The following is a 56,982-nucleotide window of genomic DNA, read 5'->3' on the forward strand; positions in this document are numbered from 1 at the left end:
GGTGTCGGATGGCGGGGTGTCCGCGGCATGGATGCCGCGGCCAAGCCTACAAGGACGTACTTGCGGCGTCCCCGCCATCCGACACCGCCCCGCCATCCCACGGAACGCCCGCTGTTGCTGTTGCTGTTGAGGTTGCCGGCCAGCGGCCGGCACTACCACGGGTGCCGGGCGCAGCCCGGCCGGAACCCTTACTCTGCCGGCTTGGCCGCTGCGCTCGCGGCGACGCTCGCTGCACGCCGTGACAGCACCGCTTCGCGATGGGCGATGTAGGCGTTGGCGGCGAGGATGATGCCGGCGCCGATGATCGTCCAGCGATCCACCGTCTCGGCGAACAACAGCCAGCCACACAAGGTCACCAGCGGCAGTTGCAGGAAGCTGATCGGGGTCAGCGCGGAGACTTCGCCCAGGCGCAGTGCGCGTGTCCACAGCAACTGGCCGATGGTGCCCAGCACGCCGGTGGCCAGCAGCCAGAGCCAGGCGATGCCGGTGGGCCAGACCCACACGAACAAGGCCGGTATCAGCGACAGCGGTACCCAGAACACGTAGGTGTAGAGCACCACGGTGTCGGCGCTGTCGATACGGGTGAGCTGCTTGATCTGGATCGCCACCAGCGAGCTGAGCACGGCGGCGGCCACGGCGATCAGGCTGCCGGACGTGAAGCCGGCGGTGCCCGGCCGCACGATCACCAGCACGCCGATGAAGCCGACCACCACCGCTGCCCAGCGCCGTACGCGTACCGTTTCGCCCAGCCACAGCACCGCCGCGATGGTGACGAACAACGGGGTGGAGTAGGACAGCGAAACGGCCTGTGCCAGGGGCAGGTGGCCCAATGCCCAGAACGCGCACAGCATCGAGCCCAGGCCGATCGCGCTGCGCAGGAAATAACGCGGCAGCTGCTGGGTCTTCAACGGTGCATGGCCTGGGCGCAGCAGCATCGGCAGCAGGGCAAGCAGGCCGAAGGCATTGCGGAAGAACGCCACTTCCTGGGTCGGCACGTAGCGGGTGGCGTAGCGGATCGCCACCGCCATCAGGCCGAACGCCATGGTGCTGCCGAGCATCAGCAGCGCCGCCCGCAATGGGGTGGCGCTTGCGGGTAGGGCGGGTGTGCTCACCACTGTGCGCCGAGCAGGCGGGGCTCCGGTTCGATCGGCACGCCGAACTTCTCCAGTACCGAGGCGGAGATCCGCCGTGCCAGCGCCAGCAGTTCAGTGCCGGTGGCGTTGCCGTGGTTGACCAGCACCAGCGCGTGGCTGGGCGCAACGCCGGCATCACCTTCGCGGAAGCCCTTCCAGCCACAGGATTCGATCATCCAGGCGGCCGAGACCTTGCGGCGGTCATCACGGTCCGCCGGGAACACCGGCAGCTCGGGGAAGTGCTGCAGCAGCACCTCCACCTGTTCCAGCGGCAGCACCGGGTTCTTGAAGAAGCTGCCCGCGTTGCCCAGTACGTCGGGGTCGGGCAGCTTGCGGCGACGGATCGCGATCACCGCATTGGCCACGTCCACCGCGCTCGGCAGTTCCACGCCCTGCGCCTGCAGTTCTTCGCGGATGCCGGCGTAGCCCATGCGCAGGTCGTGCAGCAGCGGCAGTTTCAGTTCAATGGCGGTGATCAGGTAGCGGTCCGGCTGCTGCTTGAACACGCTGTCGCGGTAGGCGAAGCCACACTGTTCGTTGTCCAGCCGTACCCAGGTTTTTTCCTGGCAGTCCCAGGCCTCTACGGTCTGGATGAACTCGCCGACCTGCGCGCCATAGGCGCCGATGTTCTGGATCGGCGATGCGCCGGCGGTGCCGGGAATCAGGGCCAGGTTTTCCAGGCCGGACAGGCCTTCCTGCAGCGACCACATCACCAGCCCGTGCCAGGACACGCCGGCTCCAGCGCGGATCACGGCGTGGTCGGCACGGTGTTCGAGGAAACTGATTTCGCGGTTGCCGAACACCAGCACGGTGCCGGGCAGGTCTTCGGCGATCAGCACATTGCTGCCGCTGCCGAGCACCAGCAGCGGGCCATTGGCCACTTCCGGCAACGCCAGAACCTCCGGCAGCAGCGCGGCGTCGTGCAGTTCCAGCAACTGCGCTGCGCTGGCCTGCACGTGGAACGTGTTCAGGGCCTGCAGTGGCGCGTTGTGGGTGAGGGTCCAGCGCAGCGGTGCTGCAGCGTTGTTGGTGTCGTCCATGGGCGTGCTCACAGGGGTGCCACCGCGCCGCGGCTGGGCGCCTCGCGTCGGCGGCGGATCGCCTCCACGCAGTCGGCCACCAATGCCGGGCCCTTGAAGATCAGGCCGCTGTAGCACTGCACCAGCGCCGCACCGGCGGCCATCTTGGCCACGGCGTCGGCACCGGACAGGATGCCGCCGACACCGACCAGCGGCACTGATTCGGGCAGGCGTGCACGCAGGCGGCGCAGTACCAGGGTGGACTGTTCCAGCACCGGTGCGCCGGACAGCCCGCCGGCTTCATTGGCCAGCGGATCGCCGGCAACCCGGCTGTGGTCGATGGTGGTGTTGGTGGCGATCACGCCGTCCACCTGCAGTTCGCCAAGTACGCGCGCGGCGGCGTCGATGTCGCGCTCGCTGAGGTCCGGGGCCACCTTCACCAGCATCGGCACGCGCCGGCCATGCTGCGCGGCCAGTGCTTCCTGGCGCTCACGCAGCTGGCTGACCAGCTGCCGCAGCGCGGTCTCTTCCTGCAGCTCGCGCAGGCCGGCCGTGTTGGGCGAGGAAATGTTGACGGTGATGTAGTCGGCCAGCGGGTACACCTTGTCCATGCAGGCGATGTAGTCATCGGCCGCCTGTTCGTTGGGGGTGTCCTTGTTCTTGCCGATGTTGATGCCGAGCAGGCCGCGCCGGTTGCGCGCGCGTTCGACGTTGCGCACCAGCGCATCCACCCCGGCGTTGTTGAAGCCCATGCGGTTGATGATCGCGTTGTGCGCCGGCAGCCGGAACAGGCGCGGCTTGGGGTTGCCGGCCTGCGCTCGCGGCGTGATCGTGCCGATCTCCACGAAGCCGAAGCCCAGCGCGAACAGTGCATCGATGTGCTCGCCATTCTTGTCCAGGCCGGCAGCGAGGCCGACCGGATTGGGGAACGTCAGCCCGAACACCGTGCTGGGCATCGGCGCGATGCGTGCGGCCACCAGCGGCGTGGTGCCGGTGCGATAGGCCAGGTCCAGAGCGGACAGGCCGAGACCGTGGGCGCGTTCGGCGTCGAGCGAGAACAGGAAGGGGCGGGCAAGCGAATACATGCGTTGGTTTCAGTCCAGCGTGCCGAGGAAGGCTCGGGTTCGATATTCAAAAGCGACCTGGCCGTCGACCGCGTGGGCGGCGAACAGGTCCTGCAGCGCAGCCAGCATCGGCGCGTGGCGCGGATGGCCGGGCTGCGGCGCGTAGGAAGAAGACAGCAGGCGCCCGCGCAGGGCGTCCAGGTCCAGGTGCTGCACGTTCGGCAGCTGCACCATGCCGCGCAGGCCGGAGCCGAACCAGGCCTGCATGGTGGCGTCGTCCTGGTAGCGTTCGGCCACGGCGGTGTAGTCGGTGCCGTAGTCCAGCAGCAGTTGTTCGTAGCCGACCAGGAATGGGCTGGCATCGAGCAGGCGCGAATTCCAGTAGATCAGCGCCAGCCCGCCCGGGCGCAGGATGCGCTGCCACTCGGCGCGCACGGCCACGGTGTCGAACCAGTGGAAGGCCTGCGCGGCGCCGACCAGATCAACGCTGGCATCGGCCAGCCCGGTGGCCTCGGCGCGGCCATCGACGGCGGAGAACTGCGGATACTGCGGCGCCAGCCAGTGCTCGGCGGCAGCGCGCATCGCCGCGTTGGGTTCGACGGCGACCAGTGGATGGCCGGCGGCCAGGAACTGCCGGCTGGAGATGCCGGTGCCGGCGCCGATGTCAGCGACACGCGCGCTGGTTGCCACGGCCATGGGGCCATGCAGCCAGTCCATCAGGGCAGGCGGATAGTCCGGGCGGTAGCGGACATAGTCCGCGACGCGGCTGCTGAAGCGTTCAGTGCTGTCGGCGGAGGTCATCGTGCTTTCACCAGCGCAGTCCAGGTTTGGCGTCGGCGCCGGCGGCCACCATCGCGAAGATCAGGATGGCCACCAGGCCCACCGCAGCGAGGATGTTGAGCCAACCCATGATCAACCCGGCCAGGGCCATGCCATCGCCGCCCTGTTCGCCGGCGCGGCGGCGGATCTCGGCGCGGGCCAGGTGCCCGGTGATGATGGCAACAAGGGCGGCGACACCCGGCAGCACGGTCCAGCTGCAGATGCCCGCGATCAGGCTGACCACGGCCAGGGCGTTGCTCTGTCGGGGTGGCACGCTCATCGAGTCCTCCGTGGCAGTGCCGACATGATAGTGCGTCTGCCCCGGCAATCCCATGGTCCGGCCAATGCAAGGCTGCCAGGCAAGGTTGGCAACCATCGGAGCCGAGCGCGGGGTGGCTCTGGCAGGCGTCGACCTTGGTCGACGAATGCGGCGCCAACCAAGGTTGGTAGCTACCGAGGGATCGGCGCTAGCCCATCAGCACCTGGCCGCCATCGACATTGAGCACGTGGCCGGTGATCCAGCGCGCAAGCGGCGAACACAGGAACAGCGCGGCATCGGCGATCTCGCGCGGCTGCCCGAAGCGGCCGAACGGAATCTTCGCCAGGGTGCCGTGGTACAGGGCGGGATCTTCGACACGACGTCGATCCCAGAGGCCATCGGCAAATTCGATCGAGCCCGGTGCGATGGCGTTGACCCGGATCCGGTCCGGCGCCAGCGCCAGGGCCTGCGACGTCGTGTAGTGCGACAGCGCGGCCTTGGCCGCCGCATACGGTGCGCCGCCGGGACGCGGTTGCTGCGCGGCGATCGAGGACAGGTTGAGGATGCAGGCGTCGGACGAGGCGCGCAGCCACGGCAGCGCAAGGCGCGAGGCGCGGACCGCCGCCATCAGGTCGATCTGCAGGCTGGCGGCCCAGCCGTCTTCGTCATCGGCCATGCCGTAGCCGGTGGCGTTGTTGACCAGCACATCGATGCCGCCGAGCGCATCGGCAGCGGCCTGCAGCCAGGCGCCGATGCGGCCGAGATCGCCCAGATCGGTGGCGAAGGTGTGCAGCTGCGTGCCCTGGGCCTGCGCATCGGCCTGCAGGGCGTCAAGCCCCGCCTGCCCGCGGGCGCAGGCCGAGACCTGCGCACCGGCGCGGGCGAAGGCCAGCGCCAGTTCGCGGCCGATGCCCTTGCTGCCACCGGCGATCAGCACCCGGCGGCCGGTGAAATCGAGGGTCGGAGCCCCTGTGGGGATCCGACCCTGAGTGGTCGGCACGGCATGGGTCGGATCCCCGGAGGGGCTCTGACCCATGTGCATGGCCGGACCGTTTGCCATCACAGGTCGAACTTGATGCCCTGGGCCAGCGGCAGCGAATCCGAATAGTTGATGGTGTTGGTCTGGCGGCGCATGTAGACCTTCCATGCATCCGAACCGGACTCGCGTCCACCGCCGGTGTCCTTCTCGCCACCGAAGGCGCCACCGATTTCCGCGCCCGAGGTGCCGATGTTGACGTTGGCGATGCCGCAGTCCGAACCGGCCGCCGACAGGAAGCGCTCGGCAGTCTTCAGGTTGGTGGTGAAAATCGACGAGGACAGGCCCTGCGGCACGCCGTTCTGCATGTCGATGGCTTCGTCCAGCGTGCTGTACTTCATCACGTAAAGGATCGGCGCGAAGGTCTCGTGCTGCACCACTTCATCGCTGTTCTTCAGGCCGGTGACGATGGCCGGCAGCACGAAGTTGCCTGCGCGGTCGATGCGCGTGCCGCCGGTTTCGATGGTGCCGCCGCTGGCCTTGGCCTTTTCGATGGACGCCAGGAACTGCTGCACGGCGCCGTCGCTGTTGAGCGGGCCCATCAGGTTGGCCGGGTCGGTCGGATCGCCGATCTTGCCTTCCACCTGCTTGTACGCCTTGACCAGCGTGGCCAGCACGTCGTCATGGATGGATTCGTGCACGATCAGGCGGCGGGTGGTGGTGCAGCGCTGGCCGGCGGTGCCGACCGCACCGAACACGATGCCGGGAATGGCCAGCTTCAGATCGGCGGTTTCGTCGAGGATGATCGCGTTGTTGCCGCCCAGTTCCAGCAGGCAGCGGCCAAGGCGGTGGGCGACCTTCTCGGCGACCGTGCGGCCGACCTGGGTCGAGCCGGTGAAGCTGATCAGCGGCACGCGCTTGTCGGCCACCATCTTTTCCGACAGCGCGGTGCCGGCGTCGTTGATCAGGAAGAACAGGTCCGGGAAACCGGCATCGCGCAGCGCTTCATTGCAGATGCGCATCGAGGCGATGGCGGTCAGCGGGGTCTTGTTGGACGGCTTCCACAGGCAGATGTCGCCGCAGATCGTGGCCAGGAACGAGTTCCATGCCCACACCGCCACCGGGAAGTTGAACGCGCTGATGATGCCGACCAGGCCGAGCGGCTGGTACTGCTCGTACATGCGGTGGCCGGGGCGCTCGGAATGCATGGTGTAGCCGTACAGCATGCGGCTCTGGCCCACGGCGAAGTCGGCGATGTCGATCATCTCCTGCACTTCACCGTCGCCTTCAGGCTTGCTCTTGCCCATTTCCAGCGCAACCAGCGAACCGAGGGCGTCCTTGTTCCTGCGCAGCGCTTCGCCACACAGGCGCACGGCTTCACCGCGACGCGGGGCCGGCGTGGTGCGCCAGACCTTGAAGGCTTCCTGGGCGCGCGCGATGACGGTTTCGTACTCGGCTTCGGTGGTGGCGCGGACCTGCGCGATCGGCTCGCCCGTGGTCGGATTGATCGGGGTGATCAGTTCACCACCGGTAGCGCTCGACCACTCCCCGTTGCCCAGGTAGGTGCCAGCGTTGATCGCGTCCAGACCAAGGGACTTGAGCAGCTCGGAAGACATGCAGACTCCTGTGTTTCGTTACGTTGTGTTTGGTGCCGTCGCGGGCAGGTGGGGGCGCGACGAACTGAGCCGCCGATGGTAGCAGAGCGCCCGGACTGGCCATGGTGCGCCGCGCCAGTGGCAATGGTGTGGCAGATGAAAGCTTGGAGGGCAGGGCGGCTTGCCTGTAAACTTGGCGGCTGCATGGCCCCGTAGCTCAGCTGGATAGAGCGTCCCCCTCCTAAGGGGAAGGTCGCCCGTTCGAATCGGGCCGGGGTCACCATAATCAATGGCTTAGGCCATTCGGCGCATAGCCATTCGGCGCATAGCGTCTACTCCACTGCTTTCGGCATATCCATGCCGTTTGGTCACAGTAGTCACAGTCGGTCTGCGTCTGCGAATCTATCTGGCAGGAAGCCGAGCGCGCGGGGTGTCCTTCATGAGCGTGGCGCGAATGGCGGCGAGCCTTTCCGCCGACGTTCGGGCGGAGCGCATCACGGCATCGATGCCAGGCTTCCAGCGGGTCAGCTTTTCGGTTTCGTGGTTCCAGTGGAGGATGTCCCGTATCGCGACGCCGTCCACAACCCGCATCACCAGATGGTTGCCGGTTCCATTCGACGCGAGCGCCACAAGATCAAGTGATCGAAGGTGCATTCCCCACGCACCGCGCAGGTTCTCATACGTGACCGATCCGGCCGTCTTCCGCGGGTTGCCAGGGTCAAAGACCGGGAAAAATCGCCACCCACCCGGTAGCTCGGTGCCGTTGTGCGTGAGCCAGACGGCCCTGAGTTCAACTGGAAACACAACGCACAGCTCCCGCTCTGCCTCATCAATGAGCGCCGCAGTGGCAACGGGGGTACCTCCCGGCATCGTCGTCTCCTTTGTTCGGGACTGCCGATTGTACGAAACGAGCATCGGGCCGGGGTTACCAAAATCAATGAGTCAGGCAAGCGCAGTGGCGTGCAATTCCCACTGTTTCCCGCATATCCACAGGATTTGGTCCCAACGGTCCCAGCGGCGCCGGTCAGTACCGGAGCTTCGCCACGGCGCCATCATCGCCTTCAGGCGTCAAATGGGCGTAGTACTTCTCGGTCGTGGCGTAATCAGCGTGCCCGGCCAGGATCTGCACCCTTCGCAACGGCACCCCGGCCATGACCATGTGGGCGCAGAAGGTGTGCCGTAGCCGGTGGAGGCTGCCGCCGATTCCCGCACGCTTGGCATCCGAGGCGAACCAGTCGGATACCGTGTCCTTGTGCACGGCGACCAGCGGATCGGGTAGGTGGCGCAGCGCCCAGCGCGCATACCGATTCAGTGGCACCTCGCGCCACTTGCCCGACTTCGTGCGTCCCTGGTCATCTTCGTCCGGATCGCTCTCGACCCTGAGCCTGCGCCCGGCCACCGAGTCCTTGCCCAGTCCGACCAGCTCCCCGCGGTACAATCCCGTGTGGGCCATGAACAGCCACAAGGGGCGCCCGGCGGGAGTTCGCACGGTACAGCTTCCGCATCGCCGCCCGGTCGTAGATCCGCGGCGAGCTGAAGCAGCCGCGCGACGGCAGTCAGCACTATCTGATTCACAAGATCGGCCATCTGATGATCGACAACGTGGAAGGTTGGGAGCAGCTGGACCTGCATGACGCGGTGAAGCGTCTGCCCACGTCGGGCGCATGGACGCGCGCCCGCAACAGCGCCGGCGCCATGGATTACGTCCTGCAGCCTGTCCAGCCTTCGCAGTTTGCCGTTGTTGCCGTCTGGCTCGACTCACCTGAGGCGACCCTGCGCTGGGCAGGTCCCGGTGTTCCCTTCCCTTTGCCTGCCGAAGCCTTCGCCGCTGCATTGGCATTGCCTTCGCGTCCAGGCTGGACACTGCAGGATGCCGACGGCGCCTGCCTGGGCTTCGGCCAGTATTGGCAGACAACACCTGACAGCATGCACATCGGGCGCATCATCGTGTCGCCGCATGCGCGCGGCCGTGGCCTGGGCCGGGAATTGATGACCGCATTGTGCGCCGAAGCCCTTCGCAGCAGCGCTGCCGTGCAACTGACGTTGAAGGTCTATAGGGACAATCAGGCGGCCGTGGCGCTGTACCGCGACCTCGGCTTCGTCGCCCGCGAAGACGCCTCCACGCCTGAGCTGCTGTTCATGGCATGCCGTACAACCTGAGCGGGAAAGGGCAGGGCTCTGCACTCCCGCTGCACATCCTGTGCACGCGCTGCTGCAAGCGGACTCGGCAGTCTGGTGCCGTCCCCATCGGTTGCCTAGGAGCGCCCCCATGAATACCCCCGGCACCCCCAAGCCTTCCTGGCGCCAGCGCAACGTGCTGCTGACCGTCGCCGCCGTGCTGCTGGTGATCGTGCTGATCCTGCTCTTCGTCCCCTGGTAGAAGCCTGGCTGCCGCCAAGCGCGGCGCGATCCCCCTTCCACTTCAGCTCCCGCCGGTAGCCCATGGCCCGGCGGTTTTTCTGTGTGCGCGCCCCACGCCGGACGCGTCGCTCCGACTCCGAAAATGCGTGACGAATTGCCGGAAAGGGCGGTGCGGCTGCCGGATCCGTGCACGAGGCCCCGGGGGCCGGTTGCTACAACTGTGTTCGTGGGGCCGGCGCCAGATTTGGCAAACATAAACGTGACGCACATCACACAATTGTTTGTATTGTGTTATCTTCGTCACAGTTTTGCGAACCTGACCAACAGGGTCCAGGGACGGTTGTAGTCGCCACGGAACCGGCAGACACGCATTCGTACGCGTCTCCGGGTCCGGCAGAACCCTCCCCGGTACCCACTGAACAGCGGCTCCCCTGTGGGGCTGATGACGGGGAAAAACCAACATGTGGCAGTCGACGACGTCGCGCATCAGCGCGGGCGGTGAATCCGTTCATCCTGAAAAAAGTGCACATCCCGGCCGGACCGGGCGATGGCTGGCCGCCGGTCTGCTGTTGCTGCTGCTGTCGGTGGTGCTGCCATCGTCGGCCTGGGCTGCGGCCTACGCGACCGGCGGCACCAGCCCGTACCGCAACACGGTGCTGTGGCTGACCTGGGGTGGCGGCACGGACCTGGGCACTGCCGGGGTCACGCTCAACAATGGTGATACCTCGTCGATCTCGATGCCGGTGGCCGCGGGCATCAACCTCAGTGTCAGCTGCAGTCTGGCCAACATCAGTGGCGGCGGACTCCTGCAGAGCTATCGCCCGGGCAACTTCAGCGGCGACAGCCTGGACGACCTGTACAACGTCGGTGGCACTGGCGGCGCGAATCAGCTGATCGCGGGCATCTCGCGCAGCACGGGCACCTCCTCGTTCGAAATCAACTGCGTCTCGACCCTGGGCGGCGCACCGTATCGCCTGCGCGGCGTGGTGATGGCCGACGCCGAGTCGATCAACAACAGCGGCGAGTTCGTCGAAGCCAGTGCACTGGGCACCTGGAACGTGGTGGAGATGCGCAAGAACCTCAGCGCAGGTGCCTACAACGTGACCAAGTCCAGCAGCGGCGGCAACAGCGTGATCCGCTTCGGGCCGGGCAACGACAACAACACCGCTGCGGTCACCTTCCTCAACTTCGACAACGCCGCACACGCGCCGGGCAACCTCGCGGTGAACATGGGCTTCTCGATGCGCGGCGGCGGCACCACCGCCATCGCCATCGGCCTGCTGGTGCCGTACGCCGACTTCGGCGATGCGCCGCAGAGCTACGGCGACGCCATGCATGTGGTGGACGACCTTCAGTTCCGCCCGGATGGCCTGCCGGTCAACGCCACCCCCACCAACATCAACACCGCCGGCTATACGCCGGGTGGCCTGGCACCGCCGCTGACCGATTTCCTCGGCACGATGGGTCCGGATACCGAGCAGAAGAGCAGCTACAGCGCCGATGCGAAGGGTGACGACAACTTCCCTTCGGGCAATCCCAACGAAGAGAACGCCTGGCCGGCGAGCTACGTGCTGACGGTGATGCAGGCCGGTACCCAGATCAGCCAACCGGTGGCGTGCGTGGGCAGCGGCAGCGTGGCCGGCTGGATCGATTTCAATCGCAACGGCACATTCGACCCGGGCGAGCGCAGCAACATCGCTGCATGCAGTGGTGGCGGGGCCAACCTGAGCTGGACCGTGCCCGCGCAGGTAAGCGCAGGCAGCAGTTACGTGCGCCTGCGCTATGCGACCAATGCGGCGCAGATCCAGCAGCCGACCGGCGTGGCAGACGACGGCGAAGTGGAAGACCACCTGATCACCATCACCGCACCCGCGCTGAAGGTGGTGAAGAGCAACAATGCCACCGGCGGCATCTGGAACTACGGCCAGGCCGGCACCCAGTACACGCTGACGATCAGCAACACCACCAACGTGCCGACCGGCAATCCGCCGAACGTGCCGGCGGGTGTCATCACTGTGCGCGACCAGTTGCCGGCAGGGATCGTGCCGAACTGGACCGGTACCCTCAGCAGTGGCAGCTGGAGCTGTACGGCGAGCGGCCAGGCGGTGAGCTGCACCAGCAGCCAGGTACTGTCGGCAGCCGGCACCGCCGGTGACAGCAGCAGCTTCACCCTGCCGGTGACCGTGTCCGCATCGGCAAGCGGCCTGTTGCGCAACCACGCCAGCGTCGGCGGTGGCTACGATCCGTTCAATGGTGGCAATCCGCCCGCACCGGGCGAGGCCTGCACCGATGCCAACCATTGCACCCGCAGCGATGTGACCGTTCCGGTTACACGGGTGAGCTACGCGAAACGCTCCAACACCGCCGGTCCGGTGGCGGTGGGGGCGACGGTGAGCTACACCGTGGATGTCACCATTGCCGACGGCAACAGCCGCGACGTGCTGACCCTGACCGATACCCTCGGCACCGGTCTGGATTTCGCCAGCGTGACCAACGCGGGCGGCTTTACCTGCAACGCGGCCAATCCGCTGGTGTGCACGCTGCCAGCGGGCACCGTGCCGGGCACCTACAGCCTGACCTATGCGGCCACCGTCAACGCGCAGGCCAGCGGCCAGGTGGTCAACACGGTGGTGGGCACCGGCACCGACACTCCCACCTGCAGCAGCAACTGCACCACCACCACGCCGGTGGCGGCGCCGCGCATCTCGGTGTCCAAGGCAAGCACTACGGCCGGCCCGGTCGCAGTGGGCGACAGCGTTGCCTACACGGTGAGCGTGGTCGTGGCCGATGCGCGCACCACCGCTGCCGTCACATTGACCGATACCCTGGGCACTGGCCTGGACTTCGGCAGCATGACCAATGCCGGCGGCTTCATCTGCGTGCCCGGCAATCCGCTGGTGTGCACGCTGCCCGCCGGCACTGTGCCTGGCAGCTACGCGTTCTCCTATACCGGCGTCGTCAACGCACAGGCGGTTGGCCAGGTGCGCAATGCCGTAGTGCCGAGCGGTCCGGACAATCCGTCGTGCGTCGGCAGCTGTGATACCACCACGCCACTGGCCAGCCCGCAGGTCAGCTACGCCAAGCTGGCCTCCACCGGTGGACCGGTACGGGTGGGCGACAGCATCGGCTACACGCTCAGCGTGACCGTTGCGCGTTCGCGCACCACCGATGTGGTCACCCTGACCGATACGCTGGGCAGCGGCCTGGACTTCAGCAGCGTGACCAGCGCGGGCATCTTCACCTGCAATGCGGCCAACCCGCTGGTGTGCACGCTGCCGGCAGGGACGGTGCCGGGCACCTACAGCCTGAGCTATACCGCTACGGTCAATGCGCAGGCCAGTGGCACGGTACGCAATGCCGTGCTCGGCACCGGCACCGACACGCCCTCGTGCACGACCAACTGCGATACCACCACGCCAGTGGCGACGCCGGGCGTGAGCTATGCCAAGTCGGTGAACAGTGCCGGCCCCGTGTCGGTGGGTGACAGCCTGGCCTACACCTTGACCACGGTGGTGACCAACTCGCGCACCACCGACGTGGTGACGCTGACCGATACGCTGGGCAGCGGCCTGGATTTCGGCAGCGTGACCAGTGCCGGCGCCTACACCTGCAACGCGGCCAACCCGCTGGTGTGCACGTTGCCGGCCGGCACTGCGCCAGGCAGCTACAGCCTGTCGTACTCCGCAGTGGTCAACGCCCAGGCCACCGGCCAGGTGACCAACGCGGTGCTCGGCAGCGGTGGCGACAACCCGAGCTGCACCGTCAACTGCGATACCACCACCCCGGTGGCTGGCAGCCAGATCGACTATCGCAAGACCTCGGCCGCGGTCGGCTCGGTCAAGGTGGGTGACAGCATCGCCTACACCCTGACCGCTGTGGTCAGCCGCTCGCGCACCACCGCTTTATTCACCCTGACCGACACGATGGGGCAGGGCCTGGACTTCGGCACGGTCACCGCCACCACCGGCTTCACCTGCAATGCCGCCAACCCGCTGGTGTGCACGTTGCCGGCCGCCACCGCACCTGGCACCTACACGGTGAACTACACCGCGACGGTGAACGCGCAGGCCAAGGGCAGCGTCAGCAACGCCGTGCTTGGCAGCGGCACCGGTACCAACACCTGCACCACCGACTGCACCACCACCACCCCGGTGCTGGCGGCGACGGTCACCTACCGCAAGTCCTCCAGCACGGCATCGCCGGTCAACATCGGCGATGCGGTGGACTACAGTGTCGAGGTGGTGGTCGCCAACTCGCAGACCACCGATGTGTTCACCCTGACTGATACCCTGGGCGCAGGCCTGGACCTGCAGTCGGTGACCCAGCCAGGCGCCTTCACCTGCAATGCCAGTAATCCGCTGGTATGCACGCTGCCGGCAGGTACCGCACCCGGCACCTACACGCTGGGCTACCGCGCGCAGGTCAACGCGCAGGCCAGTGGCAGCGTCCGCAACGCGGTGCTGGGCAGTGGCGGCGACACCCCCAGCTGCTCGGGAACCTGCAGCACCGAGCACGTGCTGGCCGAGCCGCGCGTGGTGCTGGAAAAACTGTCCGGCCCTGCAAGTGGCAGTGAAGTGCGTCCGGGTGACCGGTTGCGCTACACCCTGCGGGCCACCGTCGAGCGCGCCTCGCTGCGCCAGCCGTTGCAGCTGCTGGATACGCCCGATGCGGGCCTGAGCGTGGACACGCTGCCGGCAGGCTGCGTGCAGCAGGGCACCGACATCGTCTGCACGCTGCCGACCGGTACTCCCGTTGGGCAACATGAATTCGTCTACCAGGCCATCGTCAACCAGGAAGCACGCACGGAAGTGCTCAACCGCCTGCGCGGCCAGTACCCGGATGGCTCGCCGCCACCGGAATGCACCACCTGCGAAACGCGGCACAAGGTGGTCTCGGACTTCGCGCTGCGCATCACCAAGACCGCCAACCCGCGGCTGGTGAAGGTGGGCGACCTGGTGCGCTACCAGCTGGTGGTCGAGAACGTCGGCAGCAGCCATTGGCGCGACGGCGTGGTGGTCGATACGCCGCCGCCGGGCTTCAGCTATGTGGATGGCTCGATGCGCGTGGCCGACGACGACGGTGCGTTCTCGCTGGGCGGTAGCCAGACACCGCTGCGCATCGGCGCGGTCGACATCGCCGTGGGCCGCAGTGCCACCATCACCTACCTGTTGCGGGTGGGCGCGGGCGTGCGTGCCGGCAACCACATCAACCAGGCCGTGGCTACTGCCGGCGACGGCACGCCGCTGTCGAACGTGGCGACCGCAGAGGTGCGCATGGATGCCGATCCGCTGCTGGAAGACAGCCTGGTGTTCGGCACCGTGTTCGATGACCGCGATGGCGACGGCTGGCAGGACAGTGCGGAACTGACCGGTGTTCGCGTGCAGGGCGGTTTCGCGCCTGCCGCGTACGTGCCGGGTTCGACAACGCTGGATCGTGGCGATGGACCGCAGCCGTTGGCCGACGCCAGCGCGCCCCTGCTGCATGGCGTGCAGGTGGGCGTGGTACACGGCCTGGCGTCTACGTCGGACACGGTCGAGAGCCATCAGGTGGTGATCCGCCAGCGCCTGCGCGAACTGTCCTTCACCGATGATTTCGTGCTGGAAAGCGCCCAGGGCCATCGCCTGCAGCTGGATGCGCAGGGTGTGGCAACCGTGCAGCGCAGTGGCGAGGCGGCCAAGGGCCTGACCGCGGCCGAGCCGACCGTGCATCGCGAGATCGCGCGGGTGGCCGAGGGCTATGAGGTGGCCTACGTGATCCGCAACAGTGGCATCCAGGAGCAGGGTATTCCCGGCGTGCGCCTGGCCACCGTAGAGGGCCTGCTGATCGAAACCGATCCGTTCGGTCGTTACCACCTGGCCGATGTGCACGGTGGCGATGCGCGGTTGGGCCGCAACTTCATCGTCAAGCTGGACCCGGCAACGGTACCGGCGGGTTCCGGACTGACCACCGAGAATCCGTTGCTGCGTCGGGTTACCCAGGGCGTGCCGACCCGCTTCAGCTTCGGCGTGCGCCTGCCGCCGTCGCCGCAGGCGGCCGCCGAGCGCGCCGAACTGGCGTTGGGCGAAGTGTTGTTCGCCCCGGGCAGCAGCGAGTTGCGTGCCAGCTATCGTCCGGTGCTGGCGAAGATGGCCGAGGTGGTCGATCGCTACCAGGGCGGTGACGTGGTGATTGCCGCCAACGGCGAAAGCCAGGCGTTGGCCTTCGCCCGTGCGGTGGCCGTGCGTGATGCGCTGCAGGCCGAAGTGGCTGAGGGTTCGCGCGCTGGCCTGACGGTGCAGCTGCGTACCGACGTGCGCGATCCGCACTCGCTGGTCGCTGGCGTTGATGCCGGCGGTGCGCTGCTGGGCAACGTGCTGTTCGACACCGACAAGGCGGTGATCCGCGAGGAGTTCAAGCCGCTGCTGGCTGCCATCGCCGCGCGCCTGGAGCAGATGGGGGGAGGCCAGGTCAGCCTGGTCGGCCATACCGATGTGCGTGGCAGCCACGCCTACAACCAGGCGTTGGGCCTGCGCCGTGCCAATGCCGTGTTCGAAGCGCTGCGCGTGCAGCTCAGCCCTGCCGTGCAGCAACGCCTGCGCGTGCGCAACGAGGAGACCGCCGCCACCCGCGCGGCGGCCCACCAACAGGAGGCCCGCCGATGAGCGCCCATCACTCTGTCGTCCGGCGTCCCGCCCGCCTGCACCGCGCTGCGTTGTACCAGGCGCTGCTGCTGGGTCTGGCAGCAACCGCACAGGCCGCGCCGCCGCCGGCCAACGACGCGTCCATCGATGGCGCGCCCATCCACTGCGAGGGCAACCAGTGCAGCGCCGCGGGCGACCTGCTGTTCACCCTGCGCTCGCGCAGCTTCGATGAGCCGGTGACCGAAGGCACGTCGACGCGCTCGTCATCGCAGGTACTGCAGCCGGACCGGCGCGTAAGCGTGGCGCTGGACGAGCCGGGCAAGGCGACCGTCCGCGGTGAATTCATGATCCGCCTGCCGGAAGGTGGCGCGATCTGGGCCACCGAAGACCCGGCCATGGGCCAGCCCGAGCTGTCGATCTCGGCGCCGGGCATGGTGGCGTTCGACCAGGGCCGCATCGTGCGTCCGGTCGAATTCTTCGTGCGTGGCAACTACACCGCGTTCATCAAACGTCTGGAGGTCAGCCTCTACCGCGGCAGCGACAGTGACCGGGTCGCGCCATTGGCGACCTTTGAACTGCCTGTGGCTGCGGTCGGGCAGGGCAGTTGGGACGGTACGCTGCCGGCGTCCACGCCGCTGCGTCGTGGCGACCGCCTGGTCTATGTGCTGCGCGCGTACGATGCCGAGGGCAATGTCGATGAGACCTCGGCGCAGTCCATGCAGCTGGTGACGCTGGCTGAAGTGGAGCGTGGCAACCAGCAGCTGCGTGACGCCCTGGAAGATCGGCGCGGCACGGCTGTCGATGCCAACCAGGCCGCTTCGTTGTCGCTGCTGGAGCAGGTGTTCGACAGCAACGGTCTTCGCCAGCAGAACATCCCGGTGTACGGCTCGCGCGTGCGCCTGCGGGGCCGTGACCTGCCGCTTGGCGCGGCACTGAAGATCAATGGCGAAAGCTATCCGCTGGACCAGGACCGCAAATTCGCCGCTGAATACCTGATGCCGATCGGTCACCACGTGTTCGACGTGCGGGTCGAGCGGCCCGACGCGCCGGCGATCGCACGCACGCTGGAGGTGGATGTCAGCGGCAGCTATCTGTTCGGTGTGGGCCTGGCCGATGTCACGGTGTACCAGAACAAGGCCAGTGGTGCGGGCCGCGATGTCGCCCGTGGCGAGCGCGATGACGATGTGCTCAGCGACGGGCGCCTGGCGTTCTATTTGAAGGCCAAGACGCGTGGCCGCTATCTGTTGACGGCGCAGGCCGATACCCAGAACCGGCCGCTGGACGAGCTGTTCACCGGTTTCACCACGGCCGATCCGCAGGACCTGTTCCGCAGCCTGGACCCGGACCTGTATTACCCCACCTATGGCGACGATTCGCTGACCCAGCGCGACGTCGACAGCATGGGCCGCTTCTACCTGCGCATGGACTGGGACAAGAACCAGGCGCTGTGGGGCAACTACAACACCGGGCTGAGCGGCACCGAGTACGCCCAGTACGTGCGTTCGCTGTACGGTGCGGCGCTGTCGTGGCGCTCACGCGGCGCCAATGCCTGGGGCGATGCGCAGACCGAACTGCGCCTGTTCGGTTCGCAGGCCGAGACCGCGCCGGGCCACAGCGAGTTCACCGGCACCGGCGGCAGCCTGTATTACCTGCGCCACGCCAGCATTCTGCGCGGCTCGGACCAGGTGGTGCTGGAGATCCGTGACCGCACCACCGGCCGTGTCGAACAGCGGGTGTCGCTGGTGCGCGGTGCCGACTACGAGATCGACGCGTTGCAGGGGCGCATCCTGCTGACCCGGCCGCTGGCCCAGGTCAGCCGCGAGAACCTGCGCCGGATCAGCCGCGACGTGCCGCTGGATGGCTACGAGCAGCGCCTGATCGTCGACTACGAATGGGTGCCGACCGGCTTCGACAATGACGACATCACCGCCGGCGTACGTGGCAAGCACTGGTTTGGCGATCACGTGGCGGTGGGGGCCACCTATGTGGACGAACAGCGCGCTGGGCAGGACTATTCGCTGCGCGGTGCGGACCTGACCCTGCAGGCCGGGCGTGGTACCTACCTGAAGGTCGAGCACAGCCGCAGCGAGGCGACCAGTGCGCCGGTGTTCTTCTCCGACAACGGTGGCCTGAGCTTCACCCGCCTCAACCCCGAGGGTCCGCGCGAAGGCGAGGCGACCGCGGTGGAGGCACGGGTGAACCTGCGCGAGCTGGGCTGGACCCAGCGCGACTGGAGTGCCGGCGCCTGGTGGCGGCAGGTCGAGGGAGGCTATTCGGTGGGCCGCTTCGACACCGGCCAGCGCGTGCGCGAACAGGGCGCCGAACTGCTGGGCTACGTGACCGACGATTTCAGCCTGTATGCGCGTTACAGCGAAGCACGGCGCGGCAATGACTCGTTGATCCAGGCCCAGGCCACCGCCGAATGGCGGATCGGTGACAACGACCGCGTGTCGGCCGAGCTGCGCCGGGTGCAGGAGGACCGCGGCATCGGCAGCAATGCCGGTGTGCTGGCGGCAGCGCGCTACACCCATCGCATCGGCACCGCGCTGGACATCTATGGCGGCGGTCAGCTGACCGTCGATGACGATCATGGCCGCTACGCGGACAATGATGCGGTGGTCGCCGGTGGTACCTACACCTTCGCCAACCTGTCCACGATCGGCGCGGAGGTGAGCGATGGTGATCGGGGCAGTGCCGCGCAGGTCAATGCCGAGTACAAGCTGACCCCGCAGCACAGCTTCTATGGTGCGTTCACCCAGTCCACCGACCGCAGTGAATACGACCCGCTGTTCAGCCCGAATGCGCAGGATGGCTGGACGCTGGGCCAGCGCTGGCGCCTGTCCGACCAGGTCAACGTGTTCAACGAGAGCCAGTTCCTCAAATCCGGCCAGGAATCCGGCCTGGCCAACACGTTCGGCATGGATTTCTATCCGGCGGTGGGCTGGAACGCGGGCTTCACCCTCAGCGACGGCAAGCTGGATGCGAGCAGTGGCCAGGTCGACCGCAAGGCCGTCAGCCTGTCCGGCGGCCGCACGTCGCCGGGTACCGACTGGCAGAGCAAGCTGGAGTGGCGTCGCGATACCGGTGCCGAGCGCCGCACGCAATGGGTCAGCACCAACCGCCTCAGCCACCGTCTCAATGACAGCTGGCGGATCGCTGCGCGGTTCAACTACGCCGACACCGACGATGCGATCAACCCGGTGGCCGGCGCCCGCTTCATCGAGGGCAATCTCGGCTTTGCCTACCGCCCGTGGGACAATGACCGCTGGGCGCTGTTCGGCCGCTACAGCTATCTGTACGACCTGTCGACGATGGGCCAGGTCAACGGCGTGGACTACGACCAGCGTACCCAGGTGTTGTCGCTGGAAGGTGTGTACCGCATCGACCAGCGCTGGGAAGTGGCGGCCAAGCTGGCCCGACGCGAAGGCGAGGTCCGCTATGGCCGGGGCACCGGTCCGTGGTTCGATTCAGCCACGAACTTCGGTGCAGCACAGCTGCGCTATGACCTGTACTACCAATGGCATGGCCTGCTGGAGTACCGCCTGCTGGACGTGCGGGACGGCGGTCGCCGGCAGGGTTGGCTGGCCGGCGTGGACCGCGACGTCGGCCGCAACTTCCGGGTTGGCGTGGGCTACAACTTCACCGACTTCAGTGACGATCTGACGAAGTTCGACTACACCCACCGCGGCTGGTACCTGAACCTGGTGGGTCGCTATTGAGGACCGGGCAACGCCAGGCCATGCCTGGCGGGGCCGCGGCGGTCGCTACCCAGTAGTGCCAGGCCATGCCTGGCAGGGCGGCAACAGCTCACGCCTGCCTGAGCAGCTCCACCAGCTGCCGCAGCCGGTAAGGCTTGGGCAGGAATTCCACCTGCTCGGGCAGCGGCGGCAACTGCGAGCGTGCGTAGCCGGAAGAAAGGATCATCCGCGCCTGCGGCTGGTCGCGCGCCACATGCTCGCTCAGCTCGATGCCCGACATGCCGTTGGGCATGCTGATGTCACTGAACACCACGTCGAAACGCGTATCGCCCTGCAGCAGTGCGACCGCTTCCTGCGCATCGGCCGTGGTAGCCACGTCGATGCCGAAGTCGCGCAGGGCCAGGCCGATCATTTCGCGCAGATCGGTCTGGTCCTCCACCATCAGTACGCGGATCGGATCATCGGTCATGGGTTGGGTTCCTCTGTGGCGGGTAGCAGCAGGCTGACCGTGGTGCCAACACCGGGCGTGGTGGACACGTCTACGAAGCCGCCGCTCTGGGTGGTGAATCCGAACACCTGGCTCAGGCCCAGACCGCTGCCCTTGCCGATGTCCTTGGTGGTGAAGAAAGGTTCGGTCGCGCGCTCGGCGATGTCCGGGGCCATGCCGTGGCCCTCATCGCAGACGCTCAACGTCACATAGGTCCGTTGCCGGGATGTGTCGGCGTCGGGGTCCATGCGGTGCTCCAGCGCGGTGGCGATCAATACCCGGCCGCCACCAACGGTGGCGTCCGCAGCGTTGCCGACCAGGTTGGCGAGCGCGGTCTGCAGCTGAACGGTATCGCTGAGTATCGCAGGCAGTCCCCCGGCCAGTGCGGTTTCCAGGGTGACGCCGGCAGGGCAGGTGGCCTGCAGTGCCGGCAGCCAGTCGCGGATGCGCGCATTGATGTCCAGCGTTTCGCGGATCAGGGTCTGGCCGGTGCTGAAGGCCAGCAGCTGCCGGGTCAGCAGCGCGCCACGATCGCTGGCCGCCTGCGCGGTGGTCAGCAGGGTGTTGGCACGCTCGTCATCGCCCATCCGTGCCGACAGCAGGTCCAGCGCATTGACGATGGTGGTCAGCAGGTTGTTGAACTCATGGGCAAGGCCGCGGCTGAGCTGGCCGACCGTCTCGAACTGCTGGGTCTGGCGCAGCGCCCGCTGCGCATCGCGCAACAGCCGTTGCGCCTGCCACTGTTCGGTGATGTCGCGGGTGATCTTGACGAAGCCCACGAGCTCACCGTTCTCGACCACCGACTCGATGACCACGCTGGCACGGAAGGGAGACCCATCTCGGCGCACCCGCCAGCCTTCGGCGGCATGGTGTCCGCATTCCGCCGCCAGCCGCAGCAGGCGCTGTGGCTCTCCCGTATCGCGATCAGCGGGCAGGTAGAAGCGGCCGAAGTGGGTGCCGATGACTTCTTCCGACCGGTAGCCCTTGATGCGTTCGGCGCCGGGATTCCAGCTGCAGACGATGCCATCGGGATCGAGCAGGTACAGCGCATGGTCGCGCACGCTGTCGATCAGCAATCGCAGCTGTCGGGAAGGGTCCGTCAGCACGGACGGCGTCGAAGCGGCAGCGACCACGATGAAATGCGTATTACCTCTGTCAGGCACGAGAACGTAGGCAGTGGAGTGTGAAGAGGGCGTGCATGCGACGCCTGTGCCATTGGTCGTATGCGGCTGAATGCGACAAGGAGTAACATCAGCCCCCTTTTCCAAACTGGAACCGACCTGCATGCGTCCTGGTGCGACTACGCGTGACCGCTGGATCTGGATGACGTCGGCGGTACTGGTGGCGGCTACGGCCGCGCTGGAACTGGTGGTACCCCTGGGCTATGCCGTGTGGCTGGCCTATTTCATGGCCATCGGCGTCACTGTGTTCCAGCGCAGCGCCCGGGTGCCGTTCGTGGTGGCTGTCAGCGCCTGCGTGCTGCTGGCGGTGGGCTACAACGTGGCGCCGGCCAGCAACAACTCATCCTTCTCGTTCGTCAACCGGTCGATCGGTGGCGCGGCTTTCCTGATGATCGCACTCATCGCCTCGCGTGCCATCCAGGCGCGACGCGAGGCGATGCGTGCGCTGTGGCTGCAGGAGGCGGAGAACGCGGTGGCGCTCAGCCTGCGCGGTGAGCTCGGGCCGGAACAGATCGCCGAAGCGGCGGTGTCGACGCTGGCGACCCAGCTGGGTGCCGATGTCGGTGCGCTCTACCGGCTGGAAGGCGGACGCCTGCAGCTGACCGGTGGGCTGGCGTTGCCGAACGGCATCCCGGCCACGTTGGGCCTGCAGGAAGGGGTGGCAGGGCAGGTGGCCCGCGACCAGCGGGCGCGGCATCTGCAGGGGGATGAAGCGGCGCCGCTGGAGCTGCAGACCAGCCTGGGGCGCGTGCCCGTGCGTGAACGGATCCTTGCCCCGGTCAGCAGCGACGGCGCGATCGTGGGCGTGCTCGAGCTGGGCCGAGCGGCTGTCGGTGAGCAGCGGGCGCTGGATGACGAGCTGCTGCTGCGCTGCGCCGAGACCATCGGCATGGCCCTGCGCACCTCGATGCTGCGCGCACAGCTGGTGGTGCTGCTGGAAGAGTCGCAGCGCCAGGGCGAAGAACTGCAGGCACAGCAGGAAGAGCTGCGGGTTGCCAATGAGGAGCTGGAAGAGCAGAGCCGCAGCCTGATGCAGTCGCAGACGCATCTGGAACAGCAGCAGGCCGAGCTGGAACAGAGCAACGTGCAGCTGGAAGAACGCACCCACGAGCTGGAGGCGCAGAAGCAGGCGCTGCTGGTGGCGCAGGGGCAGCTGGTGCGCAACAGCAATGAACTGGCCGCCACCTCGCGCTACAAGTCCGAGTTCCTGGCCAACATGTCGCACGAGCTGCGCACCCCGCTGAACAGTTCGCTGATCCTGGCCAAGCTGCTGGCCGACAACAAGGACGGCTTGCTCAGCGACGAGCAGGTCAAGTACGCCCGCGCCATCCTGTCGTCGAACAACGACCTGCTGGCGCTGATCAACGACATCCTGGACCTGTCGCGCATCGAAGCAGGGCACGTCGAACTGGCCGACGAAGTGGTGGTGGTCGACAGCGTGCTGCAGCGACTGCGCGAAACCTTCGAGCCGATGGCGCGGCAGAAGGGCCTGACGCTGCAGATCGAGTCCGATGGCCTGGCCCCCAGCCAGCTGGTGGCCGACAACCAGCGCCTGCAGCAGATCCTGAAGAACCTGCTGGCCAATGCGGTCAAGTTCACCGAGCACGGCAAGGTGAGCCTGCACGTTCGCAGCGGCGGCAATGGCCGGATCCGATTCGAAGTGGCCGACAGCGGCATCGGCATTGCACGCGACCAGCTGCAGCTGATCTTCGAAGCATTCCGCCAGGCCGATGGCAGCACCCGCCGCCGTTACGGCGGCACCGGCCTGGGCCTGTCGATCTCGCGTGACCTTGCGGTGCGCATGGGCGGTGACATCCAGGTGGACAGCGAGCCGGGCCGCGGCAGCTGCTTCATTCTCGAACTGCCGCTGCAGGGCGCGCCGGCAGCCGAGGCCGCCGCAGGCGGCGCAGCGCCGGTGCCGGTGCAGCCCGTACCCGCCACCCCCGTGGCACCAGCCCCCCTTGACCAGCGGTCCAGTGCGGCGCCGGTGGCAGCGGTGGCCGATGACCGTGGCCGCCGCCGCCATGCGGGACGCTTGATCCTGGCCGTGGAGGACGATGCGGTCTTCGCCGAAGCCCTGGTGACGCTGGCGCACGAGCTTGATTTCGACTGCGTGGTGGCCACCACGGCCGAAGAGGCGCTGGCGCTGGCGGCGGACCTGCGTCCCAACGGCATCCTGCTGGACATCGGCCTGCCCGACGTTTCGGGCCTGACCGTGCTCGAACGGCTCAAGCGCAACCCCGACACCCGGCACATTCCGGTGCATGTGGTCTCGGGCATGGACCGCGGCCAGGTGGCACGCGAACTGGGCGCGATCGGCTTTGCGATCAAGCCGACCACGCGCGAGCGCCTGGTGGCTGCCATCGAACAGCTTGAACAGACCAGCCAGCGCGACGTGCGGCGCCTGCTGATCGTGGAGGACGACAACGATCTGCGCCGCAACCTGGAACTGCTGCTGGGCCGTGATCAGCTGCAGATCGCTGCTGTCGGTACGCTTGCCGCAGCGGTGGAGCAGCTGAGCACGGTCACCTTCGACTGCATGGTGATGGACCTGTCGCTGCCCGACGGCAGTGGCTACGACCTGCTCGAGCACATGGCAGGCAACGATGATGTCGGCTTCCCGCCGGTCATCGTCTATACCGGCCGTGCCCTCAGCCGCGAAGAAGAGCAGCGCCTGCGCCGCTACTCCAAGAGCATCATCATCAAGGGTGCACGCTCGCCCGAGCGCCTGCTCGACGAGGTGACGCTGTTCCTGCACAGCGTGGAGGCCAACCTGCCCAGCGACCAGCAGCGCCTGCTGCGCGAAGCGCGCCGCCGCGACACCGTGCTCGATGGACGCACCGTGCTGCTGGCCGAGGACGACGTGCGCAACATCTTCGCGCTGTCCAGCGTGCTGGAGCCGCTGGGGGTGACGCTGGAGATCGCCCGCAATGGCCAGGAGGCCGTCGACCGCCTGGCCCAGCGCGAGGTGGACCTGGTGCTGATGGACATCATGATGCCGGAGAAGGATGGCCTGCAGGCGATGCGCGAGATCCGCGCGCAGCGCCACCTGCAGGACCTGCCGATCATCGCGCTGACCGCCAAGGCCATGCCCGATGACCGTGAACGCTGCCTGCAGGCCGGTGCCAACGACTACATCGCCAAGCCCATCGACGTGGACAAGCTGGTATCGCTGTGCCGGGTCTGGTGCTCGCGGCAATGAACGAGCAGGCGCTGTTCGACCTGGAGCTGAAGGTACTGCTGGAAGCGCTGTACCAGCGCTACCACTACGACTTCCGCAGCTATGCGGTGTCCTCGCTGCGCCGTCGCGTCAGCCAGGCCATGCAGCGCTACGAGTGCGAGCGCCTGTCGGACCTGCAGCATCGGCTGCTGCACGAGCCGGAGCTGTTCGCGCAGGCGATGCAGTTCTTCACCGTGCAGGTTTCGGAGATGTTCCGTGACCCGGAATATTTCCGGCAGATGCGCGAACAGGTGGTACCGGTGTTGCGCACCTACCCCTCGGTGAAGCTGTGGGTAGCCGGCTGCAGTACCGGCGAGGAAGTGTGGTCGCTGGCGATCCTGCTGCACGAGGAAGGCCTGCTTGAGCGCAGCATCGTCTACGCCACCGACATCAACCCCGCGGCACTGGCCACGGCTGAGGCCGGCGCCTACGGCATCGACCGCCTGGCCCAGTTCAGCCGGAACTACCTTGCCGCCGGCGGCACCGCTTCACTGTCGGACTATTACAGCACCGCTTACGACGGCGCGGTCTTCGACCGCCAGCTGCGCCGCAACGTGGTGTTTGCCGACCACAGCCTGGCCACCGACACGGTGTTTTCGGAAGTGCACCTGGTGTCTTGCCGCAACGTGCTGATCTATTTCAACCGCGACCTGCAGGATCGGGCGGTGGGCCTGTTCCGCGAAGCCCTGGTGCATCGCGGCTTCCTCGGCCTGGGCAGCAAGGAGTCGCTGCAGTTCGGTCGCCATCACGATGCGTTCGAAGCCTGTTCGCGGGAGCACCGCCTGTACCGGAAGGTGGCCTGATGGCGGCGATGTCCCACCCTGACGTGGTGGTGATCGGCGCATCGGCCGGTGGCGTGGCCGCCCTGCAGATCGTGCTGGGTGCGTTGCCGGCCACCCTGCCGGTGCCGGTGCTGGTGGTGCTGCACCTGCCGCGCGACCGTTCCAGCCGCATCGCCGAGGTGCTGGCGCCGTACTGCACGTTGGTCCTGCGCGAAGCGGAGGACAAGCAGCCCTTGCAGGCCGGAACGGTGACGTTCGCGCCGCCGGACTACCACCTGCTGGTGGAGGACACGCAGGCCATCGCATTGTCGATGGACGAACCGGTGTTGTTCTCGCGGCCGGCCATCGATCCGCTGTTCGAATCGGCCGCAGCCGCGTTCGGCACGGGGGTGCTGGCGATCCTGCTGACCGGTGCCAGCAGCGATGGCAGTGATGGCGTGGCCGCAGTGCGCGCCGCTGGCGGCCAGGCCTGGTTGCAATGCCCCGAGGAGGCCGAGGCATCGATGATGCCGGCCTCTGCCCTGCAGCATGCCGGCGCCGACGCCGTGCTGCCCCTTGAACTGATGTGCCGCCGCCTGAAGGAGTTGTTTGCATGAACCTGCTGCCGCCGGACCCTGCCCAGTCGCAGGCGCCGGTCAACCTGCTGATCGTCGACGACGTGCCGCAGAACCTGGTGGCCATGCAGGCGCTGCTGCGCCGCGAGGGCGTCAACCTGTTGCTGGCGGACTCTGGCGCGCAGGCGCTGGAGCTGCTGCTGGAGCATGAGGTAGCGCTGGCGCTGCTGGACGTGCACATGCCGGAGATCGACGGTTTCATGCTGGCCGAGCTGATGCGTGGCTCGCAGCGCAGCCGGGATGTGCCAATCATCTTCCTGACCGCCTCGCCGGATGATCCGTTGCGGGTGTTCAAGGGCTACGAGACCGGCGCGGTGGATTTCCTGCACAAGCCGGTGGCGCCGCAGGTGATCCTCAGCAAGGTCAATGTGTTCATCGAGCTCTACCAGCAGCGGCAGCTGCTGAAGGCGCGCAACGAAGCGCTGGAGCGCGCGTTGAAGCTCAACGAGACCATGGCGGCGGTGCTCACCCACGACCTGCGCACGCCGCTGTCGGCCATCCTGCTGTGTGCCGACAAGCTGTCGCTGGAACTGCCGGACGACAATGCAGGCGCGCAGCAGACACTGAGCTACCTGGAGGCCAGCACGCTGCGGATGGCACGCATGGTCGAGCAGCTGCTGGACTTCTCGCGGATCCGCAGCGGTGGCCTGCGCCTGCAGAGCAGCGTCTGTGACCTGGCCGAGGTGACGCGTGCGGTGCTGGTCGAGGCCGGTGCCGGCCATCGAAGCGATCGGATCGCGCTGGACGTCCGTGGCGATTCGACGCTGCAGGGCGACATGGATCGCCTTGGTCAGATCGTCGCCAACCTGGTCGGCAACGCACTCACCCATGGCGCCGACGCGACGGTGCAGGTGCAGGTCGATGGTGGCGATGCACGGGTGGTTGCGCTGCGCGTTCGCAACACCGGCCATGTCGATGAGGCGTTGCTGCCGCGCCTGTTCGAACCCTTCAAGGCCAGCTTCCACCAGAGCAACGGGCTCGGGCTGGGGCTGTACATCGTTGACCAGTTCGTGCGTGCGCATGGGGGCCAGTTGAGCGCGCGCAACGAGGCAGGGCACGTGGTGTTCGAGGCGCTGCTGCCTCGTCGATCCGATTTGCGCAGTCCGGCGGTTTCCTGAATTCTTCAGCTGGCGCGTGAGCGAACTGAGACGGGCTCGTCCGCAACTGCTACCGTGGCACTACTCTTGCAAAGGAAGCTCCATGCCACTGCGCGCCATCGCCTATGTCAGCCAGGCCAAGCCGGATCTGTCTGCCGCACGTCTGCAGACGCTGGTCGAGGATGCCTCGCGCTTCAACAAGATGGCAGGGGTGACGGGTGTGCTGCTGCATGACGGCGAACGCTTCCTGCAGTACATCGAAGGCCCGCCTGATGGCATCGATTCGGTCTATGAGCGCATCCTGCAGGCCGGCAGCCATGTCGACATCGTCGAGCTGGCGCGTGGCCGGCTGGGCCAGCGCCAGTTTCCGTACTGGGCAATGCGCGGGCTGCCGGTCGACGCCGCGCTGCTGCGTCAGCTTTCCGCAGGCGACTGGTCGGGATTCGCCCGCTCGGTGAACGGTGACAGCGTCGTGCTTACGGCGGTGGATCTGTTGGCCGAGGTTGTGCGGCCGGTACTCAGCGCGGGTTGACCGCTAACGTTGCGGGGCGCAGTACGCCGCGTGCAATGCCTGCAGCACCCCCAGCGCCGGACCCTCCAGCAGCCGATAGTGCAGTGTCTGTGCCTGCCGCCGCGTTGCCACCACCTCCAGATTGCGCAGCACGGCCAGATGCTGTGACAGCGCCGATGCGCTCAGGCCAGTCAGGGCCTGCAGTTCCGGCACCGGTGCTTCGCCTTCCACCAGGCGACACAACACGCGCAGTCGCGCCGGGTGTGCCAGCGATTTCAGCAGGGCAGCCGCTTGTGCGGCATGCGTAGCCATCGCGGCACTGTCGGTGGTGATGCTGGGCACGGCTTGACCCGGTAGTTCAGGAAAGTCTAATTTAGAGAAATCTAAATTGAAGGGCAAGCCGATGCGCGCGATGCAGAGGGGCAGGGCATGAACCTGCCATGGGCGGCAATTGCAGGCGGCGGCCTGATCGGTGTGTCGGCGGTGCTGCTACTGGCCACGCTCGGTCGGGTGGCGGGCATCAGCGGTATCGCTGCTGGCGCCGCTGCCGCGCCGCGCGGTGATCGTGGTTGGCGCTGGGCTTTCCTGCTCGGACTGATGTCGGCGGCGGCAGCGGTGTTGAGTTGGCAGGCGGGTGCAGGACAACCACCACACGCCTTGCTGCGCGACGCGCTGCCGGCCTGGCAATTGATCGCTGCCGGTGTCCTGGTGGGCCTGGGTACGCGGCTGGGCAACGGCTGCACCAGCGGCCACGGTGTCTGTGGCCTCGCCCGTGGATCGCGGCGATCGCTGGTGGCGGTGCTGGTGTTCATGGCCTGCGCGATGCTCACCACGTTCCTGCTACGTCACGGCGGAGGCCTGGCATGAGCCGCAGGTTGTGGGCGGCAGGTCTGGCCGGCGGCCTGTTCGGTGCCGGCCTCGCGCTGGCCGGCATGACCGACCCGCGTCGCGTGCTGGGGTTCCTTGATGTGGCTGGCGACTTCGATCCCACGCTGGCCTGGGTGCTGGCGTCGGCGCTGCTGGTCAGCGCACTGGGTCAATTCTGGCTGCGGCGGCGGCAGCGGCCATGGTGCGCCGAACGTTTCGAGCTGCCGGCGGCGCAGGCTGTCGACACGCGGTTGCTGCTGGGTGCGGCGCTGTTCGGTGTCGGCTGGGGCTGGGTCGGCTATTGCCCGGGGCCCGCGCTGGCCGCGTTGGCGGTGGGCGCGCGCGAAGCCCTGTGGTTCGTGCCAGCAATGGCTGCCGGTTTCTGGCTGCATGATCGCTGGCTGCGCTGAGGCTTCACGTTCGTCTCACCGTTGCGGGGTTCAGATCACCTTTCCCGGGGAACGGAGGACGACATGGCACGGATGAAATGGAAAGGCGGCGCGTTGCTGGCGGCGGCACTGGCGACGGCGGCAACGCCGGCGATGGCCTGCACGCGCGCGGTGTATCTGGGCGACAACGGCGACGTCATCACCGCCCGCTCGATGGACTGGAAAGTGGACGTGGCCACCAATCTCTACGTGTTGCCGCGTGGCATTGCGCGCACCGGAAAGGCGGGGCCGGGGTCGATCGCCTGGACTGCACGCTACGGCAGCGTGGTGGCCACCGGCTATGACATTTCCACCACCGATGGCATGAACGAGAAGGGCCTGGTCGCCAACCTGCTGTGGCTGGTCGAGTCGGAGTACCCGGCCCAGCGCAGCGGCAAGCCCGGCCTGTCCATCTCGTTGTGGGCGCAGTACGTGCTGGATAATTTCGCGACGGTGGAAGAGGCGGTGACCGCGCTGCAGCGCGAACCGTACTCGATCGTCACCGACAAGGTGCCGGGCGAGGACCGCCAGGCGACGCTGCATCTGTCGCTGTCCGACGCCACGGGTGACAGCGCGATCGTCGAATACATCGGCGGGCGCCAGGTGATCCACCATGATCGGCGCTATCAGGTGATGACCAATTCGCCGGTCTTCGACCAGCAGCTGGCATTGAACAGCTACTGGCAGCAGATCGGTGGCACGGTGATGCTGCCGGGCACCAACCGTTCGGCCGACCGCTTCGCGCGGGCCTCCTTCTACATCAACGCGATTCCGAAAGCGGAAGATCCGGTGGAGGCGCTGGCCAGTGTGTTCAGCGTGATCCGCAACGTGTCGGTACCGTTCGGCATCACCACGCCGGGCGAGCCCAACATCTCGTCCACCCGCTGGCGTACGGTCGCCGACCACAAGCGGCGCCTGTATTTCTTCGAGTCGGCACTGACGCCCAACACCTTCTGGGTCGACCTGACCAAGGTCGATTTCGGCGGAAAGGTGCTCAAGCTCGATCTCGGCCGTGACCAGCGCAATACCTTCGCCGGCGATGCACTGGGCCATTTCGTGCCCAGCGCACCGTTCACCTTCCTCGGCGTCGACGGCTAGTTCGACGCCTGGCTGGAGGCCGGGTAGACCGCCTGGATCGTGCAGGCGCCGCGGCGGGTGAAGCGGGGCAGCGGCGCCACCGCGTCGCTGCGCTCGTCGAAGCTGGCGAAATCGGCCGTAACCACGCGGTCGCCGGGGTTGCCGCAGATCAGGCCGTTCTGCATGCCGGATTGGAAGCTCAATTCCGGTGAGCGGTCGAGCTGGAGGCAGTGGCTGCCCAGTTCAACACGGTAAAAGCGATGGCCGCCGCTACGCAGCGGGTTGGTTTCCACCAGCATGCCCTGCGTGTCGGACGACCAGCCGCGCACATTGCGGGTGGCGAAGCAGTACGAGGCCGAGCCGCCGAAGCCGCGACGGACGTCCTTGCGTTGGCGGATCGTCAGGGCGGGCAGGGTGGCCGTGCGCAGGCTGTCGCTGTCGCGGGCCACGCTGGCATAGTCGCGGGCCTGGACCGGGGTGACTGCACTGACGGCACAGCTGTGGCCATCGACCACAACGCGCTCGCTGGGACGACCGCAGGCCCAGCCGGCGGGTGCTTCCAGCTTCAACGTGGTGGCTGCGCGGACGCCGGGGCAATCCTCGGCGAAGTCGATGCGATAGGCTTGGCCGGAGGCGGCACGCAGCGCGATCGAGCGCGGTGATGCCTGCTCCACTTCCTGGACGCCGACAGCGTCCATGCAGTGCGGGGCCGGTGGCATGCGTTCCTGTGCCGAAGCCGTGGCGGTGAGCACCAGCGCGAGGCTGGCGGCCAGTACCATGGATGCGTGCCTGTAAGTCATGTCCTGCACTCCCTGCGTTGGATGACGGGCCGACTATAGCAGCGGTTTGCACGGCAAGTGTTACACGCGCAGACTGCTCGGATGGGCGCCATCTTCCATCTACGGCACTACGGTCAGGCCACCGGCCTGGATCGCCACGGCTATGCGCAGTGGGTGCTGCCGCTGCAGGGTGAGCTGCAGTTCGAGATGGAGGGCAGGGGCGGCCGTCTTGACCTGCTGCAGGGAGCATTCGTGGCGGCCGGCGAAGCGCACGACCAGATGGCCGAGGGTCCCAACGGTTTCGTGATTGTCGACTGCGGGCCGGGCGTGCTCGATGACGCGACCCAGGAGCACCTGTGCCGGCAGCGCTGGCTGCATCTCCCGCTGTCGCTGCGGCAGCGGCTTGCCCAGGTGCAGACGGGCCGGCCTGTGCCAGCGCTGCTACCGGAACTGCTGCGGGTCTTCGCGCCTGCCGGTAGTGGTGCGCGCCTGCAGGGCCTGTGCGCTGCGGTCGAGGCGATGCCGGGGCATGCGTGGTCGGTAGCGCGCATGGCTGCCTTTGTCGGCATCAGCGAAAGCCGCCTGCATGCGGTGTTCCGGCGTGAGTTCGGGCTCAGCCCGCAGGCGTGGCTCAGTGCCAGCCGCCTGCGCTGGGCCAAGCACCAGTTGCGGGTCAGCCAGGCATCGATCAGCGATATCGCACTGGCCGCAGGGTATTCCGAGCAGAGTGCACTGACCCGTGCGCTGCGCCGCGAATGCGGGCAGACGCCGGCGGCATGGCGGCGAGCCACACCCAACGCTGCGGAAGCGAACCGGCAGTAGCCTCGGTCAAGACCGGCCGGCAAGGGGCCGCTTACACTGCGCGGCCCGTTCTTGCTGTGAACCTGCAATGCGCAACAACCCGATTGCCCTGGGCATCGCCAATGGCATCGCCGCCGGTGCGCTGTGGGGCGTGGTCTTCCTCGCGCCCGCCGTGTTGAGCTCGTTCAATGCCCTGCAGCTTTCCGCCGGCCGCTATCTGGTCTATGGCCTGATCGCCGTGGTCCTGCTGCTGCCGCGCTGGAAGCGGCTGGCGCCGAAGCTCGGTCGCGCTGAGTGGATCGGCCTGTTGTGGCTCAGCCTGGCCGGCAACCTGGTGTACTTCCTGCTGTTGGCCACGGCGGTGCAGTGGGCCGGTGGCGCCGCTGCTTCGTTGATTGTCGGCCTGATTCCGGTCGTGGTCACCCTGGTGGGCGTGCGCGAGCAGGGTGCGGTGCCGTTGAAGCAGCTGCTGCCGGCGCTGGCGCTGTGCGTGCTCGGCGTAGCGATGGTCGGCTGGGAGGCGCTGATGTCCGAGCATCTGGGCACGCCTTGGCGGCAACGCCTGATCGGCCTGCTGTGCGCGTTCGGTGCGTTGTTCTCGTGGGCGCTGTATTCCATCGGCAACAGCCGCTGGCTGTCGCGGCGGCCCGACCTTTCCAGCCACGACTGGTCACTGCTGACCGGCGTCACCACCGGCGGGTTGTCGCTGCTGCTGGTGCCGATGGCGTTCAGTGGACACAACCAGGCGCATACGGCTGCGCAATGGGGTGGGTTCTGGGCCATCAGCGCCGGCGTGGCGGTGGTCGCCTCGATCCTCGGCAATGCGTTCTGGAACCGGGCCAGTCGCCTGCTGCCGCTGACCCTGACCGGGCAGATGATCGTGTTCGAGACCCTGTTCGCGCTGCTGTACGCCTTCGCCTGGCAGCGGCGCTGGCCCAGCCTGCTGGAACTGCTGGCGATCGTGCTGCTGGTGGGCGGGGTGCTGTTGTGCGCGCATGCGCATCGCACGCCGCGCGCAATCACCGAACATGTCGGCTGAATCGACGCACTGAGGCCGACGATCACCCGTTGGTCTCAGTTGCAACCAAATGCCGGCACGTTGGCCGATGATCGCCGCAAAGAAATATTGCGCCGCAACACTTGACAGCAACCATCGCGGCGGTGTTTTCTGTAGCCCATGGTCCTTGATGCCGCCAACGCCCGCCTGATCGCCCCCGCTACCGCGGGCCGTTCGACTGCGCCGGTCGCCATCACCACCACCATTACCACCACCACCGTCACCACTGCCCTGGTGCGGCCCGTCGTCTTCGTGTAACTCCCGAAAACAACGGCCCCGCACCATCCAGGTGACGGGGAAACTCGACCACCTGCATGCGACGGGGCCTCCAACCGAGGTCTGCATGTCTTCCATCGCTCCCGCCCATTCGCCTGCCGCGTCCGCATTGGCCGCGCCGTCCACTGTCGTGCACAAGTTCGGCGGCACCTCGGTGGCCGACGCCGAGCGCTATCGCCATGTCGCCGGCCTGCTGCTGGCCCGCCCCGAGTCGTTGCAGGTCAGCGTGGTCTCGGCCATGAAGGGGGTTACCGATGCGCTGATCGAACTGGCACACCTGGCAGCCCAGGGCGATGCCGGCTGGCAGGAGGCGTGGCATGCGCTGCGCGCGCGGCATCGGGGTGCCGCGGTAGCGCTGCTGGGTGAGCAGGTGGGCGATACCGTGGACTGGATCGATGCACGTTTCGACCAGTTGGCCGAGGTGCTGGCCGCGCTGGCGGTGATCGGCGAACTGCCACGCGAGGTGCTCGACCGCGTGCAGGGCCTGGGCGAAGTGTTCTCCGCACAGTTGCTTGGTACCCACCTGCGCGCGCTGGGCGAGGACTGCGCGGTGCTGGATGCACGCGATGTGCTGGTGGTCGGCCACGGCGAACTGGGCGTGGATGTCGACTGGGATGCCAGTGCCGGCCGCCTTGCCGCGTGGCGGCTGCAGCACCCGCAGTCGCGCGTGGTCGCCACCGGTTTCGTCGCCCGCGACCGCCAGGACCGCGTCACCACGCTGGGCCGCAACGGCAGTGACTACTCCGGCGCGATCTTCGCCGCACTGTTCGCCGCCGATGAACTGCATATCTGGACCGACGTCGACGGCGTGCTGTCGGCCGACCCGCGGCTGGTGCCGGAGGCCGTGCAGCTGCACGCGCTGAGCTACGACGAGGCCTGCGAGCTGGCCTATTTCGGGGCGAAAGTGGTGCATCCGCAGACGATGTCACCGGCGATCCGGCTGGGCCTGCCGATCTTCATCCGCAATACCTTCCAGCCCAGCCATCCGGGTACGCGGATCAGCGCCGAGCGCTCGCCACGTGGCCCGGTGAAAGGGCTGACGCTGAGCACGGATCTGGCCCTGCTGAACCTGGAAGGCACCGGCCTGATCGGCGTGCCGGGTACCGCCGAACGGGTGTTCGCCGCGCTGCGCCAGGCACAGGTCTCGGTGGTGATGATCTCGCAGGGCTCTTCCGAACATTCGATCTGCTGTGTTGTCCGCGCAGGCGAAGCGGCGCGTGGTCGCGATGCCGTGGTGCAGGCGTTCTCGCACGAGCTGGCCGCCGGCCAGGTGCAGCGCGTGCAGGTCAGCGAGGGCGTCAGCGTGCTGGCCGCCGTCGGCGATGGCATGGCGGGCCAGCCGGGTGTGGCTGCACGGCTGTTCGAATCGCTGGGCCGGGCGCAGGTGAACATCCTTGCGATCGCGCAGGGGTCCTCCGAACGCAACATCTCGGTGGCGGTGGCAAGCGCCGACGCGACCCGCGCGCTGCGTGCCGCGCATGCCGGGTTCTGGCTGTCGCCGCAGACGTTCGCGGTGGGGGTGATCGGTCCGGGCAATGTTGGCGCTGCGCTGCTGGACCAGCTGCTGGCGGCGCGCCCGCAGTTGCTGGCCAAGGCCAATGTCGATCTGCGCCTGCGCGCGCTTGCGTCACGCTCGCGCATGCGCCTGGAGGCCGATGGCCTGCATGAAGACTGGCGCCAGGCGCTGCAGGACGCCGGCCAGGCCAGCGATCTGGACCACTTCACCGAGCACCTGCTGGCCGCGCATCTGCCGCACGCGGTGGTGATCGACTGCAGTGGCAGTGCAGAGGTTGCCGAGCGCTATGAAGGTTGGCTGGCCGCCGGCATCCATGTGGTGACCCCGAACAAGCAGGCTGGCGCCGGTCCGCTGGCACGCTACCAGCGCATCCGCGCGGCGGCGGCGGCCAGTGGTGCGCGCTTCCGCTACGAGGCCACGGTGGGTGCCGGCCTGCCGGTGATCACCACGCTGCGTGACCTGGTGGATACCGGAGACGAAGTGCTGGCGATCGAAGGCATCTTCTCCGGCACGCTGGCCTGGCTGTTCAATCGTTTTGACGGCAGCCAGCCGTTCTCGGCACTGGTCGCGCAGGCGCGCTCGATGGGCTACACCGAGCCGGATCCGCGCGACGACCTGTCCGGTGTGGATGTTGCGCGCAAGCTGGTGATCCTGGCCCGCGAGGCCGGTCACGCGCTCAGCCTGGAGCAGGTGCAGGTGGAGAGCCTGGTGCCAGCGTTGCTGCGCGAAGGAAGCGTGGACGATTTCATGGCCCGCCTGGGTGCCTCCGATGAGGCGCTGCTGGCCCGGCTGCACGATGCCCGCCAGCGCGGTGCGGTGCTGCGCTATGTCGCGCGGCTGGGGCCGGATGGCGCGTCGGTCGGGTTGCAGGAGCTGCCGGCCGACCACGCGTTCGCCAACCTTCGGCTGACCGACAACGTGGTGCAGTTCCGTACCCGCCGCTACTGCGACAACCCGCTGGTGGTGCAGGGCCCGGGCGCGGGCCCGGAAGTCACCGCTGCCGGCGTGTTCGCTGATCTGCTGCGGGTGGCGGCCGGCGAAGGAGCGCGGCTGTGATCGCACGCGCTTTCGCACCCGCATCGGTGGCCAACGTGGCGGTCGGCTTCGACATCCTGGGCCACGCCATCGCCGGTATCGGCGATACGGTGAGCGTGCGCCGCATCGACGAACCGTTGGTGCGCATCGATGCGATCCGTGGCAGTGCGGTCGAACTGCCGCTGGATGCACCAGGCAATACCGCCGGCGCCGCGCTGATCGCACTGCGTGCAGCGCTGGGGCTGGGCTTCGGTTTCGCCATCGAGATCGACAAGGGCATTCCGTTCGGCTCCGGCATGGGCGGATCGGCGGCCTCCTGCGTGGCCGCGCTGGTGGCAGCCAATGCACTGCTGGACGCACCACTGCCGCGCGACGCGCTGTATCCGTTCGCACTGGATGGCGAAGCCGTCGCCAGCGGTGGCCGCCATGGTGACAACGTCGGCCCGCTGCTGCTGGGCGGCGTGGCGCTGTGCACGGCTGATCGCCTGGTGCCGATTCCGGTGCCGGCCAGCTGGCACAGCCTGCTGGTGCATCCGCATGCGGTGCTGGAGACCCGGCGGGCACGACAGGCGCTGCAGGGCAGCTATGCGCTGGGCGAATTCGTCGCGCAGAGTGCCCACCTGGCGCTGGTGTTGAGCGGTTGCCATCGCAGCGATGCCTCGCTGGTGCGCGCCGGCCTGCGCGATGTGCTGGTGGAACCGCGGCGGGCGGGCCTGATCGTGGGCTTCGACGCGGCACGCGATGCTGCACTGGCCGCCGGCGCGATGGGCGCGGGCATTTCCGGCGCCGGGCCCAGCGTCTTTGCCTGGTTTGAAGATGCCGACCAGGCGCGCGCGGCAGCGCAGCCGGTGCGTGCGGCGTTTGCCGCTGCCGGCTTCGACAGTGATGCCTGGATCTCGCCGCTGGATGCACCCGGAGCCTGCTTGTGCTGAATCCTTCCTCCCTACCGGATATCGACCCCATGCAATTCGTTTCGACCCGCGGCCAGTCGCCGGCCGTTGGACTCAGTGCGGCCATCGCTGCCGGTCTCGCCCCCGATGGTGGCCTGTACGTACCGGAGGTGCTGCCGGCGCCGCGCGCGCTGCAGGCCGGTACGAGCCTGGCCGATACCGCCGCTGACCTGCTGGCGCCGTTCTTCGCGGGCGATGTGCTGGCCGAGGCCTTGCCATCGATCTGCCGTGAGGCCTTCGATTTCCCCGTGCCATTGCGCGCGCTGCGCAACAGCGGTGACCATGTGCTGGAGCTGTTCCATGGGCCGACGGCGGCGTTCAAGGATATCGGCGCGCGCTTCCTCGCCGGTGTGCTGTCGCGGCTGCAGACCGGCAAGGGACGCGATCTGACCATCGTCGTGGCCACCTCTGGTGACACCGGTGCAGCCGTAGCGGCGGCCTTCCATCGGCAGCCCGGTGTACGCGTGGTTGTGCTGTATCCCGATGGGCGGGTGTCGCCGCGACAGGCGCACCAGCTCGGCTGCTTTGGCGACAACATCCAGGCGCTGCGGGTGGCCGGTTCGTTCGATGACTGCCAGGCGATGGTGAAGCAGGCGCTGGCCGACCGCGATCTGCAGGCACAGGTGCCGCTGAGCTCCGCAAACAGCATCAGCCTGGGCCGGCTGCTGCCGCAGATGAGCTATTACGCGCACGCAGCGCTGGGCCATCATGCGCAGCATCAGCGGCGCTTGAACCTGGTGGTGCCGACCGGCAACCTCGGCAATGCGATGGCGGCAGTGCTGGCGCGCGCGCTGGGCGTGCCGATCGGGCAGATCGTGCTGGCCACCAACGCCAACGCGGTGCTGCCGCGCTATTTCAGTGGCGACCCGTACCAGCCAGCGGCCAGCATTGCGACCGTGGCCAACGCCATGGATGTCGGCGCGCCGAGCAACTTCGAGCGGCTGCGCTGGCTGTACCAGGGCGACGATGCCGAGCTGCGGGCGGCGTTCCGCGCCTTCGCAGTGGATGACGTGACCATCCGCGCGTCCATCGCCAGCGCCCATGCCAGCGACGGTGAACTGTTCTGCCCGCACACGGCCACGGCGGTGAAGGTGCTGCAGGATCTGCGCGCCGGTGGCGCCAAGGGTGACTGGGCGGTGGTTGCTACCGCGCACCCGGCGAAGTTCGAGGCGGTGGTGGAACCGTTGATCGGCGAAGCAGTGGCGGTGCCGCCGGCCTTGGATGCATTGCTGCAGCGTCCGGCACATGCCGAGCCATTGGCGGCGGACTACGCGGCATTGCGTGAGGTGTTGTTGCGTTGATGGAGGCGTCTGCGTGGTTGCCGGCCAGCGGCCGGCACTACCAGAAGCACGCGTCACGGGTAGTGCCGGCCGCTGGCCGGCAACCGCAGATGTCAGCAATCGATCGTGGTAGTGCCGGCCGCTGGCCGGCAAGCCGATACTGATCGGGCGCTCAGCCCTGCACGTCACCGGCCAGCGTGCGCAGGCCATCCTCGTCGAGGATCTCAACCACGTTCAGATGGGGCAGGGCGATCAACCCCTGCTGGCGCAGCTTGGTGAACGTGCGGCTGACCGTCTCCATCGTCAGGCCCAGATGATCGGCGATGTCGCCGCGGCCCATCGGCAGGGAGACGCGCAGGCCATCTCCGCCCAGCTTGGCCTCGCGCGCGGCCAGGCGAAGCAGGAAATCAGCGAGTTTTTCCGCCGGTTGCAGGCGTGCCAGCGCCAGCGCGGCATCCTGTGCGGCGTCCAGCTCCTGGCAGGCGCGCTGCAGCAGCTTGCGCTCCAGGTGCGGATAGCGGGCGCGCAGGCCCTTCATCTGCGGCAGGGCAACGCGGCACACGCGGCTGTCGGCGATGGCCTCGATGTCGTAGCGATGGTGGTCGCTGCCGCTCAGGCCCAGGTAATCGCCAGGCAGCACGAAGCCATTGATCTGGCGACGGCCATCGGCAAGCGTGCGCACCAGCCGCAGCGCGCCACCGGTCAATGTATAGACATGCTGGCGCTCTTCGCCGCTGCGGGCGAGAGTGCTGCCCATCGCCAGCTGCTGCGACACGGTCACCTGTTCCAGCGCCTGCACCTCATCGGGCGACAGCGCAGAGCACACCGCCAGGTGGCGTACCGAGCAGTGCAGGCAGTCCAGCGTGGCGCAGGACGGCGCGGCGGGGTCGTTGGTGGCGGGCGGAGCGCCGGAAGGCCGGGACATGTTGCGTGGGCGTATCGCGGGCGGGGGAGGGCTTTATGATACTTCAAGCGGCCGTTGGACCCCTTATCTGCGGCTGAGCGATGCGGGGCGCTAGAATGTCGCCCCCTCCCACGTCCCCGATTCCGCAGGAGCTCCGCCCGTGATCAAGCCCCGTACCCCGCCCGGCACCCTTGAACTGCTGCCGCGCGAGCAGATTGCGTTCCAGCGCATGCTGGACGTCATCCGCCGCAACTACGAGCGCTTCGGGTTCCTGCCGGTGGAGACGCCGGTGTTCGAGCTGTCCGATGTGCTGCTGACCAAGTCCGGCGGCGAGACCGAGCGCCAGGTGTATTTCGTGCAGTCCACCGGCGCGCTGGCCAACGCTGCTGAATCCGGCGATCGTTCGCTGCCGGAGATGGCGCTGCGCTTCGACCTGACCGTGCCGCTGGCGCGTTACGTGGCCGAGCACGAACACGAGCTGACCTTCCCGTTCCGCCGTTACCAGATGCAGCGCGTGTACCGCGGCGAGCGCGCCCAGCGCGGCCGCTTCCGCGAGTTCTACCAGTGCGACATCGACGTGATCGGCAAGGACAGCCTGAGCGTGCGTTACGACGCCGAAGTGCTGGCGGTCATCCATGCTGTATTTGCCGAACTGCGCATCGGTGACTTCAGCATCCAGTTGAACAACCGCAAGCTGCTGCGCGGCTTCTTCGAAAGCCTGGGCGTGGCCGAGGGCGAACGACAGCTGGCAGTGCTGCGCGAAGTGGACAAGCTGGACAAGCGTGGCCCCGACTACGTGCGCGAGACGCTGGTGGGCGAGGGCTTCGGCATTCCGGCCGAACAGGTCGAGAAGATCCTGGCCTTCGTCGCCGTGCGTTCGCAGGGTCATGCCGATGCGCTGGCACAGCTGGCAGCGCTGGAAGACGGTGCGGGTTCCTCGGAGATCCTGCGTGCCGGCGTGGCCGAGCTGCGCGAAGTACTGCAGCTGGTGCAGGCACTGGGCGTGCCGGAAAGCGCGTACTGCCTGAACTTCTCCATTGCACGTGGCCTGGATTACTACACCGGCACGGTGTACGAGACCACGCTGACCGACCACCCGCAGATCGGGTCGATCTGTTCCGGTGGCCGTTATGAAGACCTGGCCAGCCACTACAGCAAGTCCAAGCTGCCGGGCGTGGGCATTTCCATCGGCCTGTCGCGCCTGTTCTGGCAGCTGCGCGAAGCTGGCCTGATCGAGGGTATCGAGGCCAGCAGCGTGCAGGCGCTGGTGGCGCTGATGGACGAGCAGGGCATGCCGCAGTCGCTGGACATCGCCCGCCGCCTGCGCGCCGGTGGCATCAACACCGAAGTGCAGATGGAGCCGAAGAAGATCGGCAAGCAGTTCCAGTACGCGGCCAAGGCCGGTATCCGTTTCGTGGTGCTGGCTGGCGAAGACGAGCTGGCGCGCGGCGTGGTGGCGGTGAAGGACCTGCTGCGCGAGCAGCAGTTCGAAGTCTCCCGTGATGAACTGGCCAGCACCCTGCAGGTGGAACTGGAGCAGTCGCGGGTCATGCCGTGACGCGTGCCGCTGCAGGAACACTGATGCTGTTCCTGCTGGCGGCATGCCAGAGCGATCCGGCGTTGCGCAGCACCCGGATCGGCCCTGCGAATTACCAGCTGGTGGCTGATCGCTGCCATGTGATGGATCGAGCGCAGCTTGAGCAGGATCTGCAGGCCCTTGCCGAGCGGGCGTGCCCGGGCCGGGCAGCGGCGCGCTGCAGGCAGAGGTCCGCTGCCTGCCCTGATCGAAGCCCTGTCCATTGCCGCATCCGAACGCCCACCGCCCGGTGGGCGTTTTCGTTTCCGCTGCCTGAACGGGCCTGGCGGAACCTGGCCGGGCTTTGACGTGGCGTGCAAGAATGCGTTAATGTACTAACACGCTATTACATTGATGCAAGAGCCCCGCCCGTGAAAGCCCGCCCCGACATCGCCGCCAAAGACCCGCAAGCCGATCTGGACGCCCTGGCCCAGGCCTTTGCCGCGCTGCGCGAGCCGGAGCAGGTGGTCGCCTTCCTGCGTGACCTGTGCACGCCAGCCGAGCTGGAAGCCATGGCCGACCGCTGGAAGGTGGTGCCGCTGCTGCAGCAGGGCGTGCCGTACCGCGAGATCCACGAGCGCACCGGCGTCAGCGTGACCACCACCGGACGGGTGGCACGCACGCTTGAGCATGGCCATCGAGGCTATGCCGCCGCTGTCGACCGCCTTGCTTCGCGCTGATCCGCGCCCCGTTCCAGACTTCGAGACCTCCCCCATGAGTGCAACCCAGGCAGCGCCGGCGCGAGACCGGCTGCGTATCGCCATCCAGAAGAGTGGCCGGCTGGCCGAGCCCGCCCGCAACCTGCTCAGTGCCTGTGGCCTGAGCTGGCGCGAGAGCCGCGACAAGTTGTTCTGCTACGGCGAATCACTGCCGGTGGACCTGCTGCTGGTGCGCGACGACGACATTCCCGGCCTGATCGCCGATGGCGTCTGCGACCTGGGCATCGTCGGCCGCAATGAACTGGACGAACAGGCGGCCGCGCGTCGCCAGATCGGTCTGGCCGATGCCTACCAGGCATTGCGGGGGCTGGGCTTTGGCCAGTGCCGCTTGATGCTGGCGGTGCCGGAAGAATGGCAATGGCAGGGGCCGGCACAACTGGCCGGTACCCGCATCGCCACCAGCTACCCGGCCATCCTCAAGCAATGGCTGGCCGCGCAGGGCGTGGATGCACAGGTGGTGGAACTGTCCGGCTCGGTGGAGATCGCGCCGCGTCTGGGCACCGCCGACCTGATCTGCGACCTGGTCTCCAGCGGCGCCACGCTGCGTGCCAACCAGCTCACCCCGGTGCACAACCTGCTCGACAGCGAAGCCGTGCTGGCCGGTGCGGTACGCGTTCCCGATGATGCGCGCGGCGCGCTGCGCAGCATGCTGCTGCGCCGCCTGGACGGTGTGGTGCAGCGGCAGGACCGCAAGCTGCTGATGTTCCGCGCCAGCGAGGACCGCGTCGACGCGTTGTCGCAGCTGCTGGCCGATGCCGAACCGTTGGTGCGTTTGCCTGCCGATGGCGGTGCATTGCGCCTGCAGACCATGTGCCCCGGTCCATTGACCTGGCAGCGCATGGAAGAACTGGAGCGCGCCGGCGCCCAGGGCCTGATGGTACTGAGCGTGGAGCGGTCGCTGGCATGAATCGTCTGATCTGGTCGCAACTTGACGAGGCCGCACGCAGCGCGGCGCTGACCCGCCCGGTGCAGACCGTGGCGCAGCAGACCCGTGATGCGGTGGCCGCGCTGATCGCGCAGGTGCGCACGCAGGGCGACGCCGCGCTGCGCGCGATCACCGCGCGCTTCGATGGCGTGGATCTGCAGGATTTCGAAGTTTCCGCAGCCGAGTTCGCAGCTGCCGACGCCGTGGTGCCGGCCGAGCTGCGCCAGGCCATGGTGGAAGCGGCCGAACGCATCACCCGCTTCCACGCGGCCGGCATGGGCCAGGGCTATACGGTGGAAACCGCGCCGGGCGTGGTCTGCGAGCGCATGCTGCGGCCGATCGGCCGGGTTGGCCTGTACGTGCCGGCCGGTAGTGCGCCACTGCCGTCCACCGCGCTGATGCTGGGCGTGCCGGCGCAGTTGGCCGGTTGCCCACAGGTGGTGCTGTGCACCCCGCCGCGTGCCGACGGTACGGCCGATCCTGCGGTGCTGGTGGCCGCGCGCCTGACCGGTGTGCAACGCGTGTTCAAGCTGGGTGGTGCGCAGGCGATCGCGGCGATGGCCTATGGCACCGAAAGCATCCCGGCCAGCGACAAGCTGTTCGGGCCGGGCAACAGTTTCGTCACCGAAGCCAAGCAGCAGGTGGCACAGGACGGTGCCGCCGCCATCGACATGCCGGCCGGTCCCTCGGAAGTGCTGGTGATCGCCGATGCCGGTGCCACCCCTGCATTCGTTGCCGCCGACCTGCTGTCGCAGGCCGAGCACGGCCCGGATTCCCAGGTGCTGCTGCTGACCGATGACGCGGCGATGCTGGCCGCCGTCGAGGCCGAAGTTGAGCGCCAGGTGGCCCTGCTGCCGCGGCAGGACATCGCCCGCCAGGCGCTGTCGGCATCGCAGTTGATCCAAGTGGAGTCGTTGGCCGATGCGTTTGCGATCAGCAACCGCTACGCCCCCGAACACCTGATCCTGGCCCTGCGCGAACCGCGCGCGTGGCTGGACCAGGTGCAGGCGGCCGGTTCGGTGTTCCTCGGCGACTACACGCCGGAAGCACTGGGTGACTACTGCAGCGGCACCAACCACGTGCTGCCCACCGCCGGTGCTGCGCGCGCCTACAGTGGCGTCAGCGTGGCCAGCTTCCAGAACCTGATCAGCGTACAGAGCGCGACCGCCGCTGGCCTGGCCGCGATCGGTGGCTGCGCGCGCATCATCGCCAGCGCCGAAGGACTGGATGCGCACGAACGTGCGGTGGCACTGCGCATGGAGGTGGCCGCATGAGCGCGGATATCGACGGCGTGCTGGCGCTGGTACGGCCGGACCTGCAGGCCTTTGCCGGCTACAGTTCGGCGCGCAGCAGCGCGGTGCAGGGCGAGGTGTGGTTGAACGCGAACGAATCGGCGTGGGCCAATCCGGCAGACGCCGCCGGGGGCAGCCGCCGCTACCCGGAGCCGCAGCCGGCTGCGCTGCGTGATGCGCTGGCGTCGCTGTACGGCGTGCAGCCGCAACAGCTGCTGGTAGGCCGTGGCAGCGACGAGGCGATCGATCTGCTGGTCCGCGCCCTGTGCGTGCCGGGCCGCGATGGCGTGCTGGTGACGCCGCCGGTATTCGGCATGTACGCAGTCTGTGCGCGGTTGCAGGGTGCGCCGTTGATCGAGGTGCCGCTGATTGACGATGGTGAGGGCCTGCGCACGGACCTGGACGCGGTCATCTCTATGGCCAAGGGGCAGGGCGCCAAGCTCGTTTTCCTGTGCGCGCCGTCCAATCCTGCCGGCAGCGACATCCCGCTGGCGGAGATCGAGCGCGTAGCCCTTGCCCTGCGCGGGCAGGCGCTGGTGGTGGTGGACGAGGCCTATGTCGAGTACGCGCAGCGCGCTTCGGCGACCACGCTGCTTGCCGCGCACGCCAACCTGGCGGTGCTGCGCACGTTGTCCAAGGCGCACGCACTGGCCGCCGCGCGTATCGGCACGTTGATCGCCGCGCCGGAACTGATTGCCGTGCTGCGCCGATGCCAGGCGCCGTACCCGGTGCCGACGCCGTGCGCCGAGCTGGCCGCGCAGGCGCTGCAGCCGGCCGCGCTTGCGCGCACCGCTGAGCGGGTAGCCACGGTCATCACCGAGCGCGAGCGCCTGCACCACCGCCTGCAGGGCCTGCCTGGCATCGGCCGGGTATACGCATCGGCCGGCAACTACCTGCTGGTCCGCTTTGCCGATGCGCAGGCGGCGTTCGACGCGCTGCTCGCTGCCGGCGTGGTGGTGCGCGACCAGCGCGCCGCACCGCAGCTGGGCGATGCACTGCGTATCAGCATCGGCAGCCCCGAAGAGAACGACCGCGTGCTTGCGGCCCTGTCGGGACGGAGGGCCGCGGCATGACGCCGATCCTGTTCATCGACCGCGACGGCACCCTCATCGAGGAGCCGGCGGATTTCCAGATCGACGCCTACGAGAAGCTGCGCTTCGTGCCGCAGGTGATCCCGGCGCTGCTGAAGCTGCGCGATGCCGGCTACCAGTTCGTGATCGTCACCAACCAGGATGGCCTCGGCAGCGAGAGCTACCCGCGCGCCAGCTTCGATGGCCCGAATGACCTGATGCTGCAGATCTTCGAAAGCCAGGGCATCGTTTTCCGTGACGTGCTGGTCGACTGCAGCTGGCCGCACGACAACGCGCCGACGCGCAAGCCGGGCATCGGCCTGATGACGGCCTACCTGCAGGACCGCAGCATCGACTGGGCGCGCTCGGGCATGGTGGGCGACCGCATCACCGACCTGCAGTTCGCCGACAACCTCAACATCCGTGGCTTCCAGCTGCGCACCGAACAGTTCGGCGGCGAGTGGGACTGGCCGGGCATCGCCCACGCACTGGCCGATGCACCACGCACGGCGGTGGTCCAGCGCAATACCAAGGAGACGAAGATCCGCGTCGAACTGGATCTGGATCGTGCCGGCGATGCGCACATCCACACCGGCCTGCCGTTCTTCGACCACATGCTGGAGCAGATCGGCAAGCACGGCGGTTTCGCCCTGGACATCCGCGCCGAGGGCGATCTGCACATCGACGAGCACCACACCATCGAAGACACCGGCCTTGCGCTGGGCCAGGCCCTGCGCGAGGCGCTGGGCGACAAGCGCGGCATCGGCCGTTACGGCTTTACCCTGCCGATGGATGAAACCCTGGCCAGCGCTGCGCTGGATTTCAGTGGCCGCCCGTATTTCGTGTTTGAAGGCGAGTTCAAGCGCGAGCGCGTGGGCGACATGCCGACCGAGCTGGTCCCGCACTTCTTCCGTTCGCTGTGCGATGCCAGCGGGCTGAACCTCAACCTGCAGGTGCGTGGCGACAACGACCACCACAAGGTTGAAGCCTGCTTCAAGGCCCTGGCACGTGCACTGCGGCCGGCACTGGCGCGGCAGGGCACCGCCTTGCCGACCACCAAGGGGGCGCTGTGAGCGAGGTCGTGCTGATCGATGCCGGCGGTGCCAACCTGGGTTCGGTGCGCTACGCATTGGAACGGCTCGGTGCGACGGTGAAGCTGGTCCGCGATGCCGAAGGCCTGGCCGGCGCGCAACGGGTGATCCTGCCCGGCGTCGGCGCGGCCGGCCCCGGCATGCAGCGCCTGCATGCGCAGGGCCTGGTCGAGCCGCTGCGCCAGCTGCAGGTGCCCTTGATGGGCATCTGCCTGGGCATGCAGCTGTTGTTTGACCGCTCCGAAGAGGCCGGCGTGGATACGCTGGGATTGATCCCCGGCGTGGTGCGCAAGCTGGTGCCGGCCTGTGGCATCCGCGTGCCGCACATGGGCTGGAACCGGCTGCTGCCGCTGCGCCCGTCGCTGCTGCTGCAGGGGGTTCCCGAGCGCGCCAGCGCGTACTTCGTGCACAGCTATGCCGCGCCGCTGAACAACCATACCGTCGCCGCCTGTGATCACGGCGGCCTGTTCACCGCCGTGGTCGAGCAGGGCCGCTACTTCGGCGCCCAGTTCCATCCCGAGCGGTCCGGCGATACCGGTTCGCTGATGCTGCGCAATTTCCTCGAGGGCACCGCTGCATGAGTTTCATCGTCTACCCCGCACTGGATATCCGCGACGGCCGCGTCGTGCGGCTGCGCCAGGGCGACTACGCGCAGGAAACCCACTATGGCGACGACCCGCTGCCGCGTGCGCAGGCATTCGCCACGCAGGGCGCACAGTGGATGCACCTGGTCGATCTGGATGCCGCACGTGCCGGTGGCTACACGTTGGCGCCGCTGTTGGTCGCGATCCGTGCGCAGACCCCGCTGCAGGTGCAGACCGGTGGCGGCGTGCGTGGCCGTGACGACGTGGCACGCATCCTCGATGCCGGCGCCAGCCGCGTGGTGATCGGCTCACTGGCGGTGCGCGAGCCGGCGCAGGTGATCGGCTGGCTGGGCGAGTTCGGCCCGGAGCGGCTGACCATCGCCCTCGATGCACGGCAGGACGCGCAGGGGCAATGGCAGCTGCCGGTGCATGGCTGGACCGAGAACGCGGGGGTGACCCTGGATGCGCTGGCCGAACGCTATGCACAGGCCGGAATGCGTCACCTGTTGTGCACCGACATCGCCCGCGATGGCATGCTCGCCGGGCCCAACATCAGCCTGTACCGGCACCTCGCAGCGTTGCTGCCGGGCGTGGCGGTACAGGCGTCAGGCGGTATCCGCGATGTGGCCGACGTGGCTGCGGCACAGGCCGCCGGTTGTGGCGGCGCGATCCTCGGCAAGGCATTGCTGGAACAGCGCATGGACCTGGCGGAGGCGCTGGCATGCTGAGCCGCCGCATCATTCCGTGCCTGGACGTGCGCGATGGCCGCGTGGTCAAGGGCGTGCGTTTCCGCGATCACGTCGACATGGGGGACATCGCCGAACTGGCGCAGCGCTATCGCGACCAGGGTGCCGACGAGCTGGTGTTCTATGACATCGGCGCCAGCCCGGAGGCACGGTCGGTGGACGTGGCGTGGATCGAGCGCATCGCGCGCCTGATCGATATCCCGTTCTGCGTGGCCGGCGGCATCGACAGCGTAGAGACCGCGCGTCGCGTGCTGTTCGCCGGCGCGGACAAGATCTCGATCAACTCACCCGCGCTGGGCCGCCCGGAACTGATCACCGAACTGGCCGAAGAATTCGGCGTGCAGTGCGTGGTGGTCGGTGTCGACTCGGTACGCGAGGACGACGGCCAGTGGCGCGTGCGCCGTTTCAGCGGCGACCCGGATAAAACCCAGGCAGTGCCGCTGCGCACGCTGGACTGGATCGTCGAGGCGCAGCGCCGGGGTGCCGGCGAGATCGTGCTGAACTGCATGGACAGCGATGGCGTGCGCCGTGGCTATGACGTCGAGCAGCTGCGCCAGGCACGTGCGCTGTGCCAGGTGCCCCTCATCGCATCGGGCGGTGCGGGTACGATGGAGCACTTCGCCCAGGCCTTTGACCAGGCCGACGTTGACGGTGCGCTGGCGGCCAGCGTATTCCACAGTGGCGCCATCGCCATTGCCGACTTGAAGCGCTACCTGCGCGAGCAGCAGATCGAGGTGCGGGATGTCTATTGATGTGCGGCCGTCGCCGCAGGCGCTGGAAACGCTGGACTGGGACAAGGGCGATGGGCTGCTGCCGGCCGTTGTGCAGGACGCCGACACCCTGCAGGTGCTGATGCTGGGCTACGTCAGCGCCGAGTCGCTGGCAGCGACGCTGGCCATCGGCCACATGACCTTCTTCAGCCGCAGCAAGCAGCGTCTTTGGACCAAGGGCGAGCAGTCCGGCAATGTGCTGGCGGTGCAGTCGATCAGCGTCGATTGCGATGCCGATACGCTGCTGGTGCTGGCGCGCCCGGCAGGTCCGACCTGCCACACCGGCGCGGAAAGCTGCTTCGACGGCGCACCGAAGGACTTCCTCGGTGGCCTGGACCAGCTGGTCGCCGTGCGTGAGGCGCTGCGCCCCTCCGGCAGCTATACGACGTCCCTGTTCGAAGGCGGCATCCGCCGCATCGCGCAGAAGGTGGGCGAGGAAGGCGTGGAGACGGCGCTGGCCGCGGTGGCGCAGGACGATGAGGCCTTGCTGGGCGAGGCGTCGGACCTGCTGTACCACCTGCTGGTGCTGCTGCGCGCGCGCGGGCTGTCGCTGGAAGATGCCCGCGATGTGCTGGAAAAGCGCCATCGTTAGAGGTGCGGTAGCGCCGGCCGCTGGCCGGCAACCCGATGATCAAGGGACGCCTGGTGGAATGCCGGCCAGCGGCCGGAACGACAGGAAAAGCGGCAATCGCGTGCGCGATGTCATCGCCGGAATCTACAATAGGCGGTCTCTTTTTCCCGGACCGCCCCCATGAAACTGCCTGCCGCCTGGCTGTGCTGCCTGTTGCTGACCTCGCCGGCGTGGGCCGCCGATACCGTGGTCAGCGGCAAGGTCTATCTGGAGCGTGACGGCAAGCCGGGCCGCGGTGCGACCGATCCTGGCCTGGCCGGCGTGCAGGTGTCCAACGGCGAAACCATCGTCAAGACCGCCGCGGACGGCAGCTACAGCCTGCCGGTGCGTGACGGGCAGACGGTCTTCGTGATCAAGCCCGATGCGTATTCCTTCCCGAAGGCCGCCGACGGCCTGCCGTCGTTCTGGCGGCACTACCGGCCGAATGGTTCTCCGGCGCTGAAGTACGGTGGCATCGCCGCGACCAGTGACGTTGCCCGCAACTGGGACTTCGCCCTGCAGAACGACCGGCATGACAGCCGCCGTGGTTTCCAGATGCTGGTGTTCACCGACTCGCAGACCGCCAGCCTGCAGGACATCGGCTACTACCGGCAGTCCATCGTGGCGCCGCTGGTGGGCCAGACCAAGGCCCGCCTGGGCACCACCCTGGGTGACATCGTCAACGACGACCTGACCCTGTACCCGGCGATCAACAAGGTCACCACCGAACTCGGCGTGCCGTGGTTCCACGTACCCGGCAACCACGACCTGGATGTCGACGCGGCCAATGATACGCATTCGCTGGACAGCTGGCGCAGCATCTACGGCCCCGATACCTATGCAGTGGAAGAGGGGGGCGCCAGTTTCGTGTTCCTCGACGACGTGGTGTACGACCCCAACGCCAAGCCCAGGTATGTGGGTGGCCTGCGCGAGGATCAGTTCGCTTTCCTCGCTGCCTACCTGAAGGGCCTGCACAAGGACCGTCTGCTGGTGCTGGGCATGCACATCCCGCTGTTCGATGCGGCACCGGGGCGCGAGACCTTCCGCCATGCCGACCGCCAGCGCCTGTTCGACCTGCTGAAGGACTTCCGCAACGTGCTGGTGCTCAGTGGCCACAGCCACACCCAGCAGCACGTCTACCACGGCAAGGCTGACGGTTGGCAGGGCGCCAGGCCGCTGCACGAGTACAACGTCGGTGCCAACTGCGGTGCGTTCTGGTCAGGCGTGAAGAATGCCGCCGGCGTACCGGACAGCACCATGAGCGACGGCACGCCGAAGGGCTATGCGCTGCTGGACGTGGCCGGCAACGGCAGCTATCGCCTGCAGTACCGGGTGGCCGGTGCGGCCGCCAGCGAGCAGATCGGCCTGCATGCACCGAAGGTGCTGCGCAAGGGCGCGTACCCGGCGTGGGGCATCTATGCCAACGTGTACATGGGCGAGGACGCCAGCGTAGTCGAGTACCGCGTCGATGGCGGCGCCTGGCAGCCGATGAAGCAGGTCAGCCAGCCTGATCCGCGCCTGCTGGTGGAGAACGTGGCCGACGACCTGGCTTCCACGCTGCGCGGCTACGACCGTTCGCCGGAAGCCACCGCCTCGCCGCACCTGTGGCGTGGCGCGTTGCCGACCGACCTGGCCGTGGGCAGCCACAAGGTCGAGGTGCGCTCCACCCAGCCCGATGGTGCGGTGTTCACCGCCAGCACCAGCTACAGCCTGCAGACCGCGCAGCCCTGAGCGCGGGCGCGGGCCGGGCTTCGATCACCAGCTTCCATCACGAAAGGACGCAGCATGGATATCCGCTTCATGGCCGGCACCACGCCGGTCACCCTCAGCCGCCACTGGTTCACCGGCGCGATGATGCTGCAGAGCGCCAGCGAGAAGGTCTGGGTGCAGCATCCGCTGCATCCGGGCACGCACTTCTCGTTCTCGCTGGTACAGTCGTGGCAGCGCCATATCGCCGGCCATGAAGTGCTGGTGGAGCGGACCCGGCCGCTGCTGTTCGCCGGGTTCCGCCCGCAGCGCCTGCGGGTGCTGGTGGACGGTGTGCAGGTGGCCGAGCAGGAAGGCATGTGACCCCGGGCGGCGCTGTCGCCGCGCTAGGCAAAGGCCGTCCAATGCCTGAGAATCGGCACGATTCAATCGATCCAAGCAGGCCAGCGTGAACGTTGCAGCAGTGTCCCCGGCGCCATCCGAGTCCGCCCGCAGCGGCGTCCCCCGCAGCCTGGTCGTCGCCGATGTCGGCGGTACCTTCGCCCGTCTTGCGCTGGCTGAAACCCTGCCGGGGCAGGCGCCGCGGCTGGGCAGCTACCGCACCTACGCCTGTGCCGACCACCCCAGCCTGGCGGCGATCCTGGCCGATTTCACCGCCAGTCTCGGCCAGCCGATGGCCAGTGCGGTGGTCGCCATCGCCGGCCTGCTCGACGGCGATACCCTGATCAATGCCAATCTGCCGTGGACGGTGTCGCTGTCGGCGACGCGCCGCGAGTCGGGCCTGCCCGACCTGCAGCTGATCAATGATTTCGAAGCAGTGGCGTTGGCCATTCCCTACCTGCAGGCCGACACGCTGGTGCCGCTGAATGGCGATGCCGATCCGGCCAAGACCTTCCCGGCACTGGTGCTGGGGCCGGGCACCGGCCTGGGCGCCGCGTTGCGCTTCGCCGATGGCGAGCGCCCGGTGCTGGCCAGCGAGATCGGCCACGCTGCGTTGGGCGCCGGCAATGCGCTGGAACTGCATGTGCTGGGCCAGCTGCTGCAGCGCTGGCCGCATGTGGACAACGAACGCGTGCTGTCCGGCAGCGGCCTGATGAACCTGTATCCCTGCCTGTGCGAACTGCGCGGCGTGGCTCCGCAATGGACCAGCACCGAAGCGCTGATCGCGGCTGCGCGGCAAGGCGACGACGCGCTGGCAGTGGAAACCCTGCAGGTGTTCTGCGCCTGGCTGGGCAGCCTGGCCGGCGACGCGGCGATCGCCGTGGGCGCGCGCTCGGTGTACCTGGCCGGCGGCATTTCCACCCATGTGCAGGACTTCCTGGCCGACGGCCGTTTCCGTGAGCGCTTCCTCAACAAGGGGGTGCTGACCGACGTGCTGCGCCAGGTGCCGGTGTGGCGGGTCGAACATGGCCAGCTGGGTGTGCTCGGTGCCGCAGCCTGGCACGCAGCGCGGACCCCCGCGCACGATTGATCGGCGCTGCCGGCATCGGGCCGGCGGGCGCAGCATGCAGACGGAGGCGAAGATGGTGGATCGCAGGCAGTTTTTGCAGGCCGGTGCACTGGCCGCAGGCGTGGCAGCGTTGCCGGCGGTGAAGGCGCGTACGCACGGTGGCGCCAAGGTGGTCTCGACCTGGGACTTCGGCGTGCCGGCCAACCAGGCCGCGTGGAAGGTACTGGCGCAGGGCGGCAGTGCGCTGGATGCGGTGGAAGCCGGTGCACGCTGGGCCGAAAGCGAGCTGTGCAATCCCACCGTCGGCCATTGTGGCAACCCGGACCGCGACGGCGTGCTGAGCCTGGACGCCAGCATCATGGATGGAGACGGCCGCTGTGGCGCGGTTGCTGCGCTGGTCGACATCCTGCACCCGGTGTCGGTGGCCCGCAGGGTGATGGAGAACAGCCCGCATGTGCTGCTGGTGGGCGAGGGCGCCCAGCAGTTCGCCGTGCAGCAGGGCTTCCAGCGCCAGCACCTGCTGACGCCGAAGGCCGAAGCGGCCTGGCGTGAGTGGCTGAAGACCGAAAAGTACGCGCCGCAGATCAATGCCGAGCGCCGCGGTCTTCCCGGCAACAGCGACAACCACGACACCATCGGCATGCTGGCACTGGACGCCAAGGGCAACCTGGCCGGTGCCTGCACCACCAGCGGCATGGCCTGGAAACTGCACGGCCGGGTCGGCGACAGCCCGATCATCGGCGCCGGCCTTTACGTGGACAACGAAGTGGGCGCGGCCACCGCCTCGGGTGTGGGCGAAGAAATGATCCGCAACGCGGCCTCGTTCCTGGTGGTCGAGCTGATGCGCCAGGGCCGTTCGCCGGCACAGGCCTGCCGCGAAGCGATCGACCGGGTGGTGCGCAAGCGCCCCGAGGCCAGCCGCACACTGCAGGTCTGCTTCCTTGCCATGAACAAGCAGGGCGAGGTGGGTGCCTATGCACTGCATCGCGGCTTCGTCTACGCGGTGTGCGATGCGCAGCGCCAGGACGACCTGCGCGACTCACCGTCGATCTATACGAGCACGCAGGCGTGAGCGCACGCCTGACGCTGGAGATCGCCAGCAATTCGGTGGCTTCGGCGTTGGCCGCGCAGGCCGGTGGCGCAGATCGCATCGAACTGTTCGACAACCTTGCCGAAGGCGGTACCACGCCGTCGTTTGCCAGCATCGCAATCGCCCGCGAGCGGCTGCAGATTCCGTTGTTCGTGCTGGTGCGGCCGCGTCCAGGTGATTTCCACTACGACGCGCTGGAAACCGAGCTGATGCTGCGCGACATCGCCCAGTGCCGCGCGCTGGGCTGCGATGGCGTGGTGATCGGTGCGCTGGATGCGCGGGGCGATATCGACCTGCCGCTGTGCCGCGAACTGCTGCACGCGGCCGGCCCGTTGCAGGTGACCTTCCACCGTGCCTTCGATGCCGCGCGCGATCTGCCGGCGGCGCTGGAGCAGGTGATCGGGCTGGGCTGCCAGCGGGTGCTGACGTCCGGCGGCCAGGCCAGCGCCGACGCCGGTGCCGATGTACTGGCCGCGCTGGTCGCGCAGGCGGCCGGCAGGATCAGCGTCATGGCCGGCGCAGGGCTGGGCCCGGGCAACATCGCCGCCGTGGCGCGGAAGACCGGCTGTCTCGAACTGCATGCCTCGGCCAAGGGGCAACGACGTTCGGCCATGCAGTTCCAGAACCCGGCCCTGCGCGGGCTGGACCCGGACTGGAGCCAGACAGACACCGCCACGGTGAGTGCGCTGCGGAAGGCGCTCGACGGCTGACCGAATCCGCCGGGCATGGCCCGGCGCTACCGGGGCGGGTCCGCACCGCGATGGGTGCATGCGCGGTAGCGCCGGGCCATGCCCGGCGAACGCGCAACCCGATCACGGACAAAACCGTTCTGCGCGCGACTGTCGTGATCGTGTCATCGACATCTGTGCTGCTTCCATAACGATGTCGTGCAACCCATTGATTCATCTGCAGCCCAACAGGCAACAACGACGTGTGTCGCGTGGATGCTGCGCCGCCGCATGCTGGGCGTGGTTCAGCTGTGCTTTAGTTTGGATCGATCCACAGGGGAGGGCGGTCGAATCGAGATGGATCGATTCAACGCCCGGGATCGCCATCCGACCGCGCGTCCACCATCCAAGAGCAACCACCCATGGCTCAGTCCGTCCGCAACCGCCGTCATCTGCTGTCCCACGCCCTCGCCCTCGCCCTGGCCCTGCTGCCGTTTGCCGCTGGCGCACAGGACGCGGCCCCGTCGCCCACCAAGGATCTTGATGCGGTCACCGTCACCGGTTCGCGCATCAAGCGTGCCAGCGTCGAGGGCCCGGCCCCGGTCAACGTGATCAGCGCCGCACAGATCCAGAAGGAAGGCTTCGTCACCGTCTACGACGCACTGAAGACCCTGACCGAGGCGACCGGCACGGTCGAGGCGGCATCGCAGTGGGGCTCGCACACCCCCAATGCGAGCGGCCTGAACCTGCGCGGCATGGGCCCCAACCGCAGCCTGCTGCTGGTCAATGGCCGCCGTGTGGCCGACTATCCGCTGCCCTATGGCGGCGAGACCAATTTCTCCAACTACAGCAACATTCCGGCGGCGGCGGTCGAACGCATCGAAGTGCTGACTGGCGGCGCTTCGGCGATCTACGGTTCAGACGCCATCGCCGGCGTGGTCAACGTCATCCTCAAGACCAACTACGACGGCGACGAAGTGCGCGTGCGCGGCGGTACCTCCACCGAAGGCGGGCGTGACACCTGGGATCTGTCCTGGGCGGGCGGCAAGACCGGCGACAACTGGAGCGTGACCTACGCTCTGCAGTACACCAAGCGCGATCCGCTGTTCGGCCGTGACCGGCCGCAGATGGACGACGCCGACGATGCGCTGTACCCGTCCTGGAACATGGAGCAGCGCAAGGTCGGTTTCCGTCCCACCGCTGGCCTGGCGTTGATCGACCCCAGCAACGGCCAGCGCTTGGCGCCGCCCGACGGCACCTGCGAGAAATTCGCTGGCGAGTACTACACCGCCGACCGCCTGGTCTACAACTACAACGCCAATACGGTGAGCAACACCGGCCGCCTCTGCGGCATGAGCGCCGACTACGCCAACTGGCTGTTGACCGGAGGCTCGGAGAACCTGTCGGGCAACCTGTATGCCACCTTCGATTTCGGCAACGATCTGCAGGCCTGGAGCAACCTGGCGGTATACCGTTCCGAAGCGATCTGGGGCACCAATCCGCCGAGCGTGTCGCTGATCGACGATGCCAACGGTTACTACTGGGATGCCAACCGCAATCGCCCGGTGCTCGGCGTGCGCCAGTTCACCCCGAACGAAGTCGGTGGCCTGGACACGCTGCGCAATACCAACCGCGAGTTGTCGTGGGATATCAGCGCAGGCCTGCGCGGGCGCCTGGCCGATCGTTTCGATTGGAGCGCCACGGTCGGCCGTTCCTACTACCGCGTTGAGGAGCGGCAGAACGTGGTCGACGAGCAGAAGTCGTACGACTTCTTCCTCGGCCCACGGCTGGGCACCACCGGCGATGGCGAGGCGATCTACGCCTTGAACGAGTCGCGCTGGTGGAACCCGATCACCCCGGACCAGTACTGGCAGATGGGCACGGTAGCGAAGAACCGGGCGTCGTCCTACGTCAACCAGGCCTCGGCCGATATCACCGGTGAACTGTTCCAGGGCTGGGCCGGGCCGATCTCGTTCGCAGCGGTGGCCGAAGTGGCCAAGCAGGGCTATCACCTCAGCCCGGACCCGCGCGCGGGCATCGATTTCGATCTGCAGAACGTCGATCGCGGCGGTGGCGAGCGTACCCGCTACTCGGCCGGTGTCGAATTCAAGATCCCGTTGGCCGACAGCCTGATCGCCACCGCGGCGGCACGCTACGACCGGTACGGCAGCTACAAGGCCGACGGCAGCGGCGAAGCGCTGGATATCGGCAGCCAGAAGGAAACCACCTGGAACGCCGGCCTGGAATGGCGGCCGTTCGAGTCGCTGCTGGTGCGCGGTTCCTACGCGACCAGCTTCCACGCGCCGGACATGCACTACCTGCTGGGCCAGGCCAGCAGTTCCGAAGTGCTGACCTACGACCGCCTGCGCTGCATCGAGAGCGGCGCTTATCTGGTCAACAACTGCGGCGTGGGCAATACCGATGTCTGGTACGCGTTCGACGTGAACCGCCGGGGTACGCCACTGCTGCGCTCGGAAACCGGCGATTCGTGGACGGTCGGTTTCGTGTGGGACGTGCTGCCGAACCTGTCGATGAGCGCTGACTACTGGGCGATCAAGCTGGAAGACATGATCGTCGACGTCGGCGCGGACGAGGTGCTGGCCAGCGAGGCCGGCTGCCTGACCGGCAAGAACATGGACGGCACGCCGTGGGCGAACCCGGCAGGTGAGGCTTACTGCGCCGGCATCCTGGCCCGGGTTAACCGTGACGGCAGCGGCCGGCTGGTGTCGATCGAGCGCGGGCCGTTCAACCTGGCCAGCCGCGAAGTGCGCGGCATCGACCTGAGCGCGCGCTACCGGCTGGAGACGGCCGCATGGGGCAGCTTCCAGCTGGGGGTGAACTACACCAACCAGATTTCGACGAAAGAACAGCGTTACGCCAACGATCCGAACCCTGAGCGTCGCGACCGTGACCTGCGCAGCAAGCTGCGCGCCAGCCTGGCGTGGCAGGGTGGCAACTGGAATGCGAACGTGTATGCCGACCGCATCGGCTCGGTGCCGGGCGTGCGCTACCACTGGGGCACCGACCGCCTGGACAATCCCGGCGGCTGCCTGCCGTTCGCCGATGGCTACGTGCCCAGCGACAGCCCGTCGCTGAACTGCCTGGAACCCGCCACGCGCCCGGATGGATCGGCCAATCCGAACCCGAATGCGGGGCAGCAGACGGCGCGCTACTACGGGCGGGTGGGGCCATTCATTACCTGGAATTTCAACGTCGGCTACCAGGTGACCGAGTTCATGAAGGTCAATCTGTACGTGAACAACGCTTTCAATGCGACCAGTTGGAACCACAAGGACCCGTACAAGGTCGACTACGATTTCGCGCCGACCCGCCTGCTGGGTGCGGTGGGACGCGAGTTCGCGCTGGAGTATGTGTTCACGTTCTGAGGGAAGGCGGTGCCGGGCATGGCCCGGCGCCAGCCACGATTTGACGGGCAGCCACGCATGGCGTGGCTCTACTGGGCGCGCGCGGGATGGGTGGGTCGTTGGCGGGGTGGGGTGGATTTGACCTTCCCACGATGGCAAGGTCTAGGCTGGTCACCATCCTCCAGATGGAACCAGGGAAACCAGGCCATGAGCACCTCCAGCCCCACAGCCGTCCACGAGACGGCTTCCACCATCAGCCTGCCGATCGAAGGCATGACCTGCGCCAGCTGTGTTGGCCGCGTTGAAGCGGCCCTGGCCAAGGTCGAGGGGGTCGCCAGCGTGTCGGTCAACCTGGCCACCGAGCGCGCGGACATCCGCTCCTCTGGCCCGGTCGACCGCGATGCGCTGATCCAGGCAGTGGAGAAGGTGGGCTACGAAGTACCCGCCGCGACCACTGAACTGGCCGTGGAAGGGATGACCTGCGCGTCCTGCGTCGGCCGCGTGGAGCGCGCGCTGCTGGCCGTACCGGGCGTCAGCCACGCCAGCGTCAACCTGGCCACCGAGCGTGCGACCGTGCGCGGAGTTGCCGGCATCGATGCACTGGTGGCGGCGATCGACAAGGTTGGATATGCGGCACGCGCGATCGATGGCGGTACCCAGGTCGACGAGGAAGCGGCGGAAAAGAAGGATGCCGAGCGGGTGGCGCTGAAGCGCGACCTGATCCTGGCCAGCGTGCTGGCGGCCCCGGTGTTCGTGCTGGAAATGGGCTCGCACCTGATCCCCGGCATGCACCATTGGGTGATGTCCACGATCGGCATGCAGGCCAGCTGGTACCTGCAGTTCGTGCTGACCACGCTGGTCCTGGCCATTCCCGGCCGGCGTTTCTACCAGAAGGGCTTCCCGGCGCTGCTGC

The 56,982-nt window shown here is 67.7% G+C and carries 49 protein-coding genes and 1 tRNA gene (1 of these 50 only partly in view); 36 read left to right on the forward strand and 14 right to left on the reverse strand.

Annotation, left to right across the window (positions count from 1 at the left end; translation table 11 throughout):
* Positions 1–188 precede the first annotated feature (188 nt).
* The 7 genes from ABIA73_RS19145 to amaB form a co-directional block, all read right to left on the reverse strand.
* Positions 189–1,076 carry a DMT family transporter gene (locus tag ABIA73_RS19145; RefSeq protein ID WP_032976099.1) on the reverse strand — a complete coding sequence of 296 codons (888 nt, stop codon included), beginning with the start codon at positions 1,074–1,076 and terminating at the stop codon, positions 189–191.
* A gap of 32 nt (positions 1,077–1,108) precedes the next feature.
* Positions 1,109–2,173, reverse strand: coding sequence for a UDP-N-acetylmuramate dehydrogenase (murB, locus tag ABIA73_RS19150; protein ID WP_051584982.1), 1,065 nt, complete (start codon positions 2,171–2,173; stop codon positions 1,109–1,111).
* 8 nt (positions 2,174–2,181) lie between these two features.
* A complete protein-coding gene (locus tag ABIA73_RS19155; RefSeq protein WP_032976098.1) occupies positions 2,182–3,237 on the reverse strand; it encodes a quinone-dependent dihydroorotate dehydrogenase in 1,056 nt (351 codons plus the stop codon).
* A 9-nt stretch (positions 3,238–3,246) separates the two neighbouring features.
* The gene (locus ABIA73_RS19160) at positions 3,247–4,017 is read right to left on the reverse strand and encodes a class I SAM-dependent methyltransferase (RefSeq protein WP_033830957.1); all 771 of its coding nucleotides are present in this window, start codon (positions 4,015–4,017) and stop codon (positions 3,247–3,249) included.
* Positions 4,018–4,024: 7 nt separating this feature from the next.
* Positions 4,025–4,315, reverse strand: a complete 291-nt coding sequence (locus ABIA73_RS19165) for a DUF4190 domain-containing protein (protein ID WP_354276165.1) — start codon at positions 4,313–4,315, stop codon at positions 4,025–4,027.
* Between the two features lie 187 nt (positions 4,316–4,502).
* Entirely contained in the window at positions 4,503–5,330 is an 828-nt protein-coding gene (locus tag ABIA73_RS19170; RefSeq protein WP_425602046.1) for an SDR family NAD(P)-dependent oxidoreductase, read from the reverse strand.
* 23 nt (positions 5,331–5,353) lie between these two features.
* Positions 5,354–6,886, reverse strand: coding sequence for an L-piperidine-6-carboxylate dehydrogenase (gene amaB / locus ABIA73_RS19175; RefSeq protein ID WP_248148690.1), 1,533 nt, complete (start codon positions 6,884–6,886; stop codon positions 5,354–5,356).
* Between the two features lie 185 nt (positions 6,887–7,071).
* Between amaB and ABIA73_RS19180 the strand changes: the two genes are divergently transcribed.
* Positions 7,072–7,148, forward strand: a tRNA-Arg gene (locus tag ABIA73_RS19180).
* 119 nt (positions 7,149–7,267) lie between these two features.
* Here the strand turns inward: ABIA73_RS19180 and ABIA73_RS19185 are convergent.
* Together ABIA73_RS19185 and ABIA73_RS19190 are read right to left on the reverse strand one after the other, a co-directional pair.
* A complete protein-coding gene (locus tag ABIA73_RS19185; RefSeq protein ID WP_189487121.1) occupies positions 7,268–7,735 on the reverse strand; it encodes an SMI1/KNR4 family protein in 468 nt (155 codons plus the stop codon).
* A gap of 154 nt (positions 7,736–7,889) precedes the next feature.
* Positions 7,890–8,318 carry a tyrosine-type recombinase/integrase gene (locus ABIA73_RS19190; RefSeq protein WP_354276166.1) on the reverse strand — a complete coding sequence of 143 codons (429 nt, stop codon included), beginning with the start codon at positions 8,316–8,318 and terminating at the stop codon, positions 7,890–7,892.
* Between the two features lie 242 nt (positions 8,319–8,560).
* Here ABIA73_RS19190 and ABIA73_RS19195 point away from each other — a divergent pair, with 242 nt between their 5' ends.
* The 3 genes from ABIA73_RS19195 to ABIA73_RS19205 all read left to right on the forward strand — a co-directional run bounded on the left by ABIA73_RS19195 (position 8,561) and on the right by ABIA73_RS19205 (position 19,565).
* Positions 8,561–9,025: a GNAT family N-acetyltransferase gene (locus tag ABIA73_RS19195; protein ID WP_354276182.1), complete on the forward strand. Its 465-nt coding sequence runs from the start codon at positions 8,561–8,563 to the stop codon at positions 9,023–9,025.
* A 662-nt stretch (positions 9,026–9,687) separates the two neighbouring features.
* Positions 9,688–15,867 carry a CshA/CshB family fibrillar adhesin-related protein gene (locus tag ABIA73_RS19200; protein ID WP_354276167.1) on the forward strand — a complete coding sequence of 2,060 codons (6,180 nt, stop codon included), beginning with the start codon at positions 9,688–9,690 and terminating at the stop codon, positions 15,865–15,867.
* On the forward strand, positions 15,864–19,565 hold the full coding sequence (locus ABIA73_RS19205) for a TonB-dependent receptor (protein ID WP_354276168.1): 3,702 nt from the start codon (positions 15,864–15,866) through the stop codon (positions 19,563–19,565). Before ABIA73_RS19200 ends, ABIA73_RS19205 begins: the two co-directional genes overlap by 4 nt.
* Before the next feature lie 88 nt (positions 19,566–19,653).
* Here ABIA73_RS19205 and ABIA73_RS19210 read toward each other — a convergent pair whose 3' ends face one another.
* The gene (locus ABIA73_RS19210) at positions 19,654–20,013 is read right to left on the reverse strand and encodes a response regulator (protein ID WP_025874874.1); all 360 of its coding nucleotides are present in this window, start codon (positions 20,011–20,013) and stop codon (positions 19,654–19,656) included.
* Complete coding sequence (locus ABIA73_RS19215; protein ID WP_425599289.1) at positions 20,010–21,164, reverse strand: two-component system sensor histidine kinase NtrB; 1,155 nt, start codon at positions 21,162–21,164, stop codon at positions 20,010–20,012. The genes ABIA73_RS19210 and ABIA73_RS19215 overlap by 4 nt, the downstream gene beginning before the upstream one ends.
* A 151-nt stretch (positions 21,165–21,315) precedes the next feature.
* Here ABIA73_RS19215 and ABIA73_RS19220 point away from each other — a divergent pair, with 151 nt between their 5' ends.
* The 5 genes from ABIA73_RS19220 to ABIA73_RS19240 all read left to right on the forward strand — a co-directional run bounded on the left by ABIA73_RS19220 (position 21,316) and on the right by ABIA73_RS19240 (position 27,457).
* A complete protein-coding gene (locus ABIA73_RS19220; protein ID WP_354276169.1) occupies positions 21,316–24,414 on the forward strand; it encodes a response regulator in 3,099 nt (1,032 codons plus the stop codon).
* The gene (locus tag ABIA73_RS19225) at positions 24,411–25,235 is read left to right on the forward strand and encodes a CheR family methyltransferase (protein ID WP_032951761.1); all 825 of its coding nucleotides are present in this window, start codon (positions 24,411–24,413) and stop codon (positions 25,233–25,235) included. The genes ABIA73_RS19220 and ABIA73_RS19225 overlap by 4 nt, the downstream gene beginning before the upstream one ends.
* On the forward strand, positions 25,235–25,810 hold the full coding sequence (locus tag ABIA73_RS19230; RefSeq protein ID WP_025874869.1) for a chemotaxis protein CheB: 576 nt from the start codon (positions 25,235–25,237) through the stop codon (positions 25,808–25,810). The genes ABIA73_RS19225 and ABIA73_RS19230 overlap by 1 nt, the downstream gene beginning before the upstream one ends.
* The gene (locus ABIA73_RS19235) at positions 25,807–26,946 is read left to right on the forward strand and encodes a hybrid sensor histidine kinase/response regulator (RefSeq protein ID WP_025874868.1); all 1,140 of its coding nucleotides are present in this window, start codon (positions 25,807–25,809) and stop codon (positions 26,944–26,946) included. Before ABIA73_RS19230 ends, ABIA73_RS19235 begins: the two co-directional genes overlap by 4 nt.
* 82 nt (positions 26,947–27,028) lie before the next feature.
* Positions 27,029–27,457 (forward strand): BLUF domain-containing protein, encoded by a 429-nt coding sequence (locus tag ABIA73_RS19240; protein ID WP_025874866.1) that lies wholly within the window; start codon positions 27,029–27,031, stop codon positions 27,455–27,457.
* 3 nt (positions 27,458–27,460) lie between these two features.
* Here the strand turns inward: ABIA73_RS19240 and ABIA73_RS19245 are convergent, their stop codons facing one another.
* On the reverse strand, positions 27,461–27,748 hold the full coding sequence (locus ABIA73_RS19245) for an ArsR/SmtB family transcription factor (protein WP_033832118.1): 288 nt from the start codon (positions 27,746–27,748) through the stop codon (positions 27,461–27,463).
* Between the two features lie 117 nt (positions 27,749–27,865).
* Here ABIA73_RS19245 and ABIA73_RS19250 point away from each other — a divergent pair, with 117 nt between their 5' ends.
* From ABIA73_RS19250 to ABIA73_RS19260, 3 genes are all read left to right on the forward strand, one after another.
* Complete coding sequence (locus ABIA73_RS19250) at positions 27,866–28,303, forward strand: YeeE/YedE family protein (protein ID WP_354276170.1); 438 nt, start codon at positions 27,866–27,868, stop codon at positions 28,301–28,303.
* The gene (locus ABIA73_RS19255; protein ID WP_279207717.1) at positions 28,300–28,713 is read left to right on the forward strand and encodes a DUF6691 family protein; all 414 of its coding nucleotides are present in this window, start codon (positions 28,300–28,302) and stop codon (positions 28,711–28,713) included. Before ABIA73_RS19250 ends, ABIA73_RS19255 begins: the two co-directional genes overlap by 4 nt.
* Positions 28,714–28,776: 63 nt before the next feature.
* Complete coding sequence (locus tag ABIA73_RS19260; RefSeq protein WP_218789209.1) at positions 28,777–29,829, forward strand: linear amide C-N hydrolase; 1,053 nt, start codon at positions 28,777–28,779, stop codon at positions 29,827–29,829.
* Here ABIA73_RS19260 and ABIA73_RS19265 read toward each other — a convergent pair.
* Entirely contained in the window at positions 29,826–30,608 is a 783-nt protein-coding gene (locus ABIA73_RS19265) for a DUF6491 family protein (protein ID WP_032976084.1), read from the reverse strand. The genes ABIA73_RS19260 and ABIA73_RS19265 overlap by 4 nt on opposite strands.
* Before the next feature lie 81 nt (positions 30,609–30,689).
* Here ABIA73_RS19265 and ABIA73_RS19270 point away from each other — a divergent pair, with 81 nt between their 5' ends.
* The 6 genes from ABIA73_RS19270 (at position 30,690) to thrC (ending at position 37,523) form a co-directional block, all read left to right on the forward strand.
* Positions 30,690–31,409, forward strand: coding sequence for a helix-turn-helix domain-containing protein (locus tag ABIA73_RS19270; protein WP_218789211.1), 720 nt, complete (start codon positions 30,690–30,692; stop codon positions 31,407–31,409).
* Between the two features lie 67 nt (positions 31,410–31,476).
* Positions 31,477–32,427 carry a DMT family transporter gene (locus ABIA73_RS19275; protein ID WP_263929950.1) on the forward strand — a complete coding sequence of 317 codons (951 nt, stop codon included), beginning with the start codon at positions 31,477–31,479 and terminating at the stop codon, positions 32,425–32,427.
* A gap of 138 nt (positions 32,428–32,565) precedes the next feature.
* Positions 32,566–32,703, forward strand: a complete 138-nt coding sequence (locus ABIA73_RS19280) for a hypothetical protein (protein WP_164745120.1) — start codon at positions 32,566–32,568, stop codon at positions 32,701–32,703.
* A gap of 85 nt (positions 32,704–32,788) precedes the next feature.
* Positions 32,789–35,293, forward strand: a complete 2,505-nt coding sequence (gene thrA, locus ABIA73_RS19285) for a bifunctional aspartate kinase/homoserine dehydrogenase I (protein WP_080148954.1) — start codon at positions 32,789–32,791, stop codon at positions 35,291–35,293.
* Complete coding sequence (locus tag ABIA73_RS19290; RefSeq protein ID WP_099783811.1) at positions 35,290–36,204, forward strand: homoserine kinase; 915 nt, start codon at positions 35,290–35,292, stop codon at positions 36,202–36,204. Before thrA ends, ABIA73_RS19290 begins: the two co-directional genes overlap by 4 nt.
* A gap of 29 nt (positions 36,205–36,233) precedes the next feature.
* Positions 36,234–37,523, forward strand: a complete 1,290-nt coding sequence (thrC, locus tag ABIA73_RS19295; RefSeq protein ID WP_354276171.1) for a threonine synthase — start codon at positions 36,234–36,236, stop codon at positions 37,521–37,523.
* Between the two features lie 151 nt (positions 37,524–37,674).
* Here the strand turns inward: thrC and ABIA73_RS19300 are convergent, their stop codons facing one another.
* A complete protein-coding gene (locus ABIA73_RS19300) occupies positions 37,675–38,427 on the reverse strand; it encodes a Crp/Fnr family transcriptional regulator (RefSeq protein WP_033830968.1) in 753 nt (250 codons plus the stop codon).
* 139 nt (positions 38,428–38,566) lie between these two features.
* Here ABIA73_RS19300 and hisS point away from each other — a divergent pair, with 139 nt between their 5' ends.
* The 18 genes from hisS to ABIA73_RS19390 form a co-directional block, all read left to right on the forward strand.
* Positions 38,567–39,964, forward strand: coding sequence for a histidine--tRNA ligase (gene hisS, locus ABIA73_RS19305; protein WP_025874842.1), 1,398 nt, complete (start codon positions 38,567–38,569; stop codon positions 39,962–39,964).
* Positions 39,965–39,987: 23 nt separating this feature from the next.
* The gene (locus tag ABIA73_RS19310) at positions 39,988–40,290 is read left to right on the forward strand and encodes a hypothetical protein (protein WP_354276172.1); all 303 of its coding nucleotides are present in this window, start codon (positions 39,988–39,990) and stop codon (positions 40,288–40,290) included.
* 63 nt (positions 40,291–40,353) lie between these two features.
* Positions 40,354–40,662, forward strand: a complete 309-nt coding sequence (locus ABIA73_RS19315) for a YerC/YecD family TrpR-related protein (protein ID WP_025874839.1) — start codon at positions 40,354–40,356, stop codon at positions 40,660–40,662.
* Positions 40,663–40,696: 34 nt separating this feature from the next.
* Positions 40,697–41,608 carry an ATP phosphoribosyltransferase gene (hisG, locus tag ABIA73_RS19320; protein WP_354276173.1) on the forward strand — a complete coding sequence of 304 codons (912 nt, stop codon included), beginning with the start codon at positions 40,697–40,699 and terminating at the stop codon, positions 41,606–41,608.
* Positions 41,605–42,900: a histidinol dehydrogenase gene (hisD, locus tag ABIA73_RS19325; RefSeq protein WP_354276174.1), complete on the forward strand. Its 1,296-nt coding sequence runs from the start codon at positions 41,605–41,607 to the stop codon at positions 42,898–42,900. The genes hisG and hisD overlap by 4 nt, the downstream gene beginning before the upstream one ends.
* Entirely contained in the window at positions 42,897–43,991 is a 1,095-nt protein-coding gene (gene hisC, locus ABIA73_RS19330; protein ID WP_354276175.1) for a histidinol-phosphate transaminase, read from the forward strand. The genes hisD and hisC overlap by 4 nt, the downstream gene beginning before the upstream one ends.
* Positions 43,988–45,061 carry a bifunctional histidinol-phosphatase/imidazoleglycerol-phosphate dehydratase HisB gene (gene hisB, locus ABIA73_RS19335; RefSeq protein ID WP_025874831.1) on the forward strand — a complete coding sequence of 358 codons (1,074 nt, stop codon included), beginning with the start codon at positions 43,988–43,990 and terminating at the stop codon, positions 45,059–45,061. Before hisC ends, hisB begins: the two co-directional genes overlap by 4 nt.
* Positions 45,058–45,660: an imidazole glycerol phosphate synthase subunit HisH gene (hisH, locus tag ABIA73_RS19340; protein ID WP_313283540.1), complete on the forward strand. Its 603-nt coding sequence runs from the start codon at positions 45,058–45,060 to the stop codon at positions 45,658–45,660. Before hisB ends, hisH begins: the two co-directional genes overlap by 4 nt.
* The gene (gene hisA, locus ABIA73_RS19345; protein ID WP_354276176.1) at positions 45,657–46,391 is read left to right on the forward strand and encodes a 1-(5-phosphoribosyl)-5-[(5-phosphoribosylamino)methylideneamino]imidazole-4-carboxamide isomerase; all 735 of its coding nucleotides are present in this window, start codon (positions 45,657–45,659) and stop codon (positions 46,389–46,391) included. The genes hisH and hisA overlap by 4 nt, the downstream gene beginning before the upstream one ends.
* Positions 46,385–47,161, forward strand: coding sequence for an imidazole glycerol phosphate synthase subunit HisF (gene hisF, locus ABIA73_RS19350; RefSeq protein WP_049464459.1), 777 nt, complete (start codon positions 46,385–46,387; stop codon positions 47,159–47,161). The genes hisA and hisF overlap by 7 nt, the downstream gene beginning before the upstream one ends.
* Positions 47,151–47,771, forward strand: coding sequence for a bifunctional phosphoribosyl-AMP cyclohydrolase/phosphoribosyl-ATP diphosphatase HisIE (hisIE, locus tag ABIA73_RS19355; RefSeq protein ID WP_025874822.1), 621 nt, complete (start codon positions 47,151–47,153; stop codon positions 47,769–47,771). Before hisF ends, hisIE begins: the two co-directional genes overlap by 11 nt.
* Before the next feature lie 159 nt (positions 47,772–47,930).
* The gene (locus tag ABIA73_RS19360; RefSeq protein ID WP_354276177.1) at positions 47,931–49,520 is read left to right on the forward strand and encodes a calcineurin-like phosphoesterase C-terminal domain-containing protein; all 1,590 of its coding nucleotides are present in this window, start codon (positions 47,931–47,933) and stop codon (positions 49,518–49,520) included.
* 54 nt (positions 49,521–49,574) lie between these two features.
* Positions 49,575–49,859, forward strand: a complete 285-nt coding sequence (locus ABIA73_RS19365) for a hypothetical protein (protein ID WP_025874818.1) — start codon at positions 49,575–49,577, stop codon at positions 49,857–49,859.
* Positions 49,860–49,944: 85 nt separating this feature from the next.
* Positions 49,945–50,967 (forward strand): glucokinase, encoded by a 1,023-nt coding sequence (locus ABIA73_RS19370; protein ID WP_032975527.1) that lies wholly within the window; start codon positions 49,945–49,947, stop codon positions 50,965–50,967.
* Between the two features lie 52 nt (positions 50,968–51,019).
* Positions 51,020–52,018: a glycosylasparaginase gene (locus ABIA73_RS19375; protein ID WP_180831219.1), complete on the forward strand. Its 999-nt coding sequence runs from the start codon at positions 51,020–51,022 to the stop codon at positions 52,016–52,018.
* The gene (locus ABIA73_RS19380; RefSeq protein ID WP_354276178.1) at positions 52,015–52,746 is read left to right on the forward strand and encodes a copper homeostasis protein CutC; all 732 of its coding nucleotides are present in this window, start codon (positions 52,015–52,017) and stop codon (positions 52,744–52,746) included. Before ABIA73_RS19375 ends, ABIA73_RS19380 begins: the two co-directional genes overlap by 4 nt.
* 380 nt (positions 52,747–53,126) lie before the next feature.
* A complete protein-coding gene (locus tag ABIA73_RS19385) occupies positions 53,127–56,090 on the forward strand; it encodes a TonB-dependent receptor plug domain-containing protein (RefSeq protein ID WP_354276179.1) in 2,964 nt (987 codons plus the stop codon).
* Between the two features lie 186 nt (positions 56,091–56,276).
* Positions 56,277–56,982, forward strand: the beginning of a protein-coding gene (locus ABIA73_RS19390) for a heavy metal translocating P-type ATPase (RefSeq protein ID WP_354276180.1). Its footprint extends 1,796 nt past the window's final position; only the first 706 of its 2,502 coding nucleotides appear in the window; its start codon is at positions 56,277–56,279; the stop codon falls past the right edge of the window.

It is taken from the genome of Stenotrophomonas sp. 2694 (assembly GCF_040548715.1).
GTDB lineage: Bacteria > Pseudomonadota > Gammaproteobacteria > Xanthomonadales > Xanthomonadaceae > Stenotrophomonas > Stenotrophomonas indicatrix.

What these genes read in the sequence shown, in the direction of transcription:
- hisG (WP_354276173.1), top strand. Translation starts at nt 40,697, where the DNA reads ATGAGTGCAACCCAGGCAGCGCCGGCGCGAGACCGGCTGCGTATCGCC.
- amaB (WP_248148690.1), bottom strand. Translation starts at nt 6,886, where the DNA reads ATGTCTTCCGAGCTGCTCAAGTCCCTTGGTCTGGACGCGATCAACGCT.
- thrC (WP_354276171.1), top strand. Translation starts at nt 36,234, where the DNA reads ATGCAATTCGTTTCGACCCGCGGCCAGTCGCCGGCCGTTGGACTCAGT.
- hisIE (WP_025874822.1), top strand. Translation starts at nt 47,151, where the DNA reads ATGTCTATTGATGTGCGGCCGTCGCCGCAGGCGCTGGAAACGCTGGAC.
- ABIA73_RS19165 (WP_354276165.1), bottom strand. Translation starts at nt 4,315, where the DNA reads ATGAGCGTGCCACCCCGACAGAGCAACGCCCTGGCCGTGGTCAGCCTG.
- ABIA73_RS19170 (WP_425602046.1), bottom strand. Translation starts at nt 5,330, where the DNA reads ATGGGTCAGAGCCCCTCCGGGGATCCGACCCATGCCGTGCCGACCACT.
- ABIA73_RS19245 (WP_033832118.1), bottom strand. Translation starts at nt 27,748, where the DNA reads ATGGCTACGCATGCCGCACAAGCGGCTGCCCTGCTGAAATCGCTGGCA.
- hisF (WP_049464459.1), top strand. Translation starts at nt 46,385, where the DNA reads ATGCTGAGCCGCCGCATCATTCCGTGCCTGGACGTGCGCGATGGCCGC.
- ABIA73_RS19270 (WP_218789211.1), top strand. Translation starts at nt 30,690, where the DNA reads ATGGGCGCCATCTTCCATCTACGGCACTACGGTCAGGCCACCGGCCTG.
- ABIA73_RS19250 (WP_354276170.1), top strand. Translation starts at nt 27,866, where the DNA reads ATGAACCTGCCATGGGCGGCAATTGCAGGCGGCGGCCTGATCGGTGTG.
- ABIA73_RS19240 (WP_025874866.1), top strand. Translation starts at nt 27,029, where the DNA reads ATGCCACTGCGCGCCATCGCCTATGTCAGCCAGGCCAAGCCGGATCTG.
- ABIA73_RS19375 (WP_180831219.1), top strand. Translation starts at nt 51,020, where the DNA reads ATGGTGGATCGCAGGCAGTTTTTGCAGGCCGGTGCACTGGCCGCAGGC.
- ABIA73_RS19300 (WP_033830968.1), bottom strand. Translation starts at nt 38,427, where the DNA reads ATGTCCCGGCCTTCCGGCGCTCCGCCCGCCACCAACGACCCCGCCGCG.
- thrA (WP_080148954.1), top strand. Translation starts at nt 32,789, where the DNA reads ATGTCTTCCATCGCTCCCGCCCATTCGCCTGCCGCGTCCGCATTGGCC.
- hisA (WP_354276176.1), top strand. Translation starts at nt 45,657, where the DNA reads ATGAGTTTCATCGTCTACCCCGCACTGGATATCCGCGACGGCCGCGTC.
- ABIA73_RS19265 (WP_032976084.1), bottom strand. Translation starts at nt 30,608, where the DNA reads ATGACTTACAGGCACGCATCCATGGTACTGGCCGCCAGCCTCGCGCTG.
- ABIA73_RS19195 (WP_354276182.1), top strand. Translation starts at nt 8,561, where the DNA reads ATGGATTACGTCCTGCAGCCTGTCCAGCCTTCGCAGTTTGCCGTTGTT.
- ABIA73_RS19205 (WP_354276168.1), top strand. Translation starts at nt 15,864, where the DNA reads ATGAGCGCCCATCACTCTGTCGTCCGGCGTCCCGCCCGCCTGCACCGC.
- ABIA73_RS19310 (WP_354276172.1), top strand. Translation starts at nt 39,988, where the DNA reads ATGCTGTTCCTGCTGGCGGCATGCCAGAGCGATCCGGCGTTGCGCAGC.
- ABIA73_RS19280 (WP_164745120.1), top strand. Translation starts at nt 32,566, where the DNA reads ATGGTCCTTGATGCCGCCAACGCCCGCCTGATCGCCCCCGCTACCGCG.
- hisC (WP_354276175.1), top strand. Translation starts at nt 42,897, where the DNA reads ATGAGCGCGGATATCGACGGCGTGCTGGCGCTGGTACGGCCGGACCTG.
- ABIA73_RS19365 (WP_025874818.1), top strand. Translation starts at nt 49,575, where the DNA reads ATGGATATCCGCTTCATGGCCGGCACCACGCCGGTCACCCTCAGCCGC.
- ABIA73_RS19260 (WP_218789209.1), top strand. Translation starts at nt 28,777, where the DNA reads ATGGCACGGATGAAATGGAAAGGCGGCGCGTTGCTGGCGGCGGCACTG.
- hisD (WP_354276174.1), top strand. Translation starts at nt 41,605, where the DNA reads ATGAATCGTCTGATCTGGTCGCAACTTGACGAGGCCGCACGCAGCGCG.
- ABIA73_RS19200 (WP_354276167.1), top strand. Translation starts at nt 9,688, where the DNA reads ATGTGGCAGTCGACGACGTCGCGCATCAGCGCGGGCGGTGAATCCGTT.
- ABIA73_RS19160 (WP_033830957.1), bottom strand. Translation starts at nt 4,017, where the DNA reads ATGACCTCCGCCGACAGCACTGAACGCTTCAGCAGCCGCGTCGCGGAC.
- ABIA73_RS19220 (WP_354276169.1), top strand. Translation starts at nt 21,316, where the DNA reads ATGCGTCCTGGTGCGACTACGCGTGACCGCTGGATCTGGATGACGTCG.
- ABIA73_RS19230 (WP_025874869.1), top strand. Translation starts at nt 25,235, where the DNA reads ATGGCGGCGATGTCCCACCCTGACGTGGTGGTGATCGGCGCATCGGCC.
- ABIA73_RS19360 (WP_354276177.1), top strand. Translation starts at nt 47,931, where the DNA reads ATGAAACTGCCTGCCGCCTGGCTGTGCTGCCTGTTGCTGACCTCGCCG.
- ABIA73_RS19235 (WP_025874868.1), top strand. Translation starts at nt 25,807, where the DNA reads ATGAACCTGCTGCCGCCGGACCCTGCCCAGTCGCAGGCGCCGGTCAAC.
- ABIA73_RS19275 (WP_263929950.1), top strand. Translation starts at nt 31,477, where the DNA reads ATGCGCAACAACCCGATTGCCCTGGGCATCGCCAATGGCATCGCCGCC.
- ABIA73_RS19225 (WP_032951761.1), top strand. Translation starts at nt 24,411, where the DNA reads ATGAACGAGCAGGCGCTGTTCGACCTGGAGCTGAAGGTACTGCTGGAA.
- ABIA73_RS19185 (WP_189487121.1), bottom strand. Translation starts at nt 7,735, where the DNA reads ATGCCGGGAGGTACCCCCGTTGCCACTGCGGCGCTCATTGATGAGGCA.
- ABIA73_RS19190 (WP_354276166.1), bottom strand. Translation starts at nt 8,318, where the DNA reads ATGGCCCACACGGGATTGTACCGCGGGGAGCTGGTCGGACTGGGCAAG.
- murB (WP_051584982.1), bottom strand. Translation starts at nt 2,173, where the DNA reads ATGGACGACACCAACAACGCTGCAGCACCGCTGCGCTGGACCCTCACC.
- ABIA73_RS19210 (WP_025874874.1), bottom strand. Translation starts at nt 20,013, where the DNA reads ATGACCGATGATCCGATCCGCGTACTGATGGTGGAGGACCAGACCGAT.
- hisB (WP_025874831.1), top strand. Translation starts at nt 43,988, where the DNA reads ATGACGCCGATCCTGTTCATCGACCGCGACGGCACCCTCATCGAGGAG.
- ABIA73_RS19255 (WP_279207717.1), top strand. Translation starts at nt 28,300, where the DNA reads ATGAGCCGCAGGTTGTGGGCGGCAGGTCTGGCCGGCGGCCTGTTCGGT.
- ABIA73_RS19385 (WP_354276179.1), top strand. Translation starts at nt 53,127, where the DNA reads ATGGCTCAGTCCGTCCGCAACCGCCGTCATCTGCTGTCCCACGCCCTC.
- ABIA73_RS19155 (WP_032976098.1), bottom strand. Translation starts at nt 3,237, where the DNA reads ATGTATTCGCTTGCCCGCCCCTTCCTGTTCTCGCTCGACGCCGAACGC.